This is a genomic window from Serratia ureilytica, from assembly GCF_017309605.1.
GTDB classification, from domain to species: domain Bacteria; phylum Pseudomonadota; class Gammaproteobacteria; order Enterobacterales; family Enterobacteriaceae; genus Serratia; species Serratia ureilytica.
Map to the genome: position 1 here is coordinate 4,152,976 of NZ_CP071320.1, position 57,046 is coordinate 4,210,021.

60 protein-coding genes, 5 tRNA genes and 1 pseudogene (2 of these 66 running past the window's edge) are annotated in these 57,046 nt (G+C 54.2%); 35 read left to right on the forward strand and 31 right to left on the reverse strand.

Features of this window, described 5'->3' with window-relative positions:
• Positions 1-450, forward strand: partial view of a DUF481 domain-containing protein gene (locus tag J0X03_RS19670; protein ID WP_033641933.1) — the 3' portion only. Its footprint begins 315 nt before the window's first position; 450 of the gene's 765 nt are visible here — the last part of the coding sequence; its start codon lies off the left edge, out of view; it ends in the stop codon at positions 448-450.
• 46 nt (positions 451-496) lie between these two features.
• Here J0X03_RS19670 and J0X03_RS19675 read toward each other — a convergent pair whose 3' ends face one another.
• Positions 497-1,393, reverse strand: coding sequence for a helix-turn-helix domain-containing protein (locus J0X03_RS19675; protein ID WP_160203987.1), 897 nt, complete (start codon positions 1,391-1,393; stop codon positions 497-499).
• A 242-nt stretch (positions 1,394-1,635) separates the two neighbouring features.
• Here J0X03_RS19675 and J0X03_RS19680 point away from each other — a divergent pair, with 242 nt between their 5' ends.
• The 22 genes and pseudogenes from J0X03_RS19680 (at position 1,636) to J0X03_RS19785 (ending at position 20,237) form a co-directional block, all read left to right on the forward strand.
• Entirely contained in the window at positions 1,636-1,941 is a 306-nt protein-coding gene (locus J0X03_RS19680; protein WP_033641932.1) for a hypothetical protein, read from the forward strand.
• Between the two features lie 78 nt (positions 1,942-2,019).
• Positions 2,020-2,241: a TraR/DksA C4-type zinc finger protein gene (locus J0X03_RS19685; protein ID WP_033641931.1), complete on the forward strand. Its 222-nt coding sequence runs from the start codon at positions 2,020-2,022 to the stop codon at positions 2,239-2,241.
• Positions 2,225-4,321, forward strand: a complete 2,097-nt coding sequence (locus J0X03_RS19690; protein ID WP_080273365.1) for a replication endonuclease — start codon at positions 2,225-2,227, stop codon at positions 4,319-4,321. Before J0X03_RS19685 ends, J0X03_RS19690 begins: the two co-directional genes overlap by 17 nt.
• 63 nt (positions 4,322-4,384) lie before the next feature.
• Positions 4,385-4,579, forward strand: a complete 195-nt coding sequence (locus J0X03_RS19695; RefSeq protein WP_033641930.1) for a hypothetical protein — start codon at positions 4,385-4,387, stop codon at positions 4,577-4,579.
• Positions 4,580-4,770: 191 nt separating this feature from the next.
• A complete protein-coding gene (locus J0X03_RS19700; protein ID WP_033641929.1) occupies positions 4,771-4,974 on the forward strand; it encodes a tail protein X in 204 nt (67 codons plus the stop codon).
• 3 nt (positions 4,975-4,977) lie between these two features.
• Positions 4,978-5,196, forward strand: a complete 219-nt coding sequence (locus tag J0X03_RS19705) for an HP1 family phage holin (RefSeq protein WP_033641928.1) — start codon at positions 4,978-4,980, stop codon at positions 5,194-5,196.
• Complete coding sequence (locus J0X03_RS19710) at positions 5,180-5,692, forward strand: lysozyme (protein WP_046688264.1); 513 nt, start codon at positions 5,180-5,182, stop codon at positions 5,690-5,692. Before J0X03_RS19705 ends, J0X03_RS19710 begins: the two co-directional genes overlap by 17 nt.
• A 53-nt stretch (positions 5,693-5,745) precedes the next feature.
• Positions 5,746-6,210 (forward strand): phage tail protein, encoded by a 465-nt coding sequence (locus J0X03_RS19715; RefSeq protein ID WP_033641926.1) that lies wholly within the window; start codon positions 5,746-5,748, stop codon positions 6,208-6,210.
• Between the two features lie 85 nt (positions 6,211-6,295).
• Entirely contained in the window at positions 6,296-6,931 is a 636-nt protein-coding gene (locus J0X03_RS19720; RefSeq protein WP_033641925.1) for a phage baseplate assembly protein V, read from the forward strand.
• The gene (locus J0X03_RS19725; RefSeq protein WP_033641924.1) at positions 6,928-7,278 is read left to right on the forward strand and encodes a GPW/gp25 family protein; all 351 of its coding nucleotides are present in this window, start codon (positions 6,928-6,930) and stop codon (positions 7,276-7,278) included. Before J0X03_RS19720 ends, J0X03_RS19725 begins: the two co-directional genes overlap by 4 nt.
• Positions 7,279-7,282: 4 nt before the next feature.
• Positions 7,283-8,191, forward strand: coding sequence for a baseplate assembly protein (locus J0X03_RS19730; protein ID WP_033641923.1), 909 nt, complete (start codon positions 7,283-7,285; stop codon positions 8,189-8,191).
• Positions 8,184-8,705: pseudogene (locus tag J0X03_RS24315) on the forward strand (phage tail protein I); the annotation flags it as partial. The gene J0X03_RS19730 and the pseudogene J0X03_RS24315, both read left to right, overlap by 8 nt.
• A 2,768-nt stretch (positions 8,706-11,473) precedes the next feature.
• Positions 11,474-13,351: a phage tail protein gene (locus J0X03_RS19740; protein WP_033641921.1), complete on the forward strand. Its 1,878-nt coding sequence runs from the start codon at positions 11,474-11,476 to the stop codon at positions 13,349-13,351.
• Positions 13,351-13,908 (forward strand): tail fiber assembly protein, encoded by a 558-nt coding sequence (locus J0X03_RS19745; protein WP_050594401.1) that lies wholly within the window; start codon positions 13,351-13,353, stop codon positions 13,906-13,908. Before J0X03_RS19740 ends, J0X03_RS19745 begins: the two co-directional genes overlap by 1 nt.
• A gap of 140 nt (positions 13,909-14,048) precedes the next feature.
• Positions 14,049-15,218, forward strand: coding sequence for a phage tail sheath protein (locus J0X03_RS19750; protein WP_033641920.1), 1,170 nt, complete (start codon positions 14,049-14,051; stop codon positions 15,216-15,218).
• Positions 15,219-15,230: 12 nt separating this feature from the next.
• Positions 15,231-15,740 (forward strand): phage major tail tube protein, encoded by a 510-nt coding sequence (locus J0X03_RS19755; protein WP_033641919.1) that lies wholly within the window; start codon positions 15,231-15,233, stop codon positions 15,738-15,740.
• Positions 15,741-15,804: 64 nt separating this feature from the next.
• Positions 15,805-16,092: a phage tail assembly protein gene (locus tag J0X03_RS19760; RefSeq protein WP_033641917.1), complete on the forward strand. Its 288-nt coding sequence runs from the start codon at positions 15,805-15,807 to the stop codon at positions 16,090-16,092.
• Positions 16,093-16,124: 32 nt separating this feature from the next.
• Complete coding sequence (locus J0X03_RS19765; protein WP_033641916.1) at positions 16,125-16,247, forward strand: GpE family phage tail protein; 123 nt, start codon at positions 16,125-16,127, stop codon at positions 16,245-16,247.
• Positions 16,240-18,333 (forward strand): phage tail tape measure protein, encoded by a 2,094-nt coding sequence (locus J0X03_RS19770; RefSeq protein ID WP_033641915.1) that lies wholly within the window; start codon positions 16,240-16,242, stop codon positions 18,331-18,333. The genes J0X03_RS19765 and J0X03_RS19770 overlap by 8 nt, the downstream gene beginning before the upstream one ends.
• Before the next feature lie 22 nt (positions 18,334-18,355).
• Positions 18,356-18,829, forward strand: coding sequence for a phage tail protein (locus J0X03_RS19775; protein ID WP_033641914.1), 474 nt, complete (start codon positions 18,356-18,358; stop codon positions 18,827-18,829).
• Positions 18,826-19,920, forward strand: a complete 1,095-nt coding sequence (locus J0X03_RS19780) for a phage late control D family protein (protein ID WP_069101122.1) — start codon at positions 18,826-18,828, stop codon at positions 19,918-19,920. Before J0X03_RS19775 ends, J0X03_RS19780 begins: the two co-directional genes overlap by 4 nt.
• 89 nt (positions 19,921-20,009) lie before the next feature.
• Positions 20,010-20,237: an ogr/Delta-like zinc finger family protein gene (locus J0X03_RS19785; RefSeq protein WP_160203986.1), complete on the forward strand. Its 228-nt coding sequence runs from the start codon at positions 20,010-20,012 to the stop codon at positions 20,235-20,237.
• A gap of 143 nt (positions 20,238-20,380) precedes the next feature.
• On the opposite strand, the gene rplS is transcribed toward J0X03_RS19785, so the two are convergent.
• From rplS to ffh, 5 genes are all read right to left on the reverse strand, one after another.
• Positions 20,381-20,737 carry a 50S ribosomal protein L19 gene (rplS, locus tag J0X03_RS19790; RefSeq protein WP_015376707.1) on the reverse strand — a complete coding sequence of 119 codons (357 nt, stop codon included), beginning with the start codon at positions 20,735-20,737 and terminating at the stop codon, positions 20,381-20,383.
• A gap of 48 nt (positions 20,738-20,785) precedes the next feature.
• Positions 20,786-21,553 carry a tRNA (guanosine(37)-N1)-methyltransferase TrmD gene (gene trmD, locus J0X03_RS19795; RefSeq protein ID WP_046688258.1) on the reverse strand — a complete coding sequence of 256 codons (768 nt, stop codon included), beginning with the start codon at positions 21,551-21,553 and terminating at the stop codon, positions 20,786-20,788.
• Between the two features lie 52 nt (positions 21,554-21,605).
• A complete protein-coding gene (rimM, locus tag J0X03_RS19800) occupies positions 21,606-22,154 on the reverse strand; it encodes a ribosome maturation factor RimM (RefSeq protein ID WP_019455135.1) in 549 nt (182 codons plus the stop codon).
• A gap of 18 nt (positions 22,155-22,172) precedes the next feature.
• On the reverse strand, positions 22,173-22,421 hold the full coding sequence (gene rpsP / locus J0X03_RS19805; protein WP_004932501.1) for a 30S ribosomal protein S16: 249 nt from the start codon (positions 22,419-22,421) through the stop codon (positions 22,173-22,175).
• 214 nt (positions 22,422-22,635) lie between these two features.
• Positions 22,636-23,997, reverse strand: a complete 1,362-nt coding sequence (gene ffh, locus J0X03_RS19810; protein ID WP_004932504.1) for a signal recognition particle protein — start codon at positions 23,995-23,997, stop codon at positions 22,636-22,638.
• Positions 23,998-24,166: 169 nt separating this feature from the next.
• Between ffh and J0X03_RS19815 the strand changes: the two genes are divergently transcribed.
• On the forward strand, positions 24,167-24,958 hold the full coding sequence (locus J0X03_RS19815; RefSeq protein WP_004932506.1) for a cytochrome C assembly family protein: 792 nt from the start codon (positions 24,167-24,169) through the stop codon (positions 24,956-24,958).
• A gap of 42 nt (positions 24,959-25,000) precedes the next feature.
• Entirely contained in the window at positions 25,001-26,290 is a 1,290-nt protein-coding gene (locus tag J0X03_RS19820; RefSeq protein ID WP_016929024.1) for an HlyC/CorC family transporter, read from the forward strand.
• Between the two features lie 65 nt (positions 26,291-26,355).
• Here J0X03_RS19820 and luxS read toward each other — a convergent pair whose 3' ends face one another.
• From luxS to alaS, 11 genes are all read right to left on the reverse strand, one after another.
• Positions 26,356-26,871, reverse strand: coding sequence for an S-ribosylhomocysteine lyase (luxS, locus tag J0X03_RS19825; RefSeq protein ID WP_033641910.1), 516 nt, complete (start codon positions 26,869-26,871; stop codon positions 26,356-26,358).
• Between the two features lie 166 nt (positions 26,872-27,037).
• Positions 27,038-28,600, reverse strand: coding sequence for a glutamate--cysteine ligase (gshA, locus tag J0X03_RS19830; protein WP_033641909.1), 1,563 nt, complete (start codon positions 28,598-28,600; stop codon positions 27,038-27,040).
• A gap of 82 nt (positions 28,601-28,682) precedes the next feature.
• Entirely contained in the window at positions 28,683-29,111 is a 429-nt protein-coding gene (locus J0X03_RS19835) for a YqaA family protein (protein WP_004932520.1), read from the reverse strand.
• On the reverse strand, positions 29,108-29,674 hold the full coding sequence (gene yqaB, locus J0X03_RS19840) for a fructose-1-phosphate/6-phosphogluconate phosphatase (protein WP_033641908.1): 567 nt from the start codon (positions 29,672-29,674) through the stop codon (positions 29,108-29,110). The genes J0X03_RS19835 and yqaB overlap by 4 nt, the downstream gene beginning before the upstream one ends.
• A gap of 315 nt (positions 29,675-29,989) precedes the next feature.
• Positions 29,990-30,066 (reverse strand) — tRNA-Arg (locus J0X03_RS19845).
• A 75-nt stretch (positions 30,067-30,141) separates the two neighbouring features.
• Positions 30,142-30,218, reverse strand: a tRNA-Arg gene (locus J0X03_RS19850).
• Between the two features lie 189 nt (positions 30,219-30,407).
• Positions 30,408-30,484: transfer RNA gene (locus J0X03_RS19855), tRNA-Arg, on the reverse strand.
• Positions 30,485-30,545: 61 nt separating this feature from the next.
• Positions 30,546-30,622: transfer RNA gene (locus tag J0X03_RS19860), tRNA-Arg, on the reverse strand.
• A 3-nt stretch (positions 30,623-30,625) separates the two neighbouring features.
• Positions 30,626-30,718: transfer RNA gene (locus J0X03_RS19865), tRNA-Ser, on the reverse strand.
• 310 nt (positions 30,719-31,028) lie between these two features.
• Entirely contained in the window at positions 31,029-31,214 is a 186-nt protein-coding gene (csrA, locus tag J0X03_RS19870; protein ID WP_004091602.1) for a carbon storage regulator CsrA, read from the reverse strand.
• A gap of 252 nt (positions 31,215-31,466) precedes the next feature.
• Positions 31,467-34,094 carry an alanine--tRNA ligase gene (alaS, locus tag J0X03_RS19875; RefSeq protein ID WP_033641907.1) on the reverse strand — a complete coding sequence of 876 codons (2,628 nt, stop codon included), beginning with the start codon at positions 34,092-34,094 and terminating at the stop codon, positions 31,467-31,469.
• Here alaS and J0X03_RS19880 point away from each other — a divergent pair.
• On the forward strand, positions 34,044-34,187 hold the full coding sequence (locus J0X03_RS19880) for a hypothetical protein (RefSeq protein ID WP_162180460.1): 144 nt from the start codon (positions 34,044-34,046) through the stop codon (positions 34,185-34,187). The two genes, alaS and J0X03_RS19880, sit on opposite strands and share 51 nt — an antisense overlap.
• Positions 34,188-34,227: 40 nt before the next feature.
• Here the strand turns inward: J0X03_RS19880 and recX are convergent, their stop codons facing one another.
• The 3 genes from recX to pncC all read right to left on the reverse strand — a co-directional run bounded on the left by recX (position 34,228) and on the right by pncC (position 36,468).
• On the reverse strand, positions 34,228-34,743 hold the full coding sequence (gene recX, locus J0X03_RS19885) for a recombination regulator RecX (protein ID WP_160203985.1): 516 nt from the start codon (positions 34,741-34,743) through the stop codon (positions 34,228-34,230).
• Between the two features lie 60 nt (positions 34,744-34,803).
• A complete protein-coding gene (gene recA / locus J0X03_RS19890; protein ID WP_004932541.1) occupies positions 34,804-35,868 on the reverse strand; it encodes a recombinase RecA in 1,065 nt (354 codons plus the stop codon).
• Positions 35,869-35,979: 111 nt separating this feature from the next.
• On the reverse strand, positions 35,980-36,468 hold the full coding sequence (gene pncC, locus J0X03_RS19895; RefSeq protein ID WP_033641905.1) for a nicotinamide-nucleotide amidase: 489 nt from the start codon (positions 36,466-36,468) through the stop codon (positions 35,980-35,982).
• A gap of 243 nt (positions 36,469-36,711) precedes the next feature.
• Between pncC and J0X03_RS19900 the strand changes: the two genes are divergently transcribed.
• Positions 36,712-38,091: an MFS transporter gene (locus tag J0X03_RS19900; RefSeq protein ID WP_033641904.1), complete on the forward strand. Its 1,380-nt coding sequence runs from the start codon at positions 36,712-36,714 to the stop codon at positions 38,089-38,091.
• Between the two features lie 9 nt (positions 38,092-38,100).
• On the opposite strand, the gene chbG is transcribed toward J0X03_RS19900, so the two are convergent.
• From chbG to J0X03_RS19930, 6 genes are all read right to left on the reverse strand, one after another.
• Entirely contained in the window at positions 38,101-38,862 is a 762-nt protein-coding gene (chbG, locus tag J0X03_RS19905) for a chitin disaccharide deacetylase (protein WP_160203984.1), read from the reverse strand.
• A 148-nt stretch (positions 38,863-39,010) separates the two neighbouring features.
• Entirely contained in the window at positions 39,011-39,859 is an 849-nt protein-coding gene (chbR, locus tag J0X03_RS19910) for a transcriptional regulator ChbR (RefSeq protein WP_004932550.1), read from the reverse strand.
• Between the two features lie 15 nt (positions 39,860-39,874).
• On the reverse strand, positions 39,875-41,260 hold the full coding sequence (locus J0X03_RS19915) for a glycoside hydrolase family 1 protein (protein ID WP_101453528.1): 1,386 nt from the start codon (positions 41,258-41,260) through the stop codon (positions 39,875-39,877).
• 43 nt (positions 41,261-41,303) lie between these two features.
• Positions 41,304-42,665 (reverse strand): PTS N,N'-diacetylchitobiose transporter subunit IIC, encoded by a 1,362-nt coding sequence (gene chbC, locus J0X03_RS19920; protein ID WP_033641899.1) that lies wholly within the window; start codon positions 42,663-42,665, stop codon positions 41,304-41,306.
• Between the two features lie 12 nt (positions 42,666-42,677).
• A complete protein-coding gene (locus J0X03_RS19925) occupies positions 42,678-42,995 on the reverse strand; it encodes a PTS sugar transporter subunit IIB (RefSeq protein WP_004932561.1) in 318 nt (105 codons plus the stop codon).
• Positions 42,996-43,412: 417 nt separating this feature from the next.
• Entirely contained in the window at positions 43,413-44,306 is an 894-nt protein-coding gene (locus J0X03_RS19930) for a LysR family transcriptional regulator (RefSeq protein ID WP_042783708.1), read from the reverse strand.
• Between the two features lie 169 nt (positions 44,307-44,475).
• Between J0X03_RS19930 and J0X03_RS19935 the strand changes: the two genes are divergently transcribed.
• The 4 genes from J0X03_RS19935 (at position 44,476) to J0X03_RS19950 (ending at position 48,032) form a co-directional block, all read left to right on the forward strand.
• Complete coding sequence (locus tag J0X03_RS19935; protein WP_322101210.1) at positions 44,476-45,213, forward strand: SDR family NAD(P)-dependent oxidoreductase; 738 nt, start codon at positions 44,476-44,478, stop codon at positions 45,211-45,213.
• 12 nt (positions 45,214-45,225) lie between these two features.
• The gene (locus J0X03_RS19940) at positions 45,226-46,197 is read left to right on the forward strand and encodes an aldo/keto reductase (protein WP_122004202.1); all 972 of its coding nucleotides are present in this window, start codon (positions 45,226-45,228) and stop codon (positions 46,195-46,197) included.
• Between the two features lie 30 nt (positions 46,198-46,227).
• Positions 46,228-47,220, forward strand: a complete 993-nt coding sequence (locus tag J0X03_RS19945; RefSeq protein WP_230358669.1) for a Vgb family protein — start codon at positions 46,228-46,230, stop codon at positions 47,218-47,220.
• A 194-nt stretch (positions 47,221-47,414) separates the two neighbouring features.
• Positions 47,415-48,032, forward strand: a complete 618-nt coding sequence (locus J0X03_RS19950) for a Fic/DOC family protein (protein ID WP_047572624.1) — start codon at positions 47,415-47,417, stop codon at positions 48,030-48,032.
• Here J0X03_RS19950 and J0X03_RS19955 read toward each other — a convergent pair.
• Complete coding sequence (locus J0X03_RS19955; RefSeq protein ID WP_164489250.1) at positions 48,029-48,196, reverse strand: hypothetical protein; 168 nt, start codon at positions 48,194-48,196, stop codon at positions 48,029-48,031. The two genes, J0X03_RS19950 and J0X03_RS19955, sit on opposite strands and share 4 nt — an antisense overlap.
• Before the next feature lie 939 nt (positions 48,197-49,135).
• A complete protein-coding gene (locus J0X03_RS19960) occupies positions 49,136-51,331 on the reverse strand; it encodes an AAA family ATPase (RefSeq protein WP_160203983.1) in 2,196 nt (731 codons plus the stop codon).
• A 575-nt stretch (positions 51,332-51,906) separates the two neighbouring features.
• On the opposite strand from J0X03_RS19960, the gene J0X03_RS19965 reads away from it, so the two are divergent.
• The 4 genes from J0X03_RS19965 to J0X03_RS19980 all read left to right on the forward strand — a co-directional run bounded on the left by J0X03_RS19965 (position 51,907) and on the right by J0X03_RS19980 (position 54,551).
• The gene (locus J0X03_RS19965; RefSeq protein WP_160203982.1) at positions 51,907-52,272 is read left to right on the forward strand and encodes a hypothetical protein; all 366 of its coding nucleotides are present in this window, start codon (positions 51,907-51,909) and stop codon (positions 52,270-52,272) included.
• Positions 52,273-52,277: 5 nt separating this feature from the next.
• Entirely contained in the window at positions 52,278-53,450 is a 1,173-nt protein-coding gene (locus J0X03_RS19970) for a relaxase/mobilization nuclease domain-containing protein (RefSeq protein ID WP_160203981.1), read from the forward strand.
• Positions 53,451-53,670: 220 nt separating this feature from the next.
• Positions 53,671-54,249, forward strand: coding sequence for a DUF4755 domain-containing protein (locus J0X03_RS19975; RefSeq protein ID WP_230358668.1), 579 nt, complete (start codon positions 53,671-53,673; stop codon positions 54,247-54,249).
• 11 nt (positions 54,250-54,260) lie between these two features.
• On the forward strand, positions 54,261-54,551 hold the full coding sequence (locus J0X03_RS19980; protein ID WP_160203980.1) for a hypothetical protein: 291 nt from the start codon (positions 54,261-54,263) through the stop codon (positions 54,549-54,551).
• Positions 54,552-54,938: 387 nt separating this feature from the next.
• On the opposite strand, the gene J0X03_RS19985 is transcribed toward J0X03_RS19980, so the two are convergent.
• From J0X03_RS19985 to J0X03_RS19995, 3 genes are all read right to left on the reverse strand, one after another.
• Positions 54,939-55,352, reverse strand: a complete 414-nt coding sequence (locus J0X03_RS19985; RefSeq protein ID WP_102011740.1) for a hypothetical protein — start codon at positions 55,350-55,352, stop codon at positions 54,939-54,941.
• Between the two features lie 221 nt (positions 55,353-55,573).
• Positions 55,574-55,993 (reverse strand): hypothetical protein, encoded by a 420-nt coding sequence (locus J0X03_RS19990; protein ID WP_105577148.1) that lies wholly within the window; start codon positions 55,991-55,993, stop codon positions 55,574-55,576.
• Positions 55,974-57,046, reverse strand: partial view of a hypothetical protein gene (locus J0X03_RS19995; protein ID WP_160203979.1) — the 3' portion only. It continues 925 nt past the right edge of the window; only the last 1,073 of its 1,998 coding nucleotides appear in the window; its start codon lies beyond the right edge, outside the window; its stop codon occupies positions 55,974-55,976. The genes J0X03_RS19990 and J0X03_RS19995 overlap by 20 nt, the downstream gene beginning before the upstream one ends.

The window sequence follows — 57,046 nt, forward strand, 5'->3', positions numbered from 1 at the left end:
ACGCGCTATAACCTGACCGATCGCAACTACCTGTTCGGCCAGGCCAGCTGGCTGAGCGACCGTTTCAACGGTTACGACTCACGCTCCACGCTGACCAGCGGCTATGGCCGTCAAATCCTCAACGGGCCGCTCAGCGACCTGCGGGTGGAATTCGGTCCCGGCGTGCGCCATGACGAATACCATGGCGGCGGCCGCTCGACCAAAGGGCTGGCCTATGGCGCGGCCAACTATTCCTATCAGCTCACCGACAACACCAAGTTCATTCAGGGCGTCTCCGCACTGGCGAACGAAGAAACCACGCTGAACTCGGAAAGCGCGTTGAACGTGGCGATCAACGATCGCTTTTCACTGCGCGTAGCTTACACCGTGACCTACAACAGCAAGCCACCGGCCTCTGCGCCGAAGAACACCGACACGACAACCTCGGTCACGCTGGTCTACGGCCTGTAACCTGCCCGCCCATGATTTCTCGAAGCCCATCATCGATGGGCTTTTTTTATGCCTGCGGCGTCAACGTTAACCAGACCATGCCAAGCGCTTTCAATGCATCCGGAGAACATTGAAAGTCGACGTTGCCGCCGCTGACCCGCACCTGGTTACCCGGTAAACGCGCTATATCGTATACGTCCAGGTTACCGTCGATGTCCACCAGCCAGCGGCCATTGGCGATATGCGTAACGGCCAGATCCACCAGCCAGGATACGCGCCCGCCATCAACATAAGCCGGCTGAGCCACGCCGTCAGGAATCAAAGAACAGTCTGCCGACCACTGCCCCCCCTCTTTCAACTGCCCGGCGAGCAGGCGATATTTCGGTATCGTGCGAACTCCGGATACCGGAACCGCCGATGCGGCATCACCCCACATCTCCCCCTGGCCCGTCGCCAGCCACAGCAGCGAGACGCCTGTATCCAGAGCACAGGTCACCACGATATCGCCGGGGAAGTAGTTGCGGCGGACCCAGGTGCTCATCGTGCCTGAAGAGATACCCAGCAGGTCGCCCAATTCTTTTTGCAGATTGAAACCGTAAGCATCCAAAATGCGGCGCAATACCCCTTTCCCGCCGGAAGCCAAAACGCGATCGTAAAGCGCTTTACCTTGCGCAGATGACGCAGGCTTGCGATTTACTTTTGAATTTGCAAGTTCACCAGTCATCAGCCAGGCCAGGTCTGCTCCCGTAGTTAACGCGCAGTTGATAATGACATATCCGGGAACACTACCCCGCTGTTGCCAACTACTGATGTTATTCGGCGCTATCCCAAGGATTTCACTCAATTCCTTCTGCGTGCCAACGCCATAAGATGAAAGAACTCTCTCAATTACCGCTCCCACGGAGGTGTTGTTGTTTGTTGCATCTTCACGCATATCATCACCGATTAAAAATGTAATTCGCATTTACAAGTCGCATTTTGCGATTTAAAGTACCGTCAATTCGCCGTCACTCGGCATGTCGATCGCTTTAGTTAAGATGATGCGACATGGGTAATGAAAATGCAAATACCGCAAGGCGACAAAAATCTTGCGTAATCACTTTGTTTACAGCGTGTTTACTCAAGTTTTCGCCTTTAAACGACGGATAACTAAACCTTGCTTTTGCGAGTATTCATCCATCATCAAATTCAGATAAGGAGGCTGTCATGCTACTGGCCAGCGAGGAGCAACGGGCTATCGGCCTGCGGCGTATTGCTGAAATCCGCCGCACACTGTTTGCCCGGCAACCCAACCATGCCGAAGAGATTTACGACACGGCGCCGCTGCACCTGCGCCATACGTTTTGCTTCCACGCCGGGCTGACTGAACGCTATGTGTGGTTAAAGTTTCACGAAATGGGTTATGCCGAACGGCGGAAAATCGTCGCGGCACTCAATGAACTCATCTCGCTCAGTCAATCGTTGCCGCGCTATATCAGCGAAACAGACTGTCTGTTAACCCCAAAAAAATAACCTTTCGAATCAAGCTGGCGTGCAACCCGCCGGGCACCGCTCGGCCCAAATTCACCCTATTAAATACTGGAAAATATTATGGCTGATACTATTGATATGGCGCAGGAGCGCCAGGCATTGATGCTCGAGAAACAAATTGCGTATGCCAGGCCGGTTGCCACAGCGCCCTCGGCGTTCTGCTGTGCCGATTGTGACGCGGCGATTCCTGTGGCGAGACGCATCGCGATTCCCGGCGTCAGCCGCTGCGTGACCTGCCAGCAGCTATCAGAAGCCAAGCAACGTCATGTCGCTCGCCGTTAAAAATAGGCCGGCGGAGCATCTGCCGGTCAACGTCTCTGCCATACAACACGCAGCGTACGGTGATTACGCCTATCCATGGAATGCCCCACGACGTGCGATAGGACGCGAAGCGGCGCTGAATCGCGACCAACTGCGCCAATGGCAAGCGATACTGCAGTGCATTCATGACCTGCCTTATTATTTGCGCACGCCGTTCCTTGAGCGCCACCGCCAACTGCTCAGCCAGAAGGGAGCCTACGCCGCCTGGCATTATCTGGTGCGAGTTTTCCATCGGCGGATATGGCCACGCATTCAGCAGGTAAATAATAATTTCGGTTTGGATCAACGCAAATCACTGCACTTTGGCAGCGAAGCGGACAGCTATAGCGCACTGCCCGCGCTGGGCGATAAAGCGCTGGAGCAGTTGGCGCGGCGTATCGGGGGCCAACTTTCTGCGCTCTACCAGAGTGAATGTGACGCCTTGCTGGCGAAGCATGGCAATAATGCCGAGATCCTGCTACACGCGGATATACAGCGCCGCCTCTATCGCCAAATCGCCACGATGGCCCGCGCCTTCAATATCCAGCCCATGCACTGGCGCTGTTATCGTAAAGGCAAGTTGGACAGCGAGCGGGCAATTGCGGCGCTGTCGCGCCTGACCGACGATCGCTGGTGGCTGCGGCGTCTCAAAATGCAGCGCATGCAGTGGCGCGAGGCGCTGCAAATCGCGATAGGCAACGTCCGCAACAACACGTCACCTTATGCCAGCAGACAGGCCCTTCACGATGTCAAGGCTCGGCGTCAATCGAACCTCGATTATCTTCACCGTTGCGAGCTGGAAAACGTCGCCACGGGCGAGCGCGCCGATCTTATGGATAAAGTGCTCGGCAGCATCGCCAATCCCGCCATTCGTCGTATGGAGTTGATGAATACCCTCGCCGGTATAGAAACCTACGCCACTCGCAACGGCCACTGCGGGTTGTTTATCACGTTGACGACGCCGGCACGCTTTCACCCTATCCAGCATGTCGGCACACGAGGCAAAATGCGCTTCAATACACGCTGGCAAGGACAAGCCCTAACACCGAAGGATGGCCAACGTTATCTGGTTGCCCAGTGGGGGAAAATGCGAACCGCCTTCAAGGATCGCCGTCTGCAGGTCTACGGTATGCGAGTGGTTGAGCCTCATCATGACGGCACGCCGCACTGGCATCTGATGATGTTCACTCCACAAATGCAACGTCAGGCAGTGCTTGACATCATGCAGCGTTATGCGCTGCAACAGGATGCAGCAGAACCTGGCGCCCAACAACATCGTTTCCAGAGCAAACACCTCAACCGGGGTGGCGCAACCGCCTATCTGGCCAAATATGTCGCAAAAAACCTCGATGGATATGCATTGGAGGAAGAGCTCGATCGCGAAACCGGCGCCCCGCTGAGCGATACCGCCCGCGCGGTCAGCGCCTGGGCCGCCACCTGGCGCATCCCCCAGTTTCATCCCTTCGGCCTGCCCGGTCTCGGGGTCTACCGCGAATGTCGACGTATTCGCGGCCAAAACCTGACGCCGCAGTTTGACGCCGGCACCGAAGCCGTGCGCGCCGCTGCCGACGCCGGCGACTTTGCCGGTTACATACAGGCGCAAGGCGGCGCCAATGTGCCACGCAGCCACCAGTGGGTGCGTGTCGCGCGCGAAGCCTCAGAAACCCGGAACGCTTATGACGAGCCCGTCACAAAAGTTGTCGGCATTTATGCACCGCATTTGGGAATTGAGCGGGTATACCGAACGCGCACCGTGCAATGGCGGATCGTCGCTAAAACACTCGCCGCCGCGACGCCTTGGAGTTCTGGCAATAACTGTGGAACGCGCGCTCTTTACTTGCCGCCGGCACCCGCGCCGTCGGCTCGTTTGACGCCGCCACAGCGGCAGCATTGTCTGAATATTGCCCGCAAACTTCGAGGTATTGGCATAGAACCGCAACGCTGGCAGTTGGAGGTTCTCGCACGCGGCGGCAAAATTCATTTTGACGGCCTCCTTGTACAATTTCCGCTAATCAATGATTGGCCGTATTTTTACTGCACAAATGATAAGTCCAACCATTGACGCCTTTAGCGTTTTGCTTAATACTGTATAAATACACAGTATAATCAAGAGAGGGCAAAAACAGTGGAAATTATGGATAAACAACAAGTAACACTGTCCCGCATCCAATTCATCGCCGATGTTTCACAGGCTGCGCAATGCAGTGCCTCCGAGTTTCTGATCGCCATGTCGCTGATCTCCGATTTGGCCAGTCAGGTGCTGCCGAACAATGATTATCAAGAAATATTTTATCCCGCTGACGAACACCCCCCCTGCTAATCCCTCCAGCCAAACGTTTTTCATCCCCCCGCCGCCGGCGGGGTTTTTATTTCTGCCGGCGGCACTTTTGCGCCTCAGTTGTGCCATCTCATCCACAACCCCCTCGCGTTGCCCCTCCCTCCCACGCGCGCGAAACTGAAGATATCCGGGGCCACAGCCCTCTCTCCCAACGCTATCGCAGGATGGTAATGATGAAAATTTATGCACAACAAGGTGACACCATTGATGCGATTTGCTGGCGCTACTACGGCAGCACGCAACGCCAGGTGGAACAAGTCTATCTGGCTAACCGTGGCCTCGCCGATCTGGGGCCCCTGCTGCCGCACGGTCAACCGGTGGAATTGCCGGACCTGCCTGCGGCGGCCCAACGAGAAACCGTCAAATTGTGGGATTAAGCGATGGAGAAACTCACTTCAACCCTTGCCTATTTCGTCGCGGCTTGCCTGGCCTGGTTAGGGAGCCACTCTGCACAGGACATTGCCATCCTGGTCGGCGCCGCAGTCGGCGTCGGTACCTTTGCAGTGAATTGGTACTACCGGCGTAAAAGCTACCAGTTGCTGAAATCGCTAAAAAAAAACGGCCTGAAACGCGGAGTCTACGATGAGCTCACTCGCTAAACGCTGCAGCGTGGCGGCTATTTTAACCCTCGCTGCCCTGCTGCCTCAGTTCAATACGCTGAAAACCTCTGAGGAAGGTTTGCGCCTGATCGCCGATTTCGAAGGCTGCCGGCTTTCACCCTACCAATGCAGTGCCGGCGTCTGGACCAACGGCATCGGCCACACCGCCGGCGTGAAGCCGGGCGCCGTCATCAACGAACGCCAGGCGGCCGCCCATTTGATCGACGATGTACGCGCCGTAGAGCGCGGTCTCGCGCGCTGTATGGATGTCAAGATGCCGCAGCCGGTTTACGACGCCGTCAGCGCTTTCGCTTTCAACGTCGGCGTCAACGCCGCCTGCAATTCAACGCTGGCCACCTTTGTCAAACGTCGTCAGTGGCAGGCGGCTTGCGATCAACTGCCTCGTTGGATTTATGTCAACGGCGTCAAAAACAAAGGACTGGAGCGCCGCCGCACGGCCGAACGTGCGCTATGTCTGAGCGGCATCTCACGCTGATCGTTTTTCAACAAACGCCCACTCAAACCGCTCCCTTTTTCAGGAGATACATCATGTTAAAACCCGAACAGCTCCGTGCCGCACTGTTCAATGCCATTCCCGTGTTGCAGCAAAACCCCGAACGATTGCGCCTTGGCATTGCTAACGGCCGCGTGATCTCAACGCTCGCCCCCTCGCTGTCCTTCGAATATCGCTATCAGCTCAATCTGGCGCTGGATGGGCCGTCAGCTGACGACGACCGGGTCATGGTCGCCGTACTGGCCTGGCTGCGCAGCCACCAACCAGACCTTCTTGCCAATCCGGACAAGCGTAAAAATGATTTTTCGTTTCAGAGGGATATAGACACGCCGAACCAGTTGATATTGCAGCTGCAACTCACCGAACGAATCCGGGTGGAACTGCGCGATGGCGCATTGCATATCACCCCGCTGGCTGAACCTCCCGAACCGGAGAACATCGTTCGCTTCACCCAGGTTTATCTGCACGGAGAGTTACTCAGCGAATTTGGTCAGCCGTAGCGCCCTACAGGCAGCTTCGGTTGTGCCGGCGGCAGCCAAACGCCGTCGCGTTGTCCCCCTTTTCATCCAGCGGCATTCTTGAGACATGAACACAGACAACTTCGATATTCAGCGCCTGGTGCGCAACCTGATACGGATCGGGACCGTCAGCGAGCTCGACCTGGAACGCGGGCGCTGCCGCGTCGCCACCGGCGGCAATCTTACCGACTGGCTCAACTGGCTGACCGGACGGGCCGGCGACGCACGCAGCTGGTGGGCGCCCAGCATTGGTGAACAGGTCTTGGTGCTGTCACTTGGCGGGGAACTTGAAACCGCTTTCGTGTTGCCCGGCGTATTTTCCGATGCTCACCCCGCACCGTCGGCCTCAGCACAGGCGGCGCATATCGCTTTTCCTGACGGTGCAGTGCTCGAATACGAGCCGGCTACCGGGGCGCTTAAGGCCGTCGGCATAAAAAGCGCCACCATTGAAGCCGCCGAGCGGATCACTCTGACGGCGCCAAACATCACCTGTATCGCCAGCGGAAAAATTACGCTGGACGCTCCCGAAGTGGAGTGTACCCAGCAACTCACTACCGGCACCATCGCCATCCATCAGGGCGGCTCGATGACCGGCGATCTCAATCACACCGGTGGCAGCATCAGCTCTAACGGCATTGTGGTGCATACCCACACCCACGGTGGAGTGCAAAACGGCGGAGGCCAAACGGACAAACCAGCATGAACAACGCGAAATTTCTTGGCATGAATCGCGGCAACGGCCGCGCAATCGCCGATCTCGAGCACATTCGCCAGTCGGTGAGCGACATCCTGATTACGCCTATCGGCTCACGCGTCATGCGCCGCAGCTACGGTTCGTTGCTGTCCGAGTTGCTGGATCAGCCGCAAAACGACGTTCTGCGATTGCAAATGATGGCGGCCTGCTACAGCGCACTGCTGCAGTGGGAACCACGCATTCGGTTGACGGGCATCAGTTGCAACACCACCTTTGACGGAAAAATGGTGGTCGACATTACCGGCAACCGCACAGATACGCCGGATGCCTTTTCTCTTTCTATTTCAGTGAGCTGACACCATGGCAACCATTGACCTGAGTTTATTACCCGCCCCGACGGTGGTGGATCCTCTCGATTACGAATCGCTGCTGGCCGATCGCAAGGCCACGCTGATTTCCCTTTACCCGGAAGAGCAGCGCGAAGCCATCGCCCGCACATTGGCGCTGGAATCGGAGCCGATCGTCAAACTGTTGCAAGAAAATGCTTACCGCGAACTGCTGTTACGCCAGCGCGTGAATGAAGCCGCAAAGGCCGTGATGCTGGGTTATGCCAGCGGCAGCGACCTCGACCAACTGGGCGCAAACTTCCAGGTGCGACGCCTGGTGGTGCAACAGCCGGATGACAGCGTCATCCCGCCCTTGCCGGCGGTCATGGAATCGGATAGCGATTTCCGCGTGCGCATCCAGCAGGCATTCGAAGGCTTAAGCGTGGCTGGATCCAGTGGCTCTTACGAGTATCACGGTCGTTCCGCCGATGGCCGGGTCGCCGACGTTTCCGCAATAAGTCCGAGTCCGGCCAACGTGCTGATTTCCGTACTGTCACGCGAAGGAGACGGTACCGCCAGCGCCGAACTGGTGGCGATCGTCGATAAAGCGTTGAACGATGAAGATGTGCGCCCGGTGGCCGATCGCGTCACCGTCCGCTCTGCCAACATCATCAGCTACAACATCGATGCCGTACTGTACCTCTACCCTGGCCCTGAAGCAGAACCGGTACGTCGCGCTGCCGAAGCCAAACTGAAAAATTACATCAGCGCCCAGCACCGTTTAGGCCGTGACATTCGCTTGTCGGCAATCTACGCCGCACTGCATGCCGAAGGGGTGCAACGCGTTGAATTGAAGACCCCGCAGGCCGACATCGTATTGGACAAAACCCAGGCGTCACATTGCGCTTCTTATCGTCTGACGGTGGGAGGCTCCGATGAGTAACCGTCTGCTGCCGGTCGGTTCTTCCCCGCTGGAGGTCGCGGCTGCGGCCGCCTGTGCCGAACTGGCCGCCATGCCGGTGCCGCTGCGCGATCTGTGGGATCCAGCCACCTGTCCGGTCAATCTGCTGCCGTACCTGGCCTGGGCCTTCTCGGTCGATCATTGGGATGAAACCTGGACGGAAGATGCCAAACGCAGCGTCGTAGCCGCCGCTTTCTTCATCCACCGTCACAAGGGCACCATCGGCGCTATTCGCCGCGTGGTGGAACCGTTGGGTTACCTGATCAAACTGCGCGAGTGGTGGGAAACCAACGGTGAGCCCGGCACCTTTACGCTGGATATCGGCGTGTTGGAGAACGGTATCACCGAAGAGATGTATCTGGAAATGGAGCGGATGATCGCCGATGCCAAGCCGGTCAGCCGCCATCTGACAGGCCTGGCGCTGAACCTCGAAGCCGCTGGCGCAATCGACGTCGCCGGCGGTCAATATGATGGAGAGCTTACTACCGTGTACCCCGACTATGCCAGTCTCGCCCTGCAAATGCTGGAGGGACATTACCAATTCTTGCAACGCAATACCGGCACCACGCTGGACTCGACTCAGCAACACTTCGTGTTCAACGACGAACATGTTTTGGCCGATTCCCGTCATGAACGCGAGCTGTCGCGCATGGCGGGGCTGCCGAACGACGCCACCACCGAAGGACAGGCTCTGCAGATCCTTGGCTATGCCCATGCGTATCTGGCGACCGGAGAACAAAAATATTTGGATCAGGCCATCGCCTGTTTTGACGCCTATGTGACCTACTTTTACGACGGTGCGCCGATCCCTGACAGCCCTCAACGCTGGATCGCCAACTGGATCGTCAACGCCAAAGAGCCGGTGCCCGCCAATTGGCCGGTCGATACGAGGGATCCGACGCATAGCGGTTTCAAAGGTATTCCGCTAACGTTCAACAAGGGCCGTACGCAGATCCCTCACGGCGCGCCCTACTGGGGTGAATATCTCGATATCGCTACTTTCGCCTTCGACGGCGCGCTGGCCTGGGATGCCGTCAACGCCCAGGTGCGCGCGCTCAATGCCGCCGGTGAAATCGACTGGAATAACGACGGTACACGCTATGACGTGGACTGGATCATCAATTGGCAGGGTTACCAGATCGGCGCCGACGGCGAGATCCTGGCCAAAGGGCTGCCCGCTGAACAAATCGGTACGGTGCAATTAAAAGACGCCACGCTCGGCGGCAATCACAAGCTGAATTTCGCCAATCGCCAACCGGTCGAACACGGCGGCGTGTTAATCGAACGCAATCAGGTACAGCATAACCGTCCGCTGCATGTGCCGGTCCCGCACAACGCCATGGGCAACGCGGCCGATGCCGAGCTGTGGTTTGCCGACGCCTGCTATCTGCTACACAGCATCACCGGCGAGCAGCGCTATTTCAACGCCTGGAAAAGCGTTGAATTCACCGCGATGGAATATACCGATATTGATGCGCAGGATAAGTTCTTTCGCCAGAGCCGCAGCGCCAATACGCCGTTTACCGACGGCATCTCCTACGATTGGTCATACCCTTCCGGTGCGCCGGTAAGCTACGGCCGCAGCGCCGAAGGCATGATCACCATTCGCAAAGAGATAGCATCGCAACAATCGCTGGAACAACAGGCAATCTGGTTCCGCATTAATCGCCAGTCAAAAATCCGCACCTGCTTTGGCGGCGTCGACGATCAGAATCAGCCGATCTCCTGCAAAATACAGCTGTCTATAGCACCGGAAAAAAACGCGGCGAGCACCACGGAATGGGGCATCGGTCTGCCGCAGTCGCTCCAACCTCAGGTAAAAACTTACGACATCGCGCTCAGCAGCCTGGCGGCGCTGACGAAAGAAGACGGCAGCGACTATCTGCTGGCCGATCTGCGCGCAGTGACCGACTACGGCGGTTGCGCGATCGCCAGCCAATTTGAGGAACAGGTTTACGACAGCCGCAGCGCGACAGTGATCCAAGCCCGTTTCCCCAATGACGACGCAGGTATGGTGATCGGCGCCTGGTTGACCGCAGAGGAAAGTTTCCCCGTTACGCAGTTGGTCTATCGCGCGGACGCCGACTTCAACCTGCGGCTCGAAGATGATGACAAATGGCGCTGGTATTGGATGCTGCCCGCCACCGGCGGCAAATGGCAAATCGCAAATTTCGCCCCGCAAGCGGCTACGCTGAGCGGCTATCAGCCGGACCATCAGGATGTCGAGCCCAAACCGGCTGCACCTCGCTTCAGCCGCGTCAAGCAAGTAACCATTCTGCAAGACGGAAATGTACCGGACGCCACGTTCAGCTACTACGTACTGAACGACATTCCACCGACGCTCAACGCCGATGACGGCTACACGATCCGCTATCGCATCACGTTCCAGGCGGCACACCCCTACACCGCGCTGTTGGGAGACTGCACCCTCCTGAATCACCGCCGCGACGGCCTGTTCTGTACGCCGGGCGTCATGCCGTTCTCCAACATTTATCAGGCGGACAGCCAACAGTTCGATGGTTGGCACGGCATGCCTTATCCGGGCTACCAGTACCCGTTCATTTTCGTGCACGCCGCCGCCGATCCCGACGGGGTGATGCTCAACAACATGGTCGAGTTTCTGTGGCAGTCGCAGCAGTGGTATCAGCAGCAATTCGGCGTGCTGGGCCCCAGCGCATCGGCCTATATCTGGAACCGTTGGGACAATCTGAGTTACGGTCCGGCGGATACCTGGACCATGTATCACTGGGGTGACGGCACGGCCTGGTCCGGCTATCAGCCACGCGCCTTCTTCGGTGCCGCGCGCGCCTGGCTCGAGTTACAGCAGGCGAGCAAAACGCCACCGCTCAAGCTGGTGGAATATGTCGAAAACTGGCTGCGCTGGCTGATTGATTTTACCAATGACGCCGGCGGTGTCACGCCGACCGATTTCCCGATGGCCGGCCTGCCGCAGCCCGATGCACAGGATTTTACCGGCCACATGTGCGGCCTGTGGCTGGCTGGCGCGGTGCTGGCAAGAATGGCCGGCAGTGAAATTGAGGGCCTCGAACACTTTATCGAACAATGCGTTACGGAATTACAAAGACATTACCTCTCCACCGGTGACGTGATGGACGGCGGCTGGTCGCCCGCGCCGCGTCTCGGCACCGATAACGGCATGTTCTTCGGCTTTTGGTCAGGCGAGATCCTGCGCGGATTGAGTCTGTATGTGATGTATAAAAACGGCCTTACCTACCCGGTCGGCAAACAGAAGAGAACCACACCATGACAGCAAAATACCGCGCCCTGCTCACCGAACAGGGCAAAGCGCTGCTGGCTAACGCTGCAGCAACCGGCCAAAAGCTGGAAATTACGCATATGGCGGTCGGCGACGGCGGCGGTTCGCCAACGCAGCCCGATGAAAGCCAGACCAAGCTGGTGAACGAAAAACGGCGCGCCGAGCTGAATTCACTGCAGATAGATACCGGCAACAGCAACCAAGTGATCGCTGAACAAGTGATCCCGGAGGACGTTGGCGGTTGGTGGATCCGCGAGCTGGGGCTGTATGACAAAAACGGCGTGCTGGTGGCGATCGCCAATACGCCCGACACCTACAAGCCGCAGTTGACCGAAGGTGCCGGCCGCACCCAGGTCGTGCGCATGGTGCTTCTGGTAAAAGGCGACGCCAATGCGGCGATCGTCGCAGACAAGACCGCCTTACTGGTCTCGCGCGATACGCTGAGTGCAGCCATTGCCGAACATGCCCGCTCGCGCAATCATCCTGACGCCACCTTGCTGGCAAAGGGTTTCACTCAATTGAGCAACGACAGCAATAGCGGTAGCGAAACGCTGGCCGCTACCCCGAAAGCCGTCAAAGCGGTTAACGATGCCTCGCTGAAAATCGCGGCGAACCTGAAAGACCTGCCAAACAAGTCCGTCGCGCGCGGCAACCTGGAGCTGGGTACTGCCGCCACACGCAACGTCGGCGCGCAAAAAACCAACCTGATGGAGGTGGGCGCGTTCGGTTTGGGGGGGGGCCCGATACATCGCGAAGACGCTCTGAGCAACCGTGGCGAAATCTATCGGGTTACGGGTGCATCGAAAAATGCGCCGGGCGGCGGTGTTTATGGCGTCTTGAACCTGCCGTGTGACGGCGGCCCTTCCAGCGGCTATCTGGCGATCCAGCCTAATGGATCATCTTACATCGGCACGTCCACGACCCCTGACAAACCGCTGAACTGGTACCGAATTTACACTACCGGCTTTAAACCGACGGCCACAGACGTCGACGCCTACAGCAAGGCGGAAGCCGACGGGAAGTTCGTCAAACAGAGCGGCGATACCATTACCGGCGCTTTAACGGTCAATGGAGCGATTGAGAGTAAATCCGGCCTCACTACACCCTCTTTAGCCGTAAATGGCAGCGTAACCATCGCCGGAGCGTTGACCACAAAAGCCGGTGTCGAGCTGTTCGGTACCACCCCCTATCTGGATTTTCATTACGGCAATAGCAACGGTGACTTCGATGTCAGACTCATCAATGACAACAAAGGCACCTTAGCCTTTCACGGCAATGAATATTACGTCAATGGCAAGCTGAGCGCGACGGGTGATGCCTGGATAGGCGGAAAGGCCAATATCAACGGTATGGCCGCTTTTTATAGTTCTGATTTTATTACTAAACAAGGAAATCTTACTCATCCCGACGGCAATCGCCAAACAAACGGTATGCGTCTACAGGGGCAAGGTAATCTGCTCGTCGATCTTTACCACTATGAGAAGGTCGGGAGCCACCATGAGTTCGGTATCCATGTTGCCAACGGCGGGGCCGATGGCTGGTTCAGCTTCCGTAATAACGGTGAACTCCGCGCGAACGGCACCTTATTTGCTGCAGGTGCCGCTTATCAAACAGACGGCAATATTAACGGCGGCATTTGGGGAGGCTATTTAAGCAACTATCTCAATCACAACTTTGTGCGGGATGTTCGCCTGGGTAATGTGGAAAGTATCGCTACCTGGCGAGGCCCCGGCTATTCGGATAGCGCGGGTTATGTCCTGACCGGCGCAGCAAACAACAACGTGGATGAATACATCGACGTAATTTTCCGTCGTCCGCTGCAAAAACACATTGGTGGCAATTGGGTTACCGTCTGGAGCGTATAATGATGAATAACATGAAAAACTTTACCCTCGCCGCGCCGGAAACGGTAGAACAGAAACAGCTGGCCGCCTCGCACGGTGTTTTGTTTTTAAAATCCGATGCCGGGGAAGACTGGTATGAATGTCAAAAAAGCTTCCGTCCTGAGACGGTAAAACTGATGTATGACAAGGACGGGATCATTCGTTCAATCACCGCGAAACCGAATGCCGAAGGCCATTATGACGTTTCCGGATTTTTCCCAGAAAATATGAGTGTGGCGGAGGTCGAAAACTTGCCGGAAGGCGCTGATATCAACGGCCGCTGGATTTTTGATGGAGAAAACATCATACCAAGATCGTATTCAACTCAGGAGCTACGGCAACAGGCCGCCAATAAAAAACAAGAGTTGATTAAGCAAAGTTCGCTGCAGATAGAAACGCTTAACGACGCTACTGACCTGGGAATGGCGAGCGAAGAGGAACTGCGGCTGCTGACCCGCTGGAAAACCTACCGCGTATTGCTTAATCGGGTCGATCCCGAAGCGGCCCCGGATATCGACTGGCCGCAACCACCGCAATAACGTCGTTCAACGCCCCGCCCGGGGCGTTTTTTTTCTTTATTTTTCCTGCTGTTGTACCAGTTATCCCACACCCCGAATGAGATGCGGCACCACCTCCCAACAGGCATGCTGTCATCACCAACCACAAACGGAGTAATGCTATGGGTGACTATCACCACGGCGTGCGTGTCCTCGAAATCAACGAAGGCACCCGCGTAATTTCCACCGTCTCGACGGCCATTGTCGGCATGGTTTGTACCGCAGAAGATGCCGATGCAACCCTGTTTCCTCTCAACACCCCGGTGCTGATTACCGACGTCCTGGCCGCCAGCGGCAAAGCAGGTAAAAAAGGGACGCTGGCGCGTTCGCTGCTGGCGATCGCCGAGCAGACTAAGCCGGTAACCGTCGTGGTACGCGTGGCGGAAGGGAAAGACGAGGCCGAAACCACGTCCAATATCATCGGTGGCGCCGATGAAAACGGTAAGTACACCGGCATGAAAGCGCTGCTGGCCGCTCAGGCCGAGCTGGGCGTGAAACCACGCATTCTGGGCGTACCGGGCCATGATAATCAGGAAGTGGCGACCGCGTTGGCCGGCATCTGCCAGCAGCTGCGCGCTTTCGGCTATATCAGCGCCTACGGCTGTAAAACCGTGTCCGACGCCATCAAATATCGCGCCAACTTCAGCCAGCGCGAACTGATGCTGATTTGGCCGGACTTCATCAACTGGAATACCACCACCAACAGCAGCGACATCGCCTTCGCCACCGCTCGTGCACTGGGGCTGCGTGCCAAGATCGACCAGGAGACCGGCTGGCATAAAACCTTATCCAACGTCGGCGTCAACGGTGTGAGCGGTATCTCGGCCAGCGTATTTTGGGATCTGCAAACCGCAGGCACCGACGCCGATCTGCTGAATGAAGGTTGCGTCACCACCCTGATCCGCAAAGATGGCTTCAAGTTCTGGGGATCTCGCACCTGCTCCGACGAGCCGCTGTTCCAGTTTGAAAACTATACCCGCACCGCGCAGGTATTGGCCGACACCTTGGCCGAAGCTCATCTGTGGGCGGTTGACCGTCCGCTTACCCCGACGCTGATCCGCGACATGATCGACGGCATCAAGGCCAAGTTCCGCGAACTGAAATCCGCCGGTCTGATCATCGACGGTGACTGCTGGTATGACGAAAGCGCCAACGACAAAGAGACCCTGAAGGCCGGCAAGCTGTTTATCGATTACGACTACACCCCGGTACCGCCTCTGGAGGATCTGACTCTGCGTCAGCGCATTACCGATCGCTACCTGGCGAACTTCGCCGCATCCGTGAACAGCTAAGGAGACTGAAGCATGGCACTGCCAAAAAAACTGAAATACCTGAACCTGTTTAACGACGGCTTCAACTACATGGGCGTGGTTTCCTCAATGACGCTGCCGAAACTGACACGCAAGCTGGAAAAATTCCGCGGCGGCGGCATGAGCGGCGCAGCCTCGGTGGACTTCGGCCTGGACGACGATGCGCTGGTGGTGGAATGGACCATGGGCGGCATTGACGAACTGGTGCTCAAGCAATGGGGCCGCGTCGATGCGGTACCGCTGCGCTTTACCGGCTCTTTCCAACGCGACGATACCGGCGACGTCTCTGCGCTCGAAGTGGTGATGCGCGGCCGTCATAAAGAGATCGACAGCGGCGACTTCAAGCAGGGTGAAGATACCGAAACCAAAGTTTCCACCGACTGCACTTACTTCAAGTTGAGCATCGACGGCAAAGAGCTGATCGAGATCGATACCGTCAACATGATCGAAAAAGTCGACGGCGTAGATCTGCTGGCAGCGCACCGCCGCGCCATCGGCCTGTAATTTTTCACCTCAAACGGCCAGCCCCGCGCTGGCCCCCTTTTTCCGACTGAAAACTGGATACCCCATGGAACTGAATGCATCCCAGGAAAACACCGTCGTCCTGAATACTCCGATTAAACGTGGCGATAGCGAAATCACTCGCGTGCAAGTGACCAAGCCGAATGCCGGCAGCCTGCGCGGCATCGGTCTGGCCGCGCTGGCCAACGCCGATGTCGATGCGTTGATCACTATTCTGCCTCGGGTCACCTACCCGAACCTGACCAAGGAAGAGTGTGCCCGTTTGGAACTGCCTGACCTGATTGCGCTGGCCGGCCAGGTGATCGGTTTTTTGTCGCCGACATCGGCCGAGTAACGGTCGATCCTACTCTGACAGTAGATGACCTGATGGCGGATATCGCGGTGATTTTCCACTGGCCGCCGTCAGAAATGAACGGCATGACGCTGGCGGAGCTGATCGGCTGGCGCCACAGAGCGCTGCAACGTAGTGGAGTAAAAACAGATGAGTAACAGCAGACAGGAGCTGGAGTCACAAAACGAGATTGTCATCGGGCTTCAAGCGATAGCCAAGCAGAGCAAAGAACTGATGAGGCAGTTGCGCAGGCCCACCGGGGATAAAAACCTGTATAACAGTCTGGGACAGGATATCCAACGAGCAGAGAAAAAAGTCAAACATCTGCGCCGGCAGGAAAATGACATCGACGCTTTCCAAAAGACGAACCAGTCGCTGGCTGAGACCAATAAGTTGCTGGCAGCGTCGCGCAAAAAATCCGCCGCGCTGGCAATGCTGACGAAAGATCGCGAGCCAAGCCAGCGTTCCCGATTTATGAACAAAGAGATTGCGCAGGTCGCGGAGACGATAAATGCCCTGGAAAAGAAACGTGATCTCCTCGCCGCAATCGATAAAAGCCAGCGCCATCATCTTACCCAGCAAGGGATTAATCTACAATCGCTCGGCAATGAGCGCAAAAATCTGCGTGACGGCAGAATTAATGCCGGCGCCGCTATCGTTACCCTAAAAGAACAACGGCAATCGATAGCGCAGGAGCGCTATCGATCCGCACAGGCAGGCAATCAAGCGCGCCTAGACAAGCTGGAAAAATTACGCAACACCAGCAGCGCAGGCTTTTCTGTCGCCAAAAGTGCCGCCATAGGGGGAGCTAACCTGCTGGCGCCGGGAATCGAATTTGAAAAACAGCTTTCTCAACTGCGGGCACAGCTGAATCTGGGCAAGTCCGATCCGCAGCTCACGGCTCTCGAGCAGCAGGCTCGCGGTATGAGCCAATCCGGTTATACCCCGGATCAAGCCCTACAAGCGCAAACAGCGCTGGCAAAACAAGGGTTGAATGCCAAGGAAATTTTAACGGCTTCGCCCGCCGCACTGACACTCTCCGCTGCGACGGGCAGCAGCGTCAACGAAATCGTCGCAACGATGACGGAAATGCAGCGCAGCTTCAATCTGGGCCCCGATCAATTCGATCGTATTGCCGATGTATTGGCGCTGGCCAGCAATCAATATGGCATGGATGTTCGGGCCGTTGGTGCAGCCATGAAAAGTAAAGCCACAACAGGTGCCGATATCTTCAGTGCGGCGCAACAGATTGCGCCTTTGGGCAGAGAAAAACTCCAGGCCAACCAGGTTGCCGGCTCAGCGCAGCACTTGGTCACCGTCAAAGGCGACAATATAGAGGGTGATATCCAAAAGCTTTTTGCCTCATGGGATAGCCTGAGAATCAACTTGTTTACCGGCCAAAACGCAGCCCTGCGGGAACTGACCCAAACGGCGACAGAGTGGCTGGTAAAACTGAATACCTGGATAACCAATAATCCGGCGTTAGCCGGCACCTTGCTGCAGGTCGCCGGTGGGCTCACGTTATTGCTCGGCGGCCTCAGCGGCGTCAGCCTGGTCGCCACCCAGGTACTCTCAGGGTTCTCTATTATCAGCGGCGCGATCCTAAAGGCCGGGCAAGCCATGATGTGGCTGGGGCGTATAGCGATGGCCAACCCGCTGCTGGCCATTGTCGGCCTGGTTGCGCTTGCCGCTTTCACCCTGATTGAAAACTGGGACAAGGTCGGCCCCTTCTTTAGCCACCTTTGGGAGCAGATATCGGCAGGGTGTGAGGCGCTGAAGAATTACATTTCAGACACCATTGATGGCTGGATAAAACAACTGACTTCATTGACCGAATATCTTCCCGACTGGATGCAATTTGGCGATAAGAGCGGCACCTCTGGCAATGCCGAAAACGGCAGCGCCTGGTTTGCCGGCAAGTTCGATCGCGGGGGAGACATTCCTGCCGGACAATTCGGCATTGTAGGTGAAAACGGTCCTGAGTTGGTCAGCGGCCCCGTTCAAGTGACCGGCCGCCGCCATACGGCCGCCATGTCGGCGGCTTTACTGTCGCTCAGCGCGCCTGTAATGCCGGCCTCACCGGTAGCAGGTTCGCCGGTAACCCAAATCCAGGTTCCGTCGGTCACTATCAACATCACTGCCGGCGCCGGTCAGAATGAACAAGACATCGGCCGCGAAGTCGCGCGGCAATTTGAATTGCTTGCTCATCGCCAAGCGGCAAACGCCCGCAGTCGGATGAGTTAATCTCGCGAATAGGAGAAATATGATGATGCTGACCCTCGGCATGTTTGTTTTTATGTTGAAAACCGTGCCTTATCAAAGCATGCAACGCAGCGCCAATTACCGCTGGCCGACCCTGCCGCGCATCGGCCAGCGCCCTGCCGCGCAGTTTCTGGGAGTAGACAATGAGAAAATAACGCTGACGGGAGTCTTGGTACCGGAAGTAACCGGAGGGACATTATCATTGATGGCGCTTCAGCTCATGGCTGCCCAAGGCAGAGCCTGGCCGCTGATCGAGGGCAATGGAACTATTCATGGGATGTATGTCATTGAAAGCATAGTCGACACGAAAACCCAGCTTTTCTCGAACGGCAGCGCGCGACAGATAGAGTTTACGATCAATCTGATGCGCGTTGATGAATCGCTGATCGCCATGTTCGGCGATCTGCGCCAACAAGCCTCTGACCTTGCCGATAAAGCAGGTCAGGCTGCGGCGCGGCTCGGGGAGATGCTGCCGTGATCACGCAAACCCCCGTCCCTATTGGCGCGCTCATTGCGCCAGACTATGCCCTGTTTTTACAGCAAGCGGACATCACGGAGGCTTTCCGCCACCGTCTGCTCTCATTGACGTTAACCGATAATCGCGGTTTTACCGCGGATCGATTGGATCTTGAGCTCGACGATGCGGATGGGCAAATCGCCATGCCCAAACGCGGCCAAACGCTCACCGTGAAGCTCGGCTGGAAAGGACAAGCCTTGATCGACAAAGGCAAGTTTATCGTTGATGAAATCGAACATCGTGGCGCACCGGATAAACTCGTCATTCGGGCCCGCAGCGTCGACTTTCGAAACTCGATGAACGTGGCGCGAGATCATTCCTATCACGATCGCACCCTTGGTGACATCGTCAACGAAGTGGCCAACCGTAACCGGATGGGGCATACGCTGGCGGCAGGACTGGCAGAGATCAAAATCACGCATATAGATCAGTCTCAGGAAACGGATGTCGCCTTTCTTACCCGGCTGGCGACCATGAATGGTGCCGTCGCCGCCATTAAAAATGAACGCCTGCTGTTTCTGGTCCCAGGTTCCGGTCTAAGCATCTCGGGCAAACCTCTGCCGTCACTGACTTTGGAACGCAGCGATGGCGACCAGCACTACTTCAATGTGGCCGATCGAAACGCTTACACCGGCGTTATTGCCAAATGGCAAGATATTCAGCATGCCAGGCAACAACAGATGACAGTACAACGTGAGGAAGGGAATACCACAGATGAAAATGCGGCTTCAAGCTATCTGGCAGGTGAAAGCAATAACGTTTTTACCCTGCCGACGCTCTACGCGAACAAAGAAAGCGCAATGCGTGCGGCAAAAGCGAGGTGGGCAAACATTCAACAAGGGAATGTGCAATTTTCCATAAACCTCGCCGTCGGCCGGCCTGATCTCAGTCCAGAAACGCCGATCCACCTAAGTGGATTCAAAGAGGTTATCGACAGACAACCTTGGATCATTAGTCAAGTCGTTCACACGCTTAATGATCGAGGTTTCTCCACCAGCCTCGCATTAGATGTACTGACTCAACGCATGGAGTTTGCAATCACGGAGGGGTGATAATTCATTTGCATCTTAATCTTGCTTTTGCGAGTTAATGAGCTATTATAAGTCATATAACCTGATGTAGCAGAACGAGGGATTCAACTATGATGCACTGTCCATTATGCGGTCACGTGGCCCACACTCGCTCCAGCCGCTATCTGAGCGAGTCGACCAAAGAGCGTTACCATCAATGCCGCAACATCAATTGCAGCTGCACGTTCGCCACGCACGAGTCCGTCGCGCGGGTGATCGTCAAACCTGGCGATGCCATTATCCCGGCGCAGCCTCACCCGCCGGAGAGTCAGCAGAAACAAAGCGCCGCGGCGCTGTAATGCAAAAAGCCTGCTTATGCAGGCTTTATTATGTTGGCGGTGCGCAGACGAAATCTCGCAAATGCAACCTGTCGAGGTTTTAAGATAAAAAAAGGGGTTGGCATAAGCCAACCCCTGATAACTATTAACTTTTGGATGCAGCGTTAGTTAACGCGGTTCAGACGCTCTTTGATACGAGCAGCCTTACCAGTACGTTCACGCAGGTAGTACAGTTTAGCTTTACGAACGGCACCACGACGTTTAACAGTAATGCTGTCGATTACTGGGGAGTGAGTCTGGAATACGCGCTCAACACCTTCGCCGTTGGAAATCTTACGAACAGTGAATGCAGAGTGCAGACCGCGGTTACGGATAGCGATAACCACGCCCTCGAATGCCTGCAGACGTTTTTTGCTACCTTCAACGACCCATACCTTCACTTCCACGGAATCACCCGGACGGAATGCAGGTACGTCTTGTTTCATCTGCTCTTGTTCAAGTTGCTTAATAATGTTGCTCATAATATGTCTCTTACCCTAGGTAAACTGATATATCGGTCCCGTCTGATGTCAGACGTTTCCTTCATAGTCCTGTTGCCTGGTCTGATGTTCCCGTTGGAACTCAGCCAGCAACACCGCTTGCTCGTCAGTCAGAGCTAGGCTTTCTAGAAGTTCAGGTCTTCTAAGCCAGGTTCGGCCCAGCGACTGCTTTAAGCGCCAGCGACGTATCTCGGCATGGTTGCCCGACAGCAGAACCGACGGTACTTCCATTCCTTCCAACACCTCGGGGCGGGTATAGTGCGGGCAGTCCAGCAATCCATCGGCGAAAGAGTCTTCCTCCGCTGAGGCCTGATGGCCCAGCACACCCGGTATGAAACGGGCGACTGAATCAATCAGGGTCATCGCCGGCAGTTCCCCGCCGCTGAGAACGTAATCGCCGATTGACCATTCTTCGTCAATTTCGGTTTGGATTACGCGCTCGTCTATCCCTTCGTAACGGCCGCACACCAGAATCATCTTCTGATTGGCCGCCAGTTCGCACACGCCGGTTTGATCCAGCTTGCGCCCCTGAGGTGACAGATAAATCACCTTTGCTCCCTCGCCTGCCGCTGCTTTCGCCGCATGAATGGCTTCCCGTAAAGGTTGCACCATCATCAGCATTCCCGGGCCGCCGCCGTAAGGGCGATCGTCCACGGTACGATGCCGGTCGTAGGTGAAGTCGCGCGGACTCCAACACTGCACGCTCAGCAGGCCATTTTTTACTGCCCGGCCAGTCACCCCGTAATCGGTGATAGCGCGGAACATCTCAGGAAACAGGCTTACAATACCGATGAACACAAGCCAATCCCCTTACCGTTATTCCACTTGCTTCGACCGTTTGATCCGGGGGTCAAAAACCAGGATCCCAATCTGCCTCAATCACGCGGGCAGTGAGATCGACTTTCTTGATAACCTGCCCATGAAGAAACGGAATCAACCGCTCCTTCATGCCGAACGCATCTTTCAGGTTCGCTTTCACAACCATCACATCATTCGAGCCGGTTTCCATCATATCGATGACTTTACCCAGCTCGTAGCCGGCGGTGGTGACTACCTGGCAGCCCATCAGGTCTTTCCAGTAGTAATCGTCACCCTCCAGCGGAGGAAGTTGCTCAGAATCCACCATAATCTCGCGATTAGTCAGCAGATTCGCCGCGTCCCGATCGTCAATGCCTTTGACTTTGATGATCAGATCCTGACTGTGGCGCTTCCAGTCTTCCAACTCGATATGCTGCCACTGACCCGCCTGCTGGATAAACCACGGCTGATAGTCAAAAATGCTTTCGGCGTTCTCGGTGGATGAAAACACTCTGAGCCAACCACGAATGCCGTAAGCGGACCCCATTTTACCGAGTACAATCGGCTGCTTAGGCGCTACCGGTTTGAGTTGCTTGCTCATTGCCACCACCGCGACAGATTAAGCTGCTTTCTTAGCGTCTTTGATCAGCGCGTGAACGCGATCAGAAACGGTTGCACCCAGACCAACCCAGTGCTCGATGCGGTCCAGGTCCAGACGCAGTGCTTCAGCCTGACCGGAAGCGATCGGGTTGAAGAAGCCTACGCGCTCGATGAAACGACCATCACGAGCGTTGCGGCTGTCGGTCACTACTACTTGATAGAACGGACGCTTTTTAGCGCCGCCACGTGCCAAACGAATTGTTACCATAACATCCTCTTTAGTTAATAAAACAGCCGGGCCCCATTGAGGGACGGGGCCCGGTTGCAATATAAAAAGCCCGAAAATTTTACTCATTTTGGCGCAAAAAGCAATCTAAAGCGTCGATCGCAGGGGACAACTTTTGCAGCCTGTCAAATTTCGGGCGGTTTTCACCGCGAACGGCGAATGCTGAAAGCGCCCGCACTCGGCGTGCGGAGGCCCGTCAGCGGCCAGGGAAGCCCGGCGGCATCATACCTTTCATGCCGCGCATCATCTTCGCCATACCGCCTTTCTTCATCTTCTTCATCATACGCTGCATTTCGTCGAACTGCTTCAGCAAGCGGTTGACGTCCTGCACCTGCATGCCGGCCCCCATCGCGATGCGGCGCTTGCGCGAGCCCTTGATGATTTCCGGTTTGGCACGCTCTTTCAGCGTCATCGAGTTGATGATCGCCTCCATGCGCACCAACACTTTGTCGTCCATCTGCGACTTGACGTTATCCGGCAGCTGGCCCGCGCCCGGCAGCTTGCTCAGCATATTGGCCATGCCGCCCATGTTGCGCATCTGCTTGAGCTGCTCCAGGAAGTCGGTCAGATCGAAACCGTCGCCCTTCTTCAGCTTGTTGGCCAGTTTCTCCGCCTGCTCGCGGTCGACCTTGCTTTCGATATCTTCGATCAGCGACAGCACGTCGCCCATGCCCAGGATGCGTGACGCCACGCGATCCGGATAGAACGGCTCCAGCGCTTCGGTCTTCTCGCCGACGCCGAGGAACTTGATCGGCTTGCCGGTGATGTGGCGGATGGACAACGCCGCACCGCCGCGCGCATCGCCGTCGACCTTGGTCAGCACCACGCCGGTCAGCGGCAGCGCTTCGTTAAACGCCTTGGCGGTATTGGCGGCGTCCTGGCCGGTCATGGCGTCGACCACGAACAGGGTTTCCACCGGCTTGATGGCCGCGTGCACCTGTTTGATCTCGTCCATCATCGCTTCGTCAACGTGCAGACGGCCGGCGGTATCGACGATCAGTACGTCATAGAACTTCAGCTTGGCCTGCTGCAACGCGCGGTTGACGATGTCGATCGGTTTTTCTTTGACGTCGGACGGGAAGAAATCGATGCCGACACCTTCCGCCAGCGTTTCCAGCTGTTTGATCGCCGCCGGGCGATAAACGTCCGCGGAAACCACCAACACTTTCTTCTTCTGTTTTTCTTTCAGGAACTTGCCGAGCTTACCGACGCTGGTGGTTTTACCGGCGCCCTGCAGGCCCGCCATCAGCACCACGGCCGGCGGCTGAGCCGCCAGATTCAGCTCGGTGTTGACTTCGCCCATCGCGGCGATCAGCTCGCCCTTGACGATCTTGACGAATTCCTGCCCCGGCGTCAGGCTCTTGTTGACTTCATGGCCAACCGCGCTCTCTTTGACGCGGTTGATGAAGTCGCGCACCACCGGCAGCGCAACGTCCGCTTCCAGCAATGCCATACGCACTTCACGCAGGGTTTCCTTGATATTTTCTTCGGTCAGCCGCCCGCGGCCGCTGATATTGCGCAACGTGCGCGACAATCGATCGGTTAAATTTTCAAACATCGTCTCATGCTCAACGTGTAATGACAGGCCGCTCCGGCGACACAATTGCGCCGATGATAACACGAAGCGAGCAGGATCTCTGCCTCAGCGTTGGAGATAGGTTGGAGTGAAACGCGCGCAACGTTATACTGACACTCCAATTAACCACGCCGAAGCAAAATTAAACGCTATGCCAGTTTTCTCCATTGTGGCTTTGATGGCCTACCTGCTCAGCCTTGGACTGATCATTCCCAGTTTGTTGCGGAAGAACAGCGCATACCGTCGGCTTGCCCTCGTCTCGGCGGTGGTGGCGCTGATTTGCCACGCCATCGCGCTGCAGCAGCGCATCTTTGACGTCAGCGCCGGGCAGAATCTCAGCCTGCTGAACATTGGTTCCATCGTCAGCCTGATCATCTGCTCCGTGATGACCTTCGTCGCTTCGCGCGATCGCGGCTGGTTCCTGCTGCCAATCGTCTACAGCTTCGCGATGATCAACCTGGCCTTCGCCAGCTTTATGCCCGGCGAGTTCATCACTCACCTGGAGGCCAGCCCGGAACTGATGGTGCATATCGGCCTGGCGCTGTTCTCTTACGCCACCCTGATCATCGCCGCGCTCTATGCCTTGCAGCTCGCCTGGCTCGACTACCTGTTGAAAAACAAGAAGCTGACCTTCAGCGCCGACATGCCGCCGCTGATGAGCATTGAGCGCAAGATGTTCCATATCACCCAGATCGGCGTGGTGCTGCTGACGCTCACCCTGTGCACCGGCCTGCTGTACATGGATAATCTGTTCAGCAAAGAGAACGTGCATAAAGCCGTGCTGTCGATCATGGCCTGGTTCGTGTATATCGTGCTGTTGTGGGGCCACTACCATGAGGGCTGGCGCGGCCGCCGCGTCGTCTGGTTCAGCTTCGCCGGCGCCTTCCTGCTGACGCTCGCCTACTTCGGCAGCCGTCTGATTCAGCAGGTGATGGTGCGCTAGGCCAGCCTGGCTCAATTCTCCCTCTCTATAAGGAATACTGCATTGGAGCATGTGTCGACGGGGACCCTCATCATTATCCTGGTGATCATGATCGTGGTCTCCGCTTACTTCTCCGCCTCCGAAACCGGCATGATGACGCTCAACCGTTATCGCCTGCGTCACCTGTCCAAACAGGGCAACCGCTCGGCGCGTCGGGTCGAGAAGCTGCTGCAAAAACCGGATCGGCTGATCGGCCTGGTGCTGATCGGCAACAACCTGGTCAACATCCTCGCTTCGGCGCTGGCGACCATCGTCGGCATGCGGCTGTATGGCGATCTCGGCGTGGCGATTGCGACCGGCATACTGACTTTCGCCGTGCTGCTGTTCGCCGAAGTGCTGCCGAAGACCTTCGCCGCACTCTATCCGGAACGCATCGCCTTCCCCAGCAGCGTCCTGCTGGCCCCGTTGCAAAAGGTGATGTTCCCGCTGGTCTGGCTGCTCAACGGCATCACCAGCCTGACCTTGCGCCTGTTCGGCATTCGCACCAACGTGCGCATCAGCGACGCCGTCAGCAAGGATGAGCTGCGCACCATCGTGCGCGAATCCCAGTCGCAGATCTCCCGCCGCAATCAGGACATGCTGATCTCGGTGCTGGATCTGGAAAAGGTGACGGTCAACGACATCATGGTGCCGCGCACCGAGATCGTCGGCATCGACGTCAACGACGACTGGAAGTCGATCATGCGCCAGCTGACCCACTCGCCGCACGGCCGCATCGTGCTGTATCGCAGCTCGCTGGACGATGCGATCGGCATGCTGCGCGTGCGCGAAGCCTACCGCCTGATGACCGAGAAAAAAGAGTTCAACAAAGAGAACCTGCTGCGCGCCGCCGATGAGATCTATTTCGTTCCGGAAGGCACGCCGCTCAACGTGCAGCTGGTGAAATTCCAGCGCAACAAAGAGAAGGTCGGCATCGTGGTCGACGAGTACGGCGACATTCAGGGCCTGGTCACGGTGGAAGACATCCTCGAGGAGATCGTGGGCGATTTCACCACCTCGATGTCACCCACGCTGGCGGAAGAAGTCACGCCGCAGAGCGACGGTTCGGTCTTGATCGACGGCACCGCCAACGTGCGCGAGCTGAACAAGGCCTTCAACTGGACCTTGCCGGCCAATGAAGCCCGTACCGTCAACGGCATGCTGCTGGAAGAGCTGGAAGAGATCCCCGAAATCGGCACCCGGGTGCGCATCGGTCATTACGATATCGACATCCTCGACGTGCAGGGCAACATGATTAAACAGGTGCGGGTCACGCCGATCACCTCGCTGCAGTCCAGCGTCGGCCATCATTAGCCCTCGGCCAGAACGTAAAAAAGACGCGAAATCGCGTCTTTTTTTATTTTGCGGGCCACGCACGACTAGATATGCAGTTCCTGCAGCTTCTCTTTCGGCAGCGCCAGCTCGTCATTGTGGTTCACCACCACGCCGTGATCCAGAATGTGCTTGGCGATTTCCTGCGCTTCTTCCAGCGAGTGCATATGGTAGGTGCCGCACTGGTACTCGTTAAGCTCAGGGATCTTGCGCTGGTCGGTCACTTTCAGCACGTCGGCCATCGCCGCTTTCCAGGCATCGGCAACGCGCTGCTCTTCCGGCACGCCGATCAGGCTCATGTAGAAACCGGTGCGACAGCCCATCGGGGAGATGTCGATAATTTCCACGCCCTGGCCGTTCAGGTGGTCACGCATAAAGCCGGCGAACAGGTGCTCCAGCGTGTGAATGCCGCGCTCGGGCATCACTTCCAGGTTCGGGCGGCAAAAGCGCAGATCAAACACCGTGATGGTATCGCCATGAGGCGTTTTCATGGTTTTTGCAACGCGGACAGCCGGAGCTGCCATACGGGTATGATCGACGGTAAAGCTATCCAGCAATGGCATTTCGCTACCTCCTCGTAAAAGAGCATTTATTTCGAAACTTTTTTTCCTAACCGGGAAACCTTTTCCAACCCTGCGAGTCTGAGTATGTGAAAGACGCGCATTTGTTATCATCATCCCTGTCATCAGAGATGCATATTTGGCCACATTGATGTGGCCTTTTTCTTTTTCAGCTTCCGCCGTTTTGCTTCAGGAACGCTTCAAAGCTTAGCGTATCATTGGCTTCTATGTCGCGTTGACGCTGCCACGAGGCTTCTCGCTCTTTATCCAGCTCGGCTTCGTTCAGGATTTCCAACGGTTCTTCCAGCAATGTCTGGCGATACTGCTCCGCCAGCTGCAAACCGACGCGCCCGGTGCCTTCCGCCTTCATGGCCTTGAGAATGCGCGCGGAGAAGGTCAACTCGGGATCGTCAAACGCGGCGACCAGCTCATCGCACACCTGCTGGTATTGACGATCGCCGGCTTCGCCGTCCAGCACTTCCGCCACCCGGCGCAGATCGGCGAACAGCGCCTTGCCGACTTTCTCCAGCGGCTCATGGCTGGCGCCACAGCCGATGCCGATGGTCTGGCCCGGCTTGCGCCCTTCGAGGATCACCCGGTTCCAGTTCTTGCGCGTGCACAGCAGCTCATCGCTGCTCATCTCCGGTGCATCCGCCAGCGCGCACCACACCAGGAACAGATCCAGGAAACGCGCCTGCACCGCATCCACGCCGATCGGCGAGAATGGGTTGATGTCCAGCGAACGCACTTCAATGTATTCGATACCGCCGCGCAGCAGCGCGTCCGACGGCGTCTCGCCGCTTTGGGTCACGCGCTTTGGCCGGATCGGCGCATACAGCTCGTTCTCGATTTGCAGAACGTTGCTGTTCAGCTGCAGGTAGCGATCGCCCTCTTTCACGCCCAGCTTGGCGAACTCTTCGGAAGGCGTGGCGATCGCCCGCTTCAAACCGGCCACATAGCTGTGCAGATCGTTGAAGGTGATGCCCAGATTACTCTGCGATTTATTGGTATAACCCAAGTCGCTCAGGCGCAGCGAAGTGGCGTACGGCAGGTAGCACATCCCCTGCTCGGTGCGCTCGAACGGCAGATTGGTCTCGCGCCCTTTGAGGAACGAAGAACAAATGGCCGGCGATGCGCCGAACAGATACGGGATCACCCAGCCGAAACGGTAATAGTTGCGGATCAGGCGGAAATAACCGGCCGAGATCTGCTCTTTACCGCTTTCTGCGTCCTGCACGCCGGCCCAGGCCTGCCAAAACTCCAACGGCAGCGAGAAGTTGTAGTGCACGCCGGAAATGGTCTGCATCAGCGCGCCATAGCGATTCTTCAGCCCTTCACGGTACAGCGTCTTCATGCGGCCGATGTTCGACGAACCGAACTGCGCCAGCTCGATGTCCTGCTCGGCTTCGATAAAGCACGGCATGCTGAGCGGCCACATGCGCTCATCGCCAATGTTGCGCGCCACGTAGCGATGAATATCGCGCAGGAACGTCAGCAAGTGATCGATATTGTCATCAACCGGCGTAATGAACTCTAACAGCGCCTCGGCGAAATCCGTGGTGATCCAGTGGTGCGTCAATGCCGCCCCCAGCTTTTCCGGATGCCCGGTGGTCGCCAAGGTGCCGTTCGGCGTGACTCGCAGCGTTTCACGCTCGATGCCGCGACGAATGCCTTTTAATGCCTGGGGATGGGCTTCCAACCAAGAAAGCGCCTGTGATACGTCCGGGATCAAATTGACCTCCCGCTTCTAAAAACAATAACTCGTAAGCATACTGAATCCGCACCCGAGAGAATATTGAGTTATATTCACTTGGTTACTGCCACCAGGCGATGCCCTGTACCGTTATCATAGCCAAAACGATGTAACGCAGCGCCTTTCCGATACACAGAAACAGCGCGACAGAGCCCCAGGGCATGCGCAGCCAACCTGCCAACACGCACAACAAATCGCCCACCACCGGCACCCAGCTGAGCAACAGCGCAGCCGGGCCAAAGCGTTGCAGCCACCCGAGCGCCGTTGCCAGCCCCCGCTGTGGTTTCAACGCCGGTAACAGGCGCCCGATAATGACATTGGTCAACCCGCCAAGAGTGTTGCCCAGGGTCGCGGCCAGCACCAGCAACTCCGGCGAGACGCGACTCTGGGTCAGCAAGGCGACCAGAACGATTTCTGAATTTCCCGGCAGCAGCGTCGCACTGAGGAAGCTGCTGCCAAATAACGATATTACGGCTAGCGTACTACTCACAGCGTACGAACGTCTACCACAGCCATGCCGGCATTTTTTGCCGCCTGAATGCCAAACTCGGCGTCTTCAAACACCACGCATTTTTCCGGCGGCACGCCGATCAGTTCGGCACAGCGCAGGAAGGTATCCGGCTCCGGTTTATGGCGCTGTACATCGTCCGCACCGACGATCGCGTCGAAGCAGTTGAACAGGCCGAGATGACGCAGCAGCATTTCCGCCATGCGGTGCTCGCTGCCGGTGCCGACCGCCATCGGACGGCGGCCGTGATAGGACTTCACCACCTCGATCAATGGCAATGGACGCACGCTATCCAGCAGCATCGCTTCCACCGCGCGCGTTTTCTCCGCCGCCAGGTGATGGGGATCGAGATCGGCCTGATGGCTGGCGATAATCGCCTGAGCGATGCGCCAGGTCGGTGAACCGCTCAGCGCCACCATGGCCGCTTCATCAAACGTCATGCCATAACGGGACAGCACTTCGCGCCACGCTTTACGGTGCGTTGGCTCAGTGTCCAGAATCGTGCCGTCCATGTCGAAAATAAGACCCTGGTAGCGGTCGTACATCGTTACTCCATGATCGTTGAGGAAAGAAAACTACTTTAGCGTAAAGCCGTTGGGTTGTCGCTGACTGCGTCATAGCGGAATGTGCTGTGATCGATCGGATGCAAAGAAGGAAAGGGGTGAAGAGAGAATGGCTAAATGCTGAAAAGCGAAAAACCCGCCAAAGCGGGTTTCTCTTAGATGGTGCATCCGGGAGGATGATTCGGCGCCAACGCCTCACCCTGCGGGCCGTTGCTAAAGCAACGTTATCCTCCCCAAGGACACTTTCTTTTTACCACCCGCATGACGATTTCTCTTCGCGATACGGGAGGTTAAACATGGTGCATCCGGGAGGATTCGAACCTCCGACCGCTCGGTTCGTAGCCGAGTACTCTATCCAGCTGAGCTACGGATGCATGACTGTTTTTGCCGCTTGCCTGTTTCACGAATAACAGAAAAGCAAAAACCCGCTAAGGCGGGCTTCTCTTAGATGGTGCATCCGGGAGGATTCGAACCTCCGACCGCTCGGTTCGTAGCCGAGTACTCTATCCAGCTGAGCTACGGATGCATTACTATTTTTACCGCGTGCCGGCTTTGCTAATAAAGCCAGACTTGAAGAATGGTGCATCCGGGAGGATGATTCGGCGCTAGCGCCTCACCCTGCGGCCGTTGCTTAAGCAACGTTATCCTCCCTGGTAACACTTTCTTTTCTTCCACCCGCTTGGAGATTGCTCTTCGCGACGAGTGAGATTAAGAATGGTGCATCCGGGAGGATTCGAACCTCCGACCGCTCGGTTCGTAGCCGAGTACTCTATCCAGCTGAGCTACGGATGCACAGGAATTCTTTTTTGATACCGTATGGTACGTTGTTACTACCCCACCATACTGCAAAATATGGTGCATCCGGGAGGATTCGAACCTCCGACCGCTCGGTTCGTAGCCGAGTACTCTATCCAGCTGAGCTACGGATGCAAATGGCGGTGAGGCGGGGATTCGAACCCCGGATGCAGCTTTTGACCGCATACTCCCTTAGCAGGGGAGCGCCTTCAGCCTCTCGGCCACCTCACCATACGCTTCTTTCGAATTGTGCCTAACTTGCTTTGGAGAAGCTCATCGGCACTGCGTGGCGCACATATTACTTTCTCCGACTTTTAAGTCAAACAATTTTTCCCAACTCATGCGCGTTTGCACAATTCGCACCCAACATGGGCGATTTCACGGCAAAAAGGGCGTTTTATCAACAGGCAACCGCAACGTCTGCAGCAATAAAGCAGGAAACTAACCGGGAAAATAATCACGAAAAAGAGAGGGGAGAACGAAAGAAGTGGGTAAAACGATGCAGTAGCGTCTCGTCTGGCAACGAGACGCTGCTTCGGAATCAGTAAGTCGTCTGCTGAGACTTCTCTGCCTGAATGCGCTGATAGATTTCTTCACGGTGAACTGAAACCTCTTTGGGGGCGTTCACACCAATACGCACCTGGTTGCCTTTTACCCCTAGCACAGTGACCGTAACCTCATCGCCAATCATGAGGGTTTCACCAACTCGACGAGTCAGAATTAACATTCTTTGCTCCTTGAAAGATTAAAAGAGTCGGGTCTCTCAGTTTCCCCGTCATTATCCATCATATGTGGTGAAAACGTAAGCCGCGCAATCCACAATAAGTGTAAGCAGACTTGGTCCCACCTCAGATAATGGTAAGTTTAGCCGACCAGAAAAACTTTGTTCCCGCAATTGTAACTAAATTGTGTTAGCACAGTATGAAAACGCCATAATCAACAAAGTATTATGGCGTTTGTCCGTGCTATTTATTTATGTTCACAGCTTTGAGGCCACCCAGGCTTCTACGCTGTTTAACGCCGCTGGCAGGGCGTTGATATCCGTCCCCCCCGCCATCGCCATATCAGGGCGACCACCGCCCTTGCCGCCGACCTGCTGCGCCACGTTGCCGATCAACTCGCCGGCTTTCACGCGGTCAGTCAGATCCTTGGTCACGCCTGCGACCAGGCTGACTTTGTCATCAGCCGTCGTCGCCAACACGATAATGGCCGAACCCAATTGATTTTTCAGGTCATCCACCATGGTGCGCAGCATTTTGGCTTCGACATTGTCCAACTGGCTGACCAACAGCTTCACGCCGTTAACCACTTTCGCCTGGCTGGACAGCGACGCGCTTTCCTGCGCCGCCTGCTGATCTTTCAGTTGCTGCAGTTCTTTTTCCAGCACGCGCGTGCGATCGAGCACCGAGCGCACTTTATCGGTCAGGTTGTTGCTGTCGCCCTTCACCAATTGAGCAACGTCTTGCAACAAATCGCTTTGCTGATGCAGCGTAGCGATAGCGCCAGCGCCGGTCACCGCTTCAATACGGCGGATGCCCGCCGCGGTGCCCGATTCGCTCAGAATGCGGAACAGGCCGATATCGCCGGTGCGGCTGGCGTGGGTGCCGCCGCACAGCTCGGTGGAGAAGTCGCCCATGGTCAGCACGCGCACGTTGTCGTCGTACTTCTCACCGAACAGCGCCATTGCGCCCTTCTCTTTCGCGTCTTCCAACGCCATCAGCTCGGTCTGCACCGGCAGGTTACGACGCACCTGCTGGTTAACCAGATCTTCCACCGCACGAATTTGTTCCGGCTTCATCGCTTCAAAATGCGAGAAGTCGAAGCGCAGGTATTTGTCGTTAACCAGAGAGCCTTTCTGCGCAACGTGCTCGCCCAACGTTTGGCGCAGCGCGGCGTGTAGCAGGTGGGTCGCGGAGTGGTTCAGACGGATGCTGTTGCGGCGCTCAGTGTCGATCTGCGCGTCCACGCGATCGTTCAGCTTCAGCGAACCTTGCGCCAGCTTGCCTTGATGGCCGATAGCCTGACCGTATTTCTGGGTGTCGTTGACCACAAACTCGGCGCCGGCGGCTTTCAGCACGCCTTTATCGCCGACCTGGCCGCCGGATTCACCGTAGAACGGCGTCTCGTCCAGCACCACCACCGCCTCTTCGCCGGCGTTGATCTGCTCGACCGGCTGGCCGTCACGGAACAGCGCGATCACCGTCGCCTGCTGCTCGTCATGATCATAGCCGCTGAACTGGCTGCTGCCGTCCACACGGATCAGGCTGTTGTAGTCGGCGCCGAAACCGCTGGATTCGCGCGCGCGGCGGCGCTGCGCTTCCATCGCTTCTTCAAAGCCCGCTTCGTCGACTTTCAGACCGCGCTCGCGGCAGACGTCTGCGGTCAGATCCACCGGGAAGCCGTAGGTGTCGTACAGACGAAAAGCGGTCTCGCCGTCCAGGGTATCGCCCTGCAGCTTGGCCAGCTCTTCGTCCAACAGCGCCAGGCCACGCTCCAGCGTGCGGGCAAACTGTTCTTCTTCGGTTTTCAGCACCTGCTCCACCAGCGATTGCTGGCGTTTCAGCTCGTCGGCCGCCGGGCCCATCACTTCGATCAGCGGCGCCACCAGCTTGTAGAAGAAGGTGTCTTTCGCGCCCAGCATGTTGCCATGACGGATCGCGCGACGAATGATGCGGCGCAGCACGTAGCCGCGGTTTTCGTTAGACGGGATCACACCGTCCGACACCAGGAAGGCGCAGGAACGAATGTGGTCGGCGATAACGCGCAGGGATTTGTTATCCAGATCGGTCGCGCCGGTCACTTTCGCCACGGCGGCGATCAGGGTGCGGAACAGATCGATCTCATAGTTGGAGTTCACATGCTGCAACACCGCCGCGATACGCTCCAGACCCATACCGGTATCCACCGAAGGCTTCGGCAGCGGCAGCATGGTGCCGTCGGACTGACGGTTGAACTGCATGAAAACGATGTTCCAGATCTCGATGTAGCGGTCGCCGTCTTCTTCCGGGCTGCCCGGAGGGCCGCCCCAGATGTGATCGCCGTGATCGTAGAAAATCTCGGTGCACGGGCCGCATGGGCCGGTATCACCCATCTGCCAGAAGTTATCTGAAGCGAAAGGCGCGCCCTTGTTATCGCCGATGCGGATAATGCGCTCGGCCGGTACGCCGATTTGCTTCTGCCAGATGTCGAATGCTTCGTCATCGGTTTCATACACGGTGACCCACAGTCTCTCTTTCGGCAGGTTGAACCAGTTTTCACCGGTCAGCAGTTCCCACGCGTAGCTGATAGCATCGTGCTTGAAGTAATCGCCGAAGCTGAAGTTGCCCAGCATTTCAAAGAAGGTGTGGTGACGAGCGGTATAACCGACGTTTTCCAGGTCGTTGTGCTTGCCGCCTGCGCGCACGCAGCGCTGCGAGGTGGTGGCGCGGGAATAGGCGCGTTTGTCGAGCCCCAGGAAAACATCCTTAAATTGGTTCATGCCGGCATTGGTAAACAGCAATGTCGGATCATTGTTAGGCACCAGGGAGCTGCTTGCTACAACCTGATGACCCTTACTATGAAAGAAATCGAGAAACGCTTGACGGATCTCAGCGGTGCTCTTGCTCATAATTTTCCTGGAAAGGCTAGAATAACGACACGTGAGCCGGTGGCGCGTCATCCCGACGATGACAACCAGCTCACGAACAAAAAGTGGGGATAAGATAAATTTTCTTCAGAGGGAAGTAAAACCCCGTGTGCGCTCATTGCGCAAAATCACGGTAAATTGACTGAATTTCTTCTTGGAAGAAGCCGCGATAGAGCAGATAACGCTGCACTTTGGCTTTCTCTTTCCAGTCGGTTGGCAACGTATCGCCAAATTTTCGCTGCGCCACCTGTTTCGCCTGTTCGCACCAGTCGATATCGCATTCCGCCAACGCGTCCTGCACCAGCGCTTTATCCACGCCCTTTTGCATCAGTTCGCTGCGGATGCGCTGCGCGCCATAACCTTTGCGGCTGCGGCTGCCGATGTAGCTGTGGGCGAAACGCTTATCGTCCAGCCAGTTGTGCTGGTAACAGTAGACGATAACCTGATCGATCAGCGCGGGATCTACCGGTTCTTCGGCTACCGGCGGCGACGATGTCGGCGCATGCGGCCCCTTGCCGCCAAACCGGGCTTTCGCCACAAACGGCTGCGCCGCAAGTTTGCGGCGCAGTTCAGCTTCACTATGATCGCGTTGCGACAGCAGGCGCATGGCGCGGCTTAGCAAGTCATTCATCATTCAAGCCTGAATTCAGGGGATGTGCACCACATAAACGGCGGCGCACATCTTCAGCGATTAAAACTGCTCGCTGGTTTCCGCTTCGTCATCTTCGAAGTCGTCACCGGAGGCAGCCACCAGCTCACCGCCGCTGTGCAGCAGCAGGTCGCGCAGTTTCTTATCCAGCTCGGCGGCGATAGCCGGGTTTTCTTTCAGGAAGTTACAGGCGTTCGCCTTGCCCTGACCGATCTTCTCGCCGTTATAGCTGTACCAGGCGCCGGCTTTTTCGATCATCTTGTGCTTCACGCCCAGATCGACCAGCTCGCCACGGCTGTTGATGCCTTCGCCGTACATGATTTGGAACTCAGCCTGTTTGAACGGCGCAGCGATTTTGTTTTTCACCACTTTCACGCGGGTTTCGCTGCCCACCACTTCGTCGCCCTCTTTGATGGCGCCGATACGACGGATATCCAGACGCACCGAAGCATAGAACTTCAGAGCGTTACCACCGGTAGTGGTTTCCGGGTTGCCGAACATCACACCAATTTTCATACGGATCTGGTTGATGAAGATCAGCAGGGTATTGGCATTTTTCAGGTTGCCGGCCAGCTTACGCATCGCCTGGCTCATCATGCGCGCCGCCAACCCCATGTGCGAATCGCCGATTTCACCTTCGATTTCCGCCTTCGGCGTCAACGCCGCCACGGAATCGACGATGATGACGTCAACCGCGCCGGAACGGGTCAGCGCATCACAGATTTCCAGAGCCTGCTCGCCGGTGTCCGGCTGGGAGCACAGCAGGTTGTCGATATCGACGCCCAGCTTCTTCGCATAGATAGGATCCAGCGCGTGCTCGGCATCGATGAACGCACAGGTTTTGCCTTCGCGCTGCGCGGCGGCGATCACCTGCAGCGTCAGGGTGGTTTTACCGGACGATTCCGGGCCGTAGATTTCGACGATGCGGCCCATCGGCAGGCCGCCGGCGCCCAGAGCGATATCGAGTGACAGTGAGCCGGTGGAGATGGTTTCCACGTCCATGGAGCGGTCTTCACCCAGGCGCATGATGGAGCCTTTGCCGAACTGTTTCTCAATCTGGCCCAGTGCCGCAGCTAACGCCTTTTGCTTGTTCTCATCAATAGCCATTTTTGCTCCTTCGTTTCGCAATGCCGGTGTTACCCCACACTGCCACTGAATGTATGTTGTGCAGGAAATGTCACTAATTATACTGTATGGTCATACAGTATCAAGCCTAATTTACAAAAATTCGTCGATGGCGGTTTGCAGCGCGAAAATCGTCGCCTGCAGCCGTACCGCATCGCGGTCGCCCTCGAATTGCATCTTGCGCGACAGCCCCCGGCCATCGCTGCTGGCGAAGCCGAACCACACGGTGCCGACCGGCTTTTCCGCGCTGCCGCCGTCCGGGCCGGCGATGCCGCTCACCGACAGCGCCAGATCGGCCTGCGCCGCCCGCAGCGCCCCTATGGCCATCTCGCGCACCACCTCTTCGCTGACCGCGCCATGCGCCGCCAACGTCGCTTCACTCACTCCCAGCAGGTCATGCTTCGCCGCATTGCTGTAGGTCACGAATCCGCGATCGAAATAGGCGGAGCTGCCCGCGACATCGGTAATGGCCTTGGCGATGCCGCCGCCGGTGCAGGATTCCGCGCAGGTGATCCAGCGGCCCTGCGCCTTCAGTTTTTCCCCTGCCAGCACGCTGAGCCGGCGCAATTGGTTTTGACTCATAACCCCTCCCTCGCGAATTCAGGTATATGCGCCCGATAGTAACATTTATCAAGGCGGCGCGGCGGCTGGCGCGCAGAAATGCGCAGCGCCTCGCAGGAGGTGCGGTTTTAAGCGCCCGGCCAAGCTGCTAGTATCAAAAGAAGCGCCCCATCGAGCGGCGGCGCACCAGCACAAGGAACATCACGGAGGCGGCATGCTGCGGCAGCGGCCTCAGGGCGCACCAGAAGAGATTAGGATGACAGAGTGAAAAAAACGTTGGGCGTATTTTTGCCGTTGTACACCACCACCCTGCTGCTGCTGTTGGGCTCAGGCCTGCTCACTACCTACGTCTCGCTGCGGCTGACCTCCATTCACGTCAGCAGCGCGCTGATCGGCGCCATCATCGCCGCCAACTACATCGGGCTGGTGATCGGCGGCAAGGTCGGCCACTTTCTCATCGCCCGCGTCGGGCATATCCGCGCCTACGTGGCCTGCGCCGGCATCATCACCGCCGCGGTGCTGGGCCACGGCCTGACGGAGTTCATTCCCGCCTGGGTCGCGCTGCGCCTGGTGATCGGCCTATGCATGATGTGTCAGTACATGGTGCTGGAGAGCTGGTTGAACGACCAGGCGGAATCCAACCAGCGCGGCATGGTGTTCGGCTTCTATATGGCGGCGACCTATCTCGGCATGTCGCTGGGCCAGATCGTGCTGATGCTGCAAAGCAATCTGGGCATCGCCACGCTGCTGGTGATCGCGCTGTGCTTCGCGCTCTGTCTGGTGCCGATCGCTCTGACTACCCGCACCAATGCGCGCCACATGTCGCCGGCGCCGATGGAACTGCGTTATTTTGTCGGCGCCATTCCCAAGGTGCTGGCCACCACGCTGGTGATCGGCATGGTCGTGGGCTCGTTTTACGGGCTGGCGCCGGTCTACGCCAGCCTGCAGTCCTTAACCACTCAGCAAACCGGCCTGTTCATGGCGCTCTCCATCTTCGCCGGGCTGGTGGCGCAATTCCCGCTCAGTTGGCTGTCGGATCGCTATAACCGCCCCTTGCTGATGCGCCTCAACGCCATTCTGCTGATCGTGGCGGCGCTGCCGCTGGCGCTGCTGCCGCACATCGATTTTCCGCTGCTGCTGGCGGTAGGATTCGTCGTCAGCATGCTGCAGTTTACGCTCTACCCGCTGGCGGTGGCGCTGGCCAACGATCTGATCGAGCCGGAGCGCCGCGTCTCGCTGGCCGCCTGTCTGCTGATGGCGTTCGGCGTCGGTGCCAGCATCGGGCCGTTGGCGGTCGGCGCGCTGATCGAGCCGCTTGGCGGCAATATTCTGTACGCCTTCTTCGCCCTGTGCGGCGTGCTGCTGGCAGCCCTGAGCCGGACGGCCAAAGCAGAGGAACCGCAGCTGGCGCAGGACGCGCCGGTGCCGCATATTGCGCTGCCGGACAGCCTCGCCAGCTCGCCGCTGTCGCCGGCGCTCAATCCAACCTTCGATGAGCAGATCATTCACGACACCATGCCGCCGCCGGAAGCGGCGCCCGATGTCGAGGAGCCGCAGCCCGAAGAACAGGAAGCGGAACCCTCAGCTCAGGGGGCGGATCCGGAAGAAGACACCGGTCTGAAAAAGGCGCACGCCATGCTGTAAATGGCTGCGTTACAGATCCCGGAAAGAGCCCAGCAGAAAACCGCGTTCGGCGATCGCCGCTTTCAGCGTCGCCGCGGTCAACACATCCAGCTCGGCGAGGCGCGGATGGCAGTATTGGCTCTGCAGGATCGTCGCGTCGAGGAAGGCCGGGTGGCACATCATTTCCAATGACTCGGCGCCCTGCTCGTCGGCGCGCGCCAACCGCTGCAAGAACAAGGCTTCGGAAATCATTTCACCGTAGAATCCCGCGTCAAACGCGTCGGTGCTGCAGGGAGTCTGCAACGCAATGTCGCGCCGTTTCGCCTCTTCGCGATCGATGCGCAGCGGCAGATCATGCGCCAGCGCGAACGCCTCCACCAGCGGATAAATCTGCGGCTGCATATGCACATGGTGGTGGCTGTCAATGTGCGTCGGCGGCCTGCCGAACAGCGTCACGAACCGCGCGAACTGGCGCTGCAGCTCTTCCTGAATCTCGTCCAGCGGCAGCTCGCCGGCCTCGGCGCGGCGCCACAGCCATTTGCCCAGTTCGCCGCGCTCGTTGACCAGCGAAGGCATGGCGCCCAGCGGCCTGCCATGGGTCAAAACGAAGTGCAGCCCGATCGGCAATCCGGGATATTGTCGGCTGAGCGCTGCAGCATGCTCCGCGCCACCGCCGTTCACCATCGCCGTGGTGGAGGAAACGACGCCATGCTGATACGCCTCGATAACGCCATAGTTCTGTCCTTTGCTCAGACCGAAATCGTCGGCATTCACGATCAGTAGTTTTTCCATAGTGGCTCCCGCGGGATGAATTTTTGGCAAGGGAGGGCCGACCGACCGGTGCGGCATTCCCCTTCGCTAAGATAAAAATCAAATGATTAACCGACCGGCGCCCTGAAGCTCATCGGCATATCGGCGTTGATACTGATCGGGAGCGGCCCTAAAGAGGGCCGTAACACTTTTTTCGGTAGTTGCCTGGGGTCACGTCGGTGAGCCGCTTGAAGTTTTTAATGAACAGGCTGACGTCGCCATAGCCGGAATCAAAGGCGATGTCGGAGACCGAATAGTTGGTGACCTCCAGCTGCGTCTTGGCGAAGTTGATGCGGATCTCATTGATCACCTGCATCGGCGTCTTCTGGTAGTAGCGCCGCATCGCCCGGGTCAGGTACTCCTGAGTTTTCCCCGACAGCGCCACCATGTTCGCCAGCGCCCTTTCGCCGAACATCGCCTTGTCATGCATGCCGGCGAGGGTGTTCTTCAGCCACTGCGGGATATCATCACCGCCGTCGGTGTCTTCTTTATAGTGACGAATGCGGCTGATCACGTAGAAGGTCAGCGTTTCGAGGAATTCGGCGAAATCGTCCTCGCGAAACTGCGGCGAACTCACCACCGATTCGATATAGGCCAAAAACTCGCTTCTCAGGCTGTAGGCCTGCGAGGCGACAAAGCAGCGCGGCAGTTGCTGCAAATAGTGCTCTTCAAAAAACGCTTTGCTGACCGCCACGTTGAAGATTTTCGTCGCGCCGAACTCGTAAAAGCTCTGGTGGTAGGAGCCGATGGGGATAAAGACGAAATCCCCGCGTTCCAGCAGCACCCGCTTGCCGTTGATCTCCTGATAGCATTTGCCGCTCAGCACGATGGTGAATTCGTAATAGTCGTGCTGATGCAGCCCGGTGGCGCTTTCCACCTTGTTGTAGATGAACAGGTGAAAGTCTTTGCAGTTAAAGAAATCCTGCTCGCGAATCAGCTTCACGTCGTTCGCACTCAGCGAAATTCGGTTATCGGACACGGCGCCGGCCTCCCGTTAGTCAAATCCGTTGCGTCTGGCCGCCTCGGCAAACCAGTAGCCGCTTTTTTTGATGGTGCGCCGCTGCTCCGCCCGATCCAGCCGCACCAGCCCATAACGATTCTTGTAGGCGTTCAGCCAGGACCAGCAGTCGATAAAGGTCCACAGATGATAGCCCTTGCACTGCGAGCCTTCCGCCAGCGCGCGGTGCAGCCACTTCAGGTGATCGCGAATAAACTCGATGCGGTAATCGTCCTCCACCCGCCCATCGGCGCCGATAAACGCCTCTTCGCCCTCAACGCCCATGCCATTTTCGGAAATATAACAAGGCAGATTGCCGTAGTTCTCTTTCAGATCCATCAGAATGTCGTACAGCCCCTTCTCATAGATCTCCCAGCCGCGATGCGGATTGATTTTGCGGCCCGGCATTGCATAGTAACTGAACAAGTCCTCCGGCAGCGCGATCGGCTCCCCGGCGCGGCGCCCCTCTTTCGCCTGTACCCTGCGCGGCTGGTAGTAGTTGACGCCGAGGATATCCACCACGCCGCCTTCGATCAATTGCGCGTCCTGCGGTTCGCAGTAAGGCATCAGCCCATGCTGCGCCAATAGATGCAGCAACGCCGCCGGATAACGCCCTTTGGCGACCGGGTCGAGAAAGCTGCGATTGAGCAACAGATCGGCGTCGTGTGCGGCCTGCAGATCCTCCGGCGCGTCGGAGCGCGGATAGGTTGGGCTCAGGTTCAAAATGATGCCGATGCTCCCCGGCAGCCCCCGCGCTCTGAAACGCTGCACCGCCATGGCGTGCGCCAGCACGCTGTGATACGCCACGGTGACCGCCCGTTTGAAGTCCACCACGCAAGGGTAGTGCAAGTCATTCAGGTAACCGGCCTCTACCGGCACGATCGGCTCGTTGAAGGTGAACCAGTGGGTAACCCGATCGCCAAACAGGCCGAAGCAGATGTCGGAGTAACGCGCATAGGCGTCGATCACCGCCCGGCTTTCCCAGCCGCCGCGCTGCTGCATGCACAGCGGCATATCGAAGTGGTAGAGATTGATAAACGGGGTGATGCCCTGCGCCAACAGCTCATCGATCATCGCGTTGTAGAATGCCGCCGCCTGCGGGTTCACCTCGCCGTCGCCGTCCGGGATCAGCCGTGACCACGAGATCGAGGTTCTGAAGGTATTGTGGCCCAGCGTTTTGAGCAGCCCGATATCGGTGCGGAAATGGTCATAAAAGGTCGAGGCCTCGGCCGGCCCCACCCGATCGTGAAAGCGCTCGGGCGCGATCTCGTACCAATAGTCAAAGATGTTGCGGCTCTTGCCATCGCGCGCGGCCGCCCCTTCAGACTGCGGCGCGGAGGTGGCGCTGCCCCACCAAAACCCGTCGGCAAATTGATATTCCATATTTGCGTCCCTCGCGGGGCGACCGCGCCGCCCCGTTCCACAGTTAGAATTTCAGCGCCTTGGCGATGTCTTCTTCGCTTTCCGTCGCCGCATCGATCTGGCTTTGCGCCTTGTTGGAAATCGCCACGAACGGCAGATAAATCACGGTGGCGACCGCCAGGTTGAACAAGCTCAGCAACAGGGCCATGATGCTGCCGTTGGTGTTGAAGAACGCTCCCAGGCCGACCGGCATGGTCCAGGGCGCGATGTTAGTGATCGGCGGGATCAGCCCGGAGTAGTAAGCCAGCGAGGTGATGAGGGTCAGCACCGGCTGCACCAGGATGAACGGAATAAACATCACCGGGTTCATGATCACCGGCAAACCGAACAGGATAGGTTCGTTGATCTGGAAAATGCCGGATGGCGTCGCCAGTTTGGCGACCTGGCGGTAATCTTCGCGGCGCGAGGCGATGAAGATGGCGATGATCAGGCCCAGCGTCGAACCGGTGCCGCCGAGGTAAATATAAGAGTCGACGAACGGTTTCGCCCACATGTGGAACTCTTTGCCGGCGGCCACCGCCGCCTCGACCGAACCGTATTTATTGTACAGCTCCACGTTTTCCAGCGCGAAAGGCGTCATGATGCCGCTGTCCAGCGCCGCCAGCGCCATGGAACCGTGTACCCCAAAGAACCACAGCAGCGAAGAGAAAAGCACGTATACCCAGCCCACTACGCTGCCCATCTTGGCCAGCGGCGCCGAAATGCCGTCCATGATGATCTGGTGGAAGTTGGTGCCCCAGTGCGCCAGCGCGAACGCCACCAGCCCCATGATGGAGAGGATGATGAAGCCAGGGATCAGCGCCGAGAAGGAGCGCGACACCGAAGCCGGCACGCTGTCCGGCAGGCTGATCACCCAGTTGCGCCGCACGATGAAGGCAAACATCTCAGCCACCGCCAGCCCGATCACCATACCGGAAATGATGTTGGCGCCGCCCAGCCAATTGGCGCCCACCGCATAGGCCTCGCCGACGTTGAACGGCGTGACGGTCATGAAGGCCGCCACCGCCAGCAACGCCGAGGCCAGGGGATCGACCTTGCGCTCTTCGGCCAGCGCCATGCTGATAAAGAACGGCGTCATCAGGGACATGATCCCCAACGTACCGTTGTAAACGCTGCCGCCAATACTCTTCAGGCTATTGAGCGTCTCGATGGTGGAGGCGTCCAATCGCACGCCCAGCGAATAGAAGAACGATCCCTCGCCAAAGCTCAGGAACACGTTGTTGATCAACACGAACATCGCCCCGGTCAAGGTCAGCGGCATCAGGCGGATAAAGCCGTTTTTGATGGCGTTGACGTGGGGCTGCTTACCGATTTTTACGGCGAAAGGCAGGATAACCTTCTCGAGCGAGGCAATGAGGGTATTCACGGCGGCCTCCTGTTATTGGTTGGCTTTCTTGATGGCGGCCACCGCGGCCTTCAGCACGCCCAGCCCATCGACCTTGCCGTACAGCAGCGGATCGATGACTTCAACAGGTTTATTGGGCAACTGTTTCTGCACTTCCGGCAGGGTGTAGGCGATCTGCGGCCCCAGCAGGATCAGATCCGCTTCAACCCCCTTCTCCGCGGCCAGCGCTTCCGGATAGGCGGCGATGATCACCGGTACTTCATATTTTTCGGCCTGTGCCTTCATTTTTGATACCAACAGGGAAGTGGACATACCGGCAGAACAAAACAGATAGATTTTTTTCTTTTCCATACCAAGCACCTCAGATAATCAAAAAAACCCGGTGTTATTTGTATGCCAGATGCAATCACGATTTCTTCACGCACATTCCTTATGAAAATTTCCGTCACGTTGCCCTGGTTACAGACAGTATACGGAGCATGAAAAAAGGATCGGTAAGCCAGAAGGAGACAGAACCGTCTCTCATTGACCTGATGGATTGACCCTCTTCACATTTCGCACAAAAAAATAGTGTGACCGGGCTCTCAAATAACCGATAAAAACTCAGAATATTCGTAATAAATAATCAAATAACAATTATAAACAGCAAGTTATAAACTCGCTGAGAATTTAAGGGTTTATTTGCGTCTGAACAAACGGCGAGGGAATAAAAATAGTTCAAGCTTGATTCGCCTGCTGCCATCTGAACGCGATGGCAGGTGAAGAGGATTACGTGGGCAGACGCAGCAACTCAATCACCGTGGCCAGCGCCACGGAATGGTTTCTGCGGTTGGGGTAATAGAGGTAAAAACCGGGAAACGGCGCGCACCAATCGGCCAGCACCCGCCGCAGCCGCCCGCTCGCCAGATATTCTTCCACCTCCTGCTCGATGGCAAAAGCGATGCCGACGTTCGCCAGCGCCGCCTGCACCATCATCCTGCCATCATCGAGTATCAACGGGCTGTTGACCGCCACGGAAAATCGCTGCTCCCCCTGCTGAAAAGCCCATTTGTAGCGCTCGCCCGAAGAGGCCTTGCGCCAACCGATGCAGCGATGCTGCAGTAAATCCTGCGGATGCGTCGGTTCACCGTGCCGTTGAAAGTAATCCGGCGTGGCGACGATGGCAAAACGCAGATCCGGCGTCAGGCGCACCGCGCGCATATCGTTGTGCAGATCCTCGCCGAGCCGGATGCCGGCGTCAAAGCCCTGCTCGACGATGTTGGCGAACCCCTCGTCCGCCACCACTTCCAGCGTAATGCCGGGGTATTCGCTGGCCAGCCGTCCCAGATGCGGCACGATGGCGAGATCGATCGCCGAACGCGGCGCGTTGATACGCACCAGGCCGCGTGGCCCTTCGCGAAACGCATTCAGGCTCTCCAGCGCGGCGTCGATGTCGGTAAAAGCCGGCACCAGCTGCGCCAGCAGATGCTCTCCGGCCTCCGTCGGCGAGACGTTACGGGTGGTGCGGTTCAGCAGGCGAATGCCCACCTGCGCTTCAAGTTCGCGCAGGGTGTGGGTCAGCGTCGGCGGCGTCACGCCCAATCGGGCGGCGGCGCGGCGGAAGCTGCGTTCACTGGCGATAGCCACGAAGGCCGCCAGGCCGGACAGTTCGGGTTTCTTCATGCTATTGATATAAATTATCTAATAGTGAGATGAATTTTTAGCGGATAGTTATCCGTCATCTAACAACATAGCATTGCGATCGAACCCATTACCAGGTATCGATGCGATGATTAATGCTACAGCTCCAACCCATGAAACGCCGCGCCGTCTGGCGGGCAAAGTCGTACTGGTGAGCGGCGGCGGCACCGGCATCGGCCGCTCCGCCGCGCTGGCATATGCCCGCGAAGGCGCCAACGTGGCGCTGGCCGGCCGGCGCGCGGCGGAGATCGAAGCCACGGCGCGCGATATCGCGCTGGCTGGCGGCGATGCCCTGCCCATCGTGACCGACGTCTCCCAAGAAGACGATATCCGCCGGCTACTCGCCGCGGTGACCGCCCACTACGGCCGGCTCGACGTCGCTTTCAACAACGCCGGCATCATCGGCAACTTCGCCCCCATCACCGAACAGAGCAGCGAGGATTTTGACCGGGTGATTGCCATTAACCTCAGAGGCGTCTGGCTGGCGATGAAATACGAGATTGAAACCTTCCTGGCTCAGCGGTCGGGCGGCGTGATCATCAACACCTCCTCCTGGCTGACCCACGGCGCGCTGGCCGGCTCATCCAGCTACTCCGCCAGCAAAGGGGCGCTCGATGCGATGATCCGCGCGGTGGCGCTCGAATACAGCGGCCAGGGCATCCGCGTCAACAACATCAACCCCGGCATCATCGACACGCCGATGGCGCGCGGCAGCGTAGCCGACAGCGCGGCGTTCGCGCCCTTTATCGCCCATACGCCCGCCGGCCGCCTGGGCGAATCGGAAGACATCGGCGATGTGGCGCTGTGGTTGGCGACGGACGAGGCCCGCTTCATCACCGGCCAAAGCCTGCTGGTGGACGGCGGTTACACCATCGCCGGCATGCGCTGAGGAGACGATGCCATGAACTACGTTCGGCTTGGCGACAGCGGCCTGAAAGTGTCTCGTCTCTGCCTGGGCTGCATGACCTATGGCGATCCGGCCTGGCGCCCCTGGGTGCTGAAGGAAGATGAAGCGCGCCCCTTTATCCGCGAAGCGCTGGAAGCGGGCATCAATTTTTTCGATACCGCCAACATTTACTCCGGCGGAGAAAGCGAGCGCATTCTCGGCCGCGCCCTGAAGGCGTTCGCCCGCCGCGAAGACGTGGTGATCGCCACCAAGGCCTACTTTCCGATGGACGCGCAGCCGAACAGCCGAGGGCTGTCGCGCAAGCACCTGCTGCACAGCGTCGACGCCTCTTTGCAGCGGTTGGGGACGGATTACCTCGATCTGTTTGTACTGCACCGCTTCGACACCGAAACGCCGATCGAAGAAACCGCCGACACCCTCGACGGCCTGGTACGGGCGGGCAAGATCCGCTATCTCGGCGCCTCCTCGCTGCACGCCTGGCGCCTGATGAAAATGCTGGCCTTTCAGCGTCAGCACCGCCTGGCGCCGTTTATTTCGCTGCAAAGCCAATACAACCTGGTGACGCGTGAAGATGAAGAGGAGCTGATCCCGCTGTGTCTGGAGGAGGGGCTCAGCCTGACGCCCTGGTCGCCGCTGGCCCGCGGCGTGCTGGCCGGTTCCGGCAACGCCGGCACGCTGCGCGCCGCCACCGACGAACAGGCGCCCCGTTGGTACGGCGGCAGAAACGAAGTAGAACGCACCGTCGCAGCGGTAGCGGAGGTGGCGGCCACGCGCGGCGTTCCACCGGCGCAGATCGCGCTGGCCTGGCTGCTGGCCAAACCCGGCGTGGCGTCACCGCTGGTGGGCATGTCCAAGCCGCACCATCTACAGGATGCGCTAGCGGCGCTTAATCTCAGCTTATCGCCGCAAGACGTGGCCGCGCTGGAGGCGCCGATGGCGCACACTGCCCGCCCCGATCGCTGGTAGCCCCTTTTCCGTCATTCCAGGAGAGAAGACATGTCATATGCGCTTACCGCGCGAGCAGCGTTGTTCACCCTCGCCGCCGCACTCCCCCTGACCACTCCGGCGCAGGCCGCCGCCAATACCCACTGCGCCGAAAGCAGCATGACGCTGCCGCCCGGCGCGCTTTATCCCAACGGCATCGCCCGCGCGGCGGACGGCACGCTGTATGTCGGCCTGATCACCAGCGGCAACGTGCTGCGCAAGCGGCCGGGTAAAGCGTGGGAAACCTTTTTCCCTGGCGCTGACACGGTGTTCGCCTCAAACGCGCTGCGGCTGGACGAACGGCGCGGGTTGCTGTGGGGCAATTCGCCGGACTTCCTTTCCGGCGGCAAATCGCGCGCCAACCGCATCTATGCGCTGAACGTCGCCGATGGCACGCTCAACCGCAGCCTGGCGCTGCCGACGGGGGAAATGGGCAACGATATCGTGCTCGGCACAGACGGTACGGTGTACGTGACAGAAACCCGAGGCGGCGGCATCCTGCGCTTGCGGCCGGGCGAAGCGGCATTCAGTACGCTGTTTCAGGATGCGCGGTTGGCGGCTCCGAGCGGGCTGGGCGCCGCCGGGATCGTGCTGCTCGACGATCGGCTGATGGCTGTCGCCAATTTCGGCACCGGTAAGCTTTACACTCTCAGCTATCACGATCCAAAGCCGCAGCTGACGGAAATGCAGCTGCCGCGCCTGATTGAAAACCCGGACGGAATGGGATTGGCGCCGGACGGCGCATTGATCGTGCTGGAGAACGGGATCCAGAGCGGCCAAGGGCGGATCCTGCGGATCGCGTTGCCAAAAGCGACCGGCATGCATCGGATTGAGGTTTTGCGCGAAGGCATGGAGTCGCCGGTCAACCTGACTATCACCCCACAAGGCTGCGCCTTCGTCAGCGAGTCGCGCATCCGCCACCGCCTGCTGCCCGGCCATGAAACCGAAGTGCCCGACAGCTTCCGCATCTATCAACTGCCCTTGCCTCTCACCGCCGCGCAATAACCTCTACGCCGCCTCAGCGGGCGGCCACTCGCGTTGTATCGTTAACATCCAATAAATTGAAACTATTTACTTCGATGCCATTAATCATACTTATGATTAATCCTAACTTAACAACCTGATTTTAATTAAATTGTTCCGCCGCGTATCGCTGATTATACTTGCCTTATCTCCCGCCTCATTTACCGAGCGTAAGCATGAGCCGATACCATGTTTCCAGCAGCGAAGGCCAATATGAGAAAGAATCCGGCGAGCAAGTTCTAGCCAACAAGCTGGGTATTGCCGATAGCAATGAACTCGACGATGCCGAATTGGTATTGCTGGAACAGCTCTACCATTCCGTTTTCGAACAGCATTTTCCGTTAGGGAAAATCACCGTCGAGATGATCAAGGGCTGGCATCGCCGCTGGTTAGGCAATATCTATGCATGGGCTGGACAAGCAAGAACTGTCAATATCAGCAAAGGGGGCTTTATGTTTGCCCCTTCGACGCGATTGCCCAAACTACTGGACGATTTCGAGGTGGAATACCTGGCTCGTTACACACCTTGCTCAGCCATGAGCGAAGAACAGCTGATAGAAGCGATTGCAATAATCCATGTTGAACTGATACTCATACATCCCTTCAGAGAAGGGAATGGCCGTTTGTCACGGCTGTTGGCCGATGTGATGGCGGTTCAGGGCGGGCATAAATCGTTGGATTATCAAAGCTGGGAACAAAACAGAGCCCAATATATCTCAGCGATTCACTCAGGTATGAACATGAACTACGAACCGATGAAACACTGGGTCAGTCAAGCACTAAGAAGGTATTAGGCAAGGCGTAAATGAGCAAATTTTTTACGCGCTTCTTCTAAAGAAGCTTCAACTCTGGCTGAGGGTTGACCTGTTTCAACCGCCGTTGATGTCGCCACGGAACGCACAATGTCCGTACGGGACGGCTTAGCATAACCCACCTGCACTTTTTTGCTGTTACTCATGACAACCTCTGTTCGCAAATTTGCTGAAGACATTATATCAAGGAATGTACAGGACTTCATTCCCTTGCCTCTCACTCCCGAGCAATAGCTTCACCACCACTCCGGGCGGCCACTTGCGTTGTTGCCCGCAGGCGAACAACAATCTCACCGCGTTACAAACCCGCCTTGCGCAGCGCTTCCCATTTTTACCTGTGACAGCCGATTGCCCGCTGGGCTAGTATAAGCGTCTGTGCAAACCTCAGGTTTGAGTGCGCCGTTTGGCGTTTTGATGATTTGATTTGCGCCGCCCGCCAAGCGCTGAGTGGGGCGACGCCTGCTGAAACAATGTGATAGCGAATGACGACAATGAAAATCACAGTTCCCTTTACATTCAATGGATTGGAAAAATAATCGCATGAATAGCACCGATAAACTCGATTCGCACACGCCGATGATGCAGCAGTACCTTTACAAAAAACACAACTGACTGATATATCTAGAAAAACAAATAAAACACATCTCATTGGTTTACTCATGAGCTACATTTATAACATGTAAATCACTGATGGCATTAGACACCGATTCGGTAAATGATTGGCTATAAGTCGTACATCACAAAAAAGAGTTCAGACTATCTCAATGAGATCATTTTGTCTGAAGTTCACACTGATAAACATTGAATAACATTTTTTTGCTGATAATATACTTTAACCGCTGAGGCACTCTCTCCTGCTAACAGACTCCCATAGTATGCTTGCTTTGCACATGGGGTGTGAAGGCTATCAGTAGTTTACTGAGAAAAGATGGAGTTAAAAGCCATGACTCGTGAAAAAGTTGTGCTGGTTCGCCAGTATGATCGTTTCCGAAATGGGCAATGGGAAACGGTGTGCCAGCACACTCGCTCCCTGCCACATCGTTGATTCGATTCAGAGTGGCCTCAGTGGTAACCACTTACCTCTACTAAACAACCTCCTCAATTTCTAATCCTAACATTTTATTGAAATGCTTTTCATCATTAGTCTTTTTAAATATACCCTCGAACATTTCCAAATATTTATTAGCTGAAATCTGACCTAAATTACTTATATTAATTGAATCTGAATGTGAACCTCTATTTATATAACGATAAAAAGTTTTATAATTTATGTCAGTTTCAGAGCTAACAAGATTATCAAGTTCCTCACTCAACTTTTCCATTTTACAAGAGAATGAGAAATAATATTCAAGAATATTCCTCATAATATTTGGCAATACTATAGGATTAAGCTTTCCTTGTTTAACATCTTTTAAAACCATCCACAGAGCTTCATATTCATTCTTTATCTCATCTCTGTTTATAGTTAATATATCACTATACTGATCTTTAATAACACGGTAAAGTTGGTATTTCTTATCAAATAAATCTTTCTTAGTCGGAGCAACTTTTATTAATTCTTGGAAGAAAAACAAATTGTGCGTGAGGATAACAATTTTAGTGTTCTCATTTTTTTTAATTAATCGATGATGGATCAGAGATGATATCTCATAAATATAGTCATGCGATAGACTTGATATAGGATCATCTATAACAATTAACTTTTCTTTAGAGCTGTTTGTCTCAGAACCCAACCGACCATCACACAACTCAAGAAAATAAAGGAATGTAATTAAGGTTTTTTCACCTTCACTAAGTGTTTTATAAATATTATTTTCAATACCATTATCTCTGCAAATCTGGAAAAAATCACTTTCCTCTTTTTTCTTTAGCTTAAAATGAACAATACCAAGCGATTTAAGTGTTCTATTTATTTTACGTATTGTCTCGTCTATATTTGATACCTTCTGGCTCAAACTAATGACCTCAGAGCTTAATTTCTCTATATCGTCTAAAACCCCCCTGTTTTTTGAAAGAATACTTTCCCTTTCAGCATTTAGGTCTAAAAGTTGTTTGCCATAAGTTTCTATAAGGTCATTACAAATAAATCTTATTGCACGCCATAACTTTGTTTTAAGTTCATTGACACTGACATCATAATTATTAACCTTTAAATTAATCTCATGTATTTCAGAGTTATAATTTTCTATCTTTTGAATAAGGATATCTAAACTTGGATTTTCAATAACAAAGTCTATACATTGAGAAGGCTTATCTAACTTTTCTTGTATAGATTTTAGATTGGACTGAAAAATGACATTGCAATCATCAACAATGTTAAAAATTTCATTTTTATCGGTGATATAACTATTTGATGACACAGATGCTTTTATCGCATCGACATAATTGTGTGTTGCTTCTTTATATGTGGTATATATTTTAGTTATTTCATGAATAGTTTGATCATACGAATCATCAAATATTTTCTTTACTTCAGATTTAAAGCGTTCATTTATTGTTTTTTCTTGACAGAAAGGGCAATGTTCATCTTCAATATATTCTAAACCAGTTCTTATCCAATCAGCATTTCCGAGCTTATCAATAAGTACTGATAAATAGCTATCACCAGAAGCAGTCAAAGATAATGATAATATATTTATTTGCTCATCAGAAAGCTTCGGAATGGGAGGCATAACAATGGTATCATATGTAGTATTTTTATTATCCTTAAGCTTCCCATACTCAAAAGTTAAATTTAAGGTGTCAGTATCCTCCATATCTATTTGCTGACTGACTCGTTGAAAGAAAGTTGCTTTTTGTAAAAAACCAACCATCAGTTCTCCTAAACCGCCATCTTTCTTCCTAATATGTGCAGTTTTATTCCATATATCAGTCTGATAACTATCCTTAACTTTATCTATCATTTCTTCTTTTTTTTCAAGTTCTGAACTTATACTTGATAATTTTTTCTTCAGACTTGCTATTTTTCCATTATTTAATTCTATTGCCTCCATTACTTCTTTATTTTCTTGACTCAAGGTGAAAATACCTGGCTGTTCAGATTTATTATAAAATGAATCCTCCACAAACTGGCTATTGTAGACAATAAACTTATATTCATCATTACATTCAAAAGAGCAATTCTTATAAGCTTCATCATCTGACTTATAAAAATAACCAGATATCGTTGATTTACCAGAGCCATTCTGGCCATAGACTAAATTTATTCTCTTCGAAAGATCTAATATGACTGATTTATCACTACGATAACTTCTTACTGCCCTTATATTAAGCTTACTCATTCCAATAATCCTTATATAGCATGATAATACGACACTACTACCCTTAAAGATATGTAAGGGTAGATATCTTAATAATGCTAATTATTTCCACTGCAATAGTTTCATAGCTATACCACCACCAACTAATAGCGGACAAATCCCATTGACAATAGCATACCGTAATGCTTACTTTTTGCCATCCTTAATGATAAGTTGAAATACAACCGATATAACATTTACATGTCATCATGAGATTTTATATACCGACAGGTTATATATCTCTAAGATAACTTTGTTGATGCGTTTTTAACCTTCAAAAAATATAATATTGAAAGCTTATAAGTTTATATTTAAATCAATTTTTATAGTAAACATGCAGAGAGAAAACATTCAACAAGCAAGGGCTAACTTATCGAAGCTACGCTTCTCAAGTTGACCTTGCTTTTTCGCCCTTCGGTTGAAAAAGAAAAACTGCCCCATCAAAATATTTATTTTCTATCAACCTCATAGCTTCGCTGTTTTATTGACATTTATCACAAATAGAATATATATAGCATAAGAATTATGCAGATAACTAACATATGAAAGGAGTTCGTATGGATAAAACATTCAATTATATAAATAAAAGTAAGTTATCAGAGAATTTGCTAAGAACACATTGTGTTAGCGTCAGGCTAAATAATGATGAATTGCAGCTTCTCAACACCAAGCGTGGCGAAACAAGCAAGGGAGAATGGCTTCGATTAGCTTCACTTGACAAGTTTCCACCAATAGTTCCCCCAATAAATATAGAAGCATGGAAATCATTGTCTGAAATCTCTCAGAAGCTGAACATCCTGGTAAGTCATCTTGAAAGTAAAAGTGATGGAAGCACATTAACAAAAACGGAGATCTTTGCAGTTAAGCGTCAGATATCAGAGCTTCGCTTCTGTCTTACATCTTCGGCCGCATCTGTCAGGTAGGTTGCATGAAAGGGATGCAAAAGATCAAAAGAGGAAAAACCTTTAACGGGCTAATTTCTTATTTATTAAAACCTGCTTCGCACCACAAGTCAGATCCGTATGTAGTCGGTGGCAATGTCATAGAAAGCTTCGCAGAAGCACTAAGTGCAGAGTTCAACGCTACGAAGTTCCTACGATCCGATGTCAGTAAACCTGTATGGCACAATTCTCTGCGTCTGCCTGCTGGTGAGAGTCTACCTATACAACGATGGAAGCTGTTAGCCGATGACTATATGAAGCGTATGGGCTTCTCTGAAACGCATCTACGTGCATACGTGCTTCATGATGATAAAGATGGCCAACATATTCACATAGTAGCAAGTCGCATAGATGCTACATCCGGGAAGCTCTACTTAGGTAAAAATGAGAACCTTATCAGCACACGTATCATCCAGGAACTTGAAAAGGACTACCAGCTAACAAGAACTAAAGGAACTGATGCTATGAAACCTTCTTCCTCACCTGCCAAACGTAAAAAATCACGTAATGAGGCTATGTTAGAGGAGAGAACTGGTGAACCATGTCCTAAATCCATCATCCAGAGGGCTATAGATTCGATAACGCTAAATCCTATAGCAATTGATGACTTCGTTGAAAAGCTGAATAGCATGGGGATTACGGCGAAAAGCAATATCGCCTCAACTGGCAAGATGAATGGATTTTCGTTTGAATGCAAAGGTGTTGTGTTCAAAGCTTCCCAACTTGGCAAAAAGTATAGTTGGAAGAACCTGGAACCAATGATATCGATGAATTCCAGCTCAAACATTGGAGAGGAAAGACCTGTCATCCCTGTACCTGATACTTCTCGCAGCAACGAAGCTGTCATATCTATAGTGGAAGACTATCCAGATGGAAAGATCTACCCAGAGATAGGGTTACCCTTACCAAGACCTGGCATAGCCCCCACAAAACCCACAAACATGACAATGCGTTGGATCGCAACCATTCCTTATCTGGTGAGTGTTGTTGGCGCACTTAAAACGATACGTATCCCATTTCTGAAAGCGTTCAATGGTCCAACTAAGTTCTTTTCCATGTCCATGATTCACCTGTCCCTGAGAAGCCTGAAACAGACTAAAACGGATAGTTTGGAACCAAAAAGCTCCCACCATAAAGCCCATAAACCCCTACTTCCCTGATTTCTCTACATATATATGATCGTTAAAATCGATCAATTTATTTATATTGATAGCTAACATCAATCAATTGATAAATAATCGATCGGTACAAGCAATTTGCTATGTCCTTAGAAGTGTTCAAAATGTACTTTCATGCATAAATCGGATAATAGGTTGATTTTACTAGCCTATTTTTCTATCCACGTATCGAACATACAGGAACTGAAGTATGAGATATCTCATGATGAAGCGTGTAATGTTAGCAATCCTTCTTCCGTTTCTTGTTGGATGTTTATTTGGTGCTAAAGCATTATCAGAGTATTGGGTTGTGTGGTTTTTTGTTTGTGCAATGTTGATGATCACAGCCTGGGGCGCGTGGTTAAAAAATAAAAACAGAGGTTCCAGCTTTAGCTACCTGAATGATAATGAAGATGGTGTATTTATCTACAAATTCCATAATCAGGAGATGCGTTTAGATAAAGCCAAAAAACAGCTTTATTTAAAAGATGGGTTAAACGAAAAACTCTACGCTTTCTCCGATGTTGAAAGCTGGGAATATAACATTAGCGCAGGTGGTCAAATCCTCACTTCAGGTCTTAACCCTACAACCAACTTGATTAACAATAAGATTCTTGGCGAAAACATTAATGACACAGGCTTCTTTATCAAGGTTAAAGACATTAGAAACCCTGAGTGGCATATTCGATTCTTCCCTCAAGAGGGATCTTATAAAGATCAGAAGGGATTAATTAGCTTAAAAAAACAAATGATGCAGTGGATGACCGTTTTTGACTTAACCGTAAATGCTGATGCAAAGTAAGGAAACCAAGAATGAAAAAAATCATGCTACTATTATTAGCTTCCATGTTGCTGACAGGCTGCAACAGTGAACCATCCGATGCCGATATCCACCAAGCTATGCAAAATCTTATGACCGAAATGCATGGCACACTGAATTCCTCCAAGAAAATTGCCTGTAAGGATAAAGAAAGTGATGGCAGTTATCTCTGCTCTGTAGAGTTCGATGCAAAATTACCAATTGTAGGCAACAGAGCATCAACACTGGAATTTAAATTCATCAAAGCAGATGGCACCTGGAAAGCAATGGCACCATCTAAATAACCTTAATTATATTTGACAAACAAAATAAAGTACGTCATAGATAGTAAATTGATAACAACCAGTGGTTCGCGCCACTGGTCGTTATCCTAACAGTTAATACACGTATGTACTAACTGACATTAAAGCGATAAAAAGAATCACTTTTAATGTAAAGGAGTGTTTTTTGAAAAACATACGCACTCCGTATTACTTTGTTATAGCACCAACAACATTATCGGTGGTATAGCCTTCTTAAGGGCTGATGAAAGATTACCACTGGAAAACGCCAAAAGCACCTGCAAGGGTGCTTTTTTATGTATTGATTAGATTGGCAGAGTGATAATGTACGAATGGTAATATTAGGATTCAAACGATAAGTTAGCTTGGCTCCATGATAACCATACAAAACTACAGTCCATACTTTTTCCTTTTATCCTTCATAGATAACTCTCTTTTTAATACCCAAGATTCATATTTTTTTCTCTCATGGGCATAGACTTTCTCTGTCCTGCTGCTATTACTAATAATGAAATTAATCAGTGAGGAACATACGTCCCTCATTCTCCCTTTATCAAGCATGTCATTGTCGATTTTATTGATATAGCTATAGTAAGAAAGGAGTAGAAAGTTCAATACCACTTCTCTGTTTGAAAACGTTAGCTTTTCTATTTCAGGCTTGTATTTAATGTAAAACCCGGCACAAAACAGGTATGATTGCTCTACAATTTCCTGTTCTTCAAAGCCTGATTCCGTAAGTTTATCAACGAATCGATCAAGCAGAAGAAGATACCTTTCCATGAGATTAATATTTATTTTTTTCATAATATGCATCCTTGCAAGTTAAGTCTTCCTGACAATCAATAAATAACAGTATTAAATTAAAAATCAATAGCACAGTAAAAATATATTTACAGATCGTAATGTTAAATTTACTCAAATAGAAAAATAGAGGCAATAACCACTCTATCGCATCTCTGATGAATAACGCTAATCCCACCCCATTGGTAAACCCCTTATCAATGGGAGAATTATTAAACATAGGCTCATCTTCTCAGACCATCATCTCTTCTACGGTCAATTTTAGGTAATGGCTCATCTAATTGATGCTCTTTTATGTCGTATCTATAGGCATTAAACTGCCATAAGATGAACTTCTGTTTAAGATTATTATTTTCTTCTTCAAGACTTTTAATTCTTGATTCCAAATTAAAGATTATTTTGGATGCATTGCCAAGGCTTGATGGTTTTTTAAACCTGTTCATATCGTTGGCAATCCCTTTCTTCTTACTTTTGAAAGCATCGGCTATCTCCTTATGATAAGACAAAGCCTGTCTGCTTGGTCGAGACTTGAGGAATGTAGAGCATTCATCACAAAGATGCTCCCAGGTGATCGATGAATCATCCCAGCCCCAGATAGTATCCAGTATCATAGTCTTCTCTTTTTTAGTTAATTTTTTTGACATTTTCAGCCCTCACTTTATGGTTTAGTAAATTTTCCTCGTTGGTTAGCCTTGATAGATGTGTAAAGCTCTTGTTCGATAGCCTGACAAACGAACCATTAGGGATGTCCGTATCCTCCAGAATATGGATAAGCTCAGTCAGCCTTTCTTTCGTCTGTACCTGGAAGGTCAGCCATTGGTCCTTCTCATCTATATCCCCATGACTACCACTACTATTTTCTCCTGCAACCTTATAAATCAAGCCTTTTACATGGGATAGTTTTTCTTTCAGCCTGGTTAGGTTTTCAGTATGCCCTTTGATGCAAACCTGATCTGAACAGTTCACGCAGTCTCTGAATTTTTCACACTGTGAAACGACAAAATCATGGGTGCAGTATCCAAATTCTGTTATGTGAAGCGTCTGAGGATACAATAATGCAGCTCCTGCTTTATGTTCACTATTCTCTAAAGAAGGATTAGATATCTTGCTACTCGTTCCATTGCTCTTTGCCAGTGCTTTCAAAGATTCATATTTTTCTAAAATCTCCTCTTCTTCTACATGATTGTAAACTCGATTTTGACTTACATTCACCCTTCCTGACCATTTGGCAATTTCATACTGAGACAATCCGTTCCTCTGCGCTATGGTATTGAGTAGGTGCCTTATCTGGTGGGTGTTAAAGTGAATGGCACTGCCATCACTATTCTTATAGCCATACCTCTCGAATATATTAACATTTTCTCGTTCGGGTGATATATCTTGGATAAAGAACCCTTTCTTTGGAATATACAATTGAATAATATTGTCTGTTTTCTTTGGATGAAAGCTATCCTTAAAGATCAAGAAAAGTAGATTACTATACTTTATGTTCTTCGCTTTGTCATACCAGGGAAAGTTAGGGGGAAGTCTGCTTCTTAACTCATCCCAAAGGGACTTGAGACAGTATGCTCCATCTGTATGTATCAGTGATAATCTTTTTAGCATTCCTGTGCAGTCTTTTCTTGGCTTCCTTTGGTTAGTCAGGATTTCAACCACCTGCTCTGATGTCAGCATCCTGTCAGCCGGAAGTTTTCTCA

Excerpts from the sequence above, each read along its gene's own strand:
- J0X03_RS19675 (WP_160203987.1), bottom strand. The coding sequence starts at position 1,393 with ATGCGAATTACATTTTTAATCGGTGATGATATGCGTGAAGATGCAACA.
- J0X03_RS19680 (WP_033641932.1), top strand. The coding sequence starts at position 1,636 with ATGCTACTGGCCAGCGAGGAGCAACGGGCTATCGGCCTGCGGCGTATT.
- J0X03_RS19685 (WP_033641931.1), top strand. The coding sequence starts at position 2,020 with ATGGCTGATACTATTGATATGGCGCAGGAGCGCCAGGCATTGATGCTC.
- J0X03_RS19690 (WP_080273365.1), top strand. The coding sequence starts at position 2,225 with ATGTCGCTCGCCGTTAAAAATAGGCCGGCGGAGCATCTGCCGGTCAAC.
- J0X03_RS19700 (WP_033641929.1), top strand. The coding sequence starts at position 4,771 with ATGAAAATTTATGCACAACAAGGTGACACCATTGATGCGATTTGCTGG.
- J0X03_RS19705 (WP_033641928.1), top strand. The coding sequence starts at position 4,978 with ATGGAGAAACTCACTTCAACCCTTGCCTATTTCGTCGCGGCTTGCCTG.
- J0X03_RS19710 (WP_046688264.1), top strand. The coding sequence starts at position 5,180 with ATGAGCTCACTCGCTAAACGCTGCAGCGTGGCGGCTATTTTAACCCTC.
- J0X03_RS19715 (WP_033641926.1), top strand. The coding sequence starts at position 5,746 with ATGTTAAAACCCGAACAGCTCCGTGCCGCACTGTTCAATGCCATTCCC.
- J0X03_RS19720 (WP_033641925.1), top strand. The coding sequence starts at position 6,296 with ATGAACACAGACAACTTCGATATTCAGCGCCTGGTGCGCAACCTGATA.
- J0X03_RS19725 (WP_033641924.1), top strand. The coding sequence starts at position 6,928 with ATGAACAACGCGAAATTTCTTGGCATGAATCGCGGCAACGGCCGCGCA.
- J0X03_RS19730 (WP_033641923.1), top strand. The coding sequence starts at position 7,283 with ATGGCAACCATTGACCTGAGTTTATTACCCGCCCCGACGGTGGTGGAT.
- J0X03_RS19740 (WP_033641921.1), top strand. The coding sequence starts at position 11,474 with ATGACAGCAAAATACCGCGCCCTGCTCACCGAACAGGGCAAAGCGCTG.
- J0X03_RS19745 (WP_050594401.1), top strand. The coding sequence starts at position 13,351 with ATGATGAATAACATGAAAAACTTTACCCTCGCCGCGCCGGAAACGGTA.
- J0X03_RS19750 (WP_033641920.1), top strand. The coding sequence starts at position 14,049 with ATGGGTGACTATCACCACGGCGTGCGTGTCCTCGAAATCAACGAAGGC.
- J0X03_RS19755 (WP_033641919.1), top strand. The coding sequence starts at position 15,231 with ATGGCACTGCCAAAAAAACTGAAATACCTGAACCTGTTTAACGACGGC.
- J0X03_RS19760 (WP_033641917.1), top strand. The coding sequence starts at position 15,805 with ATGGAACTGAATGCATCCCAGGAAAACACCGTCGTCCTGAATACTCCG.
- J0X03_RS19765 (WP_033641916.1), top strand. The coding sequence starts at position 16,125 with ATGGCGGATATCGCGGTGATTTTCCACTGGCCGCCGTCAGAAATGAAC.
- J0X03_RS19770 (WP_033641915.1), top strand. The coding sequence starts at position 16,240 with ATGAGTAACAGCAGACAGGAGCTGGAGTCACAAAACGAGATTGTCATC.
- J0X03_RS19775 (WP_033641914.1), top strand. The coding sequence starts at position 18,356 with ATGATGCTGACCCTCGGCATGTTTGTTTTTATGTTGAAAACCGTGCCT.
- J0X03_RS19785 (WP_160203986.1), top strand. The coding sequence starts at position 20,010 with ATGATGCACTGTCCATTATGCGGTCACGTGGCCCACACTCGCTCCAGC.
- rplS (WP_015376707.1), bottom strand. The coding sequence starts at position 20,737 with ATGAGCAACATTATTAAGCAACTTGAACAAGAGCAGATGAAACAAGAC.
- rimM (WP_019455135.1), bottom strand. The coding sequence starts at position 22,154 with ATGAGCAAGCAACTCAAACCGGTAGCGCCTAAGCAGCCGATTGTACTC.
- rpsP (WP_004932501.1), bottom strand. The coding sequence starts at position 22,421 with ATGGTAACAATTCGTTTGGCACGTGGCGGCGCTAAAAAGCGTCCGTTC.
- ffh (WP_004932504.1), bottom strand. The coding sequence starts at position 23,997 with ATGTTTGAAAATTTAACCGATCGATTGTCGCGCACGTTGCGCAATATC.
- J0X03_RS19815 (WP_004932506.1), top strand. The coding sequence starts at position 24,167 with ATGCCAGTTTTCTCCATTGTGGCTTTGATGGCCTACCTGCTCAGCCTT.
- luxS (WP_033641910.1), bottom strand. The coding sequence starts at position 26,871 with ATGCCATTGCTGGATAGCTTTACCGTCGATCATACCCGTATGGCAGCT.
- yqaB (WP_033641908.1), bottom strand. The coding sequence starts at position 29,674 with ATGTACGACCGCTACCAGGGTCTTATTTTCGACATGGACGGCACGATT.
- csrA (WP_004091602.1), bottom strand. The coding sequence starts at position 31,214 with ATGTTAATTCTGACTCGTCGAGTTGGTGAAACCCTCATGATTGGCGAT.
- J0X03_RS19880 (WP_162180460.1), top strand. The coding sequence starts at position 34,044 with ATGAAAGAAATCGAGAAACGCTTGACGGATCTCAGCGGTGCTCTTGCT.
- alaS (WP_033641907.1), bottom strand. The coding sequence starts at position 34,094 with ATGAGCAAGAGCACCGCTGAGATCCGTCAAGCGTTTCTCGATTTCTTT.
- recX (WP_160203985.1), bottom strand. The coding sequence starts at position 34,743 with ATGAATGACTTGCTAAGCCGCGCCATGCGCCTGCTGTCGCAACGCGAT.
- recA (WP_004932541.1), bottom strand. The coding sequence starts at position 35,868 with ATGGCTATTGATGAGAACAAGCAAAAGGCGTTAGCTGCGGCACTGGGC.
- pncC (WP_033641905.1), bottom strand. The coding sequence starts at position 36,468 with ATGAGTCAAAACCAATTGCGCCGGCTCAGCGTGCTGGCAGGGGAAAAA.
- chbG (WP_160203984.1), bottom strand. The coding sequence starts at position 38,862 with ATGGAAAAACTACTGATCGTGAATGCCGACGATTTCGGTCTGAGCAAA.
- J0X03_RS19915 (WP_101453528.1), bottom strand. The coding sequence starts at position 41,260 with ATGGAATATCAATTTGCCGACGGGTTTTGGTGGGGCAGCGCCACCTCC.
- J0X03_RS19925 (WP_004932561.1), bottom strand. The coding sequence starts at position 42,995 with ATGGAAAAGAAAAAAATCTATCTGTTTTGTTCTGCCGGTATGTCCACT.
- J0X03_RS19930 (WP_042783708.1), bottom strand. The coding sequence starts at position 44,306 with ATGAAGAAACCCGAACTGTCCGGCCTGGCGGCCTTCGTGGCTATCGCC.
- J0X03_RS19940 (WP_122004202.1), top strand. The coding sequence starts at position 45,226 with ATGAACTACGTTCGGCTTGGCGACAGCGGCCTGAAAGTGTCTCGTCTC.
- J0X03_RS19945 (WP_230358669.1), top strand. The coding sequence starts at position 46,228 with ATGTCATATGCGCTTACCGCGCGAGCAGCGTTGTTCACCCTCGCCGCC.
- J0X03_RS19950 (WP_047572624.1), top strand. The coding sequence starts at position 47,415 with ATGAGCCGATACCATGTTTCCAGCAGCGAAGGCCAATATGAGAAAGAA.
- J0X03_RS19955 (WP_164489250.1), bottom strand. The coding sequence starts at position 48,196 with ATGAGTAACAGCAAAAAAGTGCAGGTGGGTTATGCTAAGCCGTCCCGT.
- J0X03_RS19960 (WP_160203983.1), bottom strand. The coding sequence starts at position 51,331 with ATGAGTAAGCTTAATATAAGGGCAGTAAGAAGTTATCGTAGTGATAAA.
- J0X03_RS19965 (WP_160203982.1), top strand. The coding sequence starts at position 51,907 with ATGGATAAAACATTCAATTATATAAATAAAAGTAAGTTATCAGAGAAT.
- J0X03_RS19970 (WP_160203981.1), top strand. The coding sequence starts at position 52,278 with ATGAAAGGGATGCAAAAGATCAAAAGAGGAAAAACCTTTAACGGGCTA.
- J0X03_RS19975 (WP_230358668.1), top strand. The coding sequence starts at position 53,671 with ATGATGAAGCGTGTAATGTTAGCAATCCTTCTTCCGTTTCTTGTTGGA.
- J0X03_RS19980 (WP_160203980.1), top strand. The coding sequence starts at position 54,261 with ATGAAAAAAATCATGCTACTATTATTAGCTTCCATGTTGCTGACAGGC.
- J0X03_RS19985 (WP_102011740.1), bottom strand. The coding sequence starts at position 55,352 with ATGAAAAAAATAAATATTAATCTCATGGAAAGGTATCTTCTTCTGCTT.
- J0X03_RS19990 (WP_105577148.1), bottom strand. The coding sequence starts at position 55,993 with ATGTCAAAAAAATTAACTAAAAAAGAGAAGACTATGATACTGGATACT.